The sequence below is a fragment of the Vibrio crassostreae 9ZC13 genome, from assembly GCF_000272045.2.
In the GTDB taxonomy this organism is placed as follows: domain Bacteria; phylum Pseudomonadota; class Gammaproteobacteria; order Enterobacterales; family Vibrionaceae; genus Vibrio; species Vibrio crassostreae_C.
In genome coordinates, this window is record NZ_AJYZ02000041.1 from 856,903 (window position 1) to 914,573 (window position 57,671).

Annotated in this window: 46 protein-coding genes (1 of these 46 running past the window's edge); 21 read left to right on the forward strand and 25 right to left on the reverse strand. The window is 44.8% G+C overall.

Annotated elements, in window-relative coordinates:
* On the forward strand, positions 1 to 667 hold a 667-nt coding region (locus tag A136_RS18275), incomplete at its 5' end, for a methyl-accepting chemotaxis protein (protein ID WP_017063576.1).
* Positions 668 to 738: 71 nt separating this feature from the next.
* Here the strand turns inward: A136_RS18275 and azu are convergent.
* The 4 genes from azu to trxB all read right to left on the reverse strand — a co-directional run bounded on the left by azu (position 739) and on the right by trxB (position 6,085).
* On the reverse strand, positions 739 to 1,191 hold the full coding sequence (azu, locus tag A136_RS18280; protein WP_017063577.1) for an azurin: 453 nt from the start codon (positions 1,189 to 1,191) through the stop codon (positions 739 to 741).
* A 274-nt stretch (positions 1,192 to 1,465) separates the two neighbouring features.
* Positions 1,466 to 3,187, reverse strand: a complete 1,722-nt coding sequence (cydC, locus tag A136_RS18285) for a heme ABC transporter ATP-binding protein/permease CydC (RefSeq protein WP_017063578.1) — start codon at positions 3,185 to 3,187, stop codon at positions 1,466 to 1,468.
* Positions 3,180 to 4,964, reverse strand: coding sequence for a heme ABC transporter permease/ATP-binding protein CydD (gene cydD, locus A136_RS18290; protein WP_017063579.1), 1,785 nt, complete (start codon positions 4,962 to 4,964; stop codon positions 3,180 to 3,182). Before cydD ends, cydC begins: the two co-directional genes overlap by 8 nt.
* A gap of 161 nt (positions 4,965 to 5,125) precedes the next feature.
* The gene (gene trxB, locus A136_RS18295) at positions 5,126 to 6,085 is read right to left on the reverse strand and encodes a thioredoxin-disulfide reductase (RefSeq protein WP_017063580.1); all 960 of its coding nucleotides are present in this window, start codon (positions 6,083 to 6,085) and stop codon (positions 5,126 to 5,128) included.
* Positions 6,086 to 6,614: 529 nt separating this feature from the next.
* Here trxB and A136_RS18300 point away from each other — a divergent pair.
* The 3 genes from A136_RS18300 to A136_RS18310 all read left to right on the forward strand — a co-directional run bounded on the left by A136_RS18300 (position 6,615) and on the right by A136_RS18310 (position 10,942).
* Positions 6,615 to 8,282, forward strand: coding sequence for a GGDEF domain-containing protein (locus A136_RS18300; RefSeq protein WP_017059753.1), 1,668 nt, complete (start codon positions 6,615 to 6,617; stop codon positions 8,280 to 8,282).
* Between the two features lie 784 nt (positions 8,283 to 9,066).
* On the forward strand, positions 9,067 to 9,723 hold the full coding sequence (locus A136_RS18305; protein ID WP_017063581.1) for a 2OG-Fe dioxygenase family protein: 657 nt from the start codon (positions 9,067 to 9,069) through the stop codon (positions 9,721 to 9,723).
* A complete protein-coding gene (locus A136_RS18310; RefSeq protein ID WP_017063582.1) occupies positions 9,707 to 10,942 on the forward strand; it encodes a cysteine desulfurase-like protein in 1,236 nt (411 codons plus the stop codon). The genes A136_RS18305 and A136_RS18310 overlap by 17 nt, the downstream gene beginning before the upstream one ends.
* Positions 10,943 to 11,117: 175 nt before the next feature.
* On the opposite strand, the gene A136_RS18315 is transcribed toward A136_RS18310, so the two are convergent.
* Positions 11,118 to 11,789, reverse strand: a complete 672-nt coding sequence (locus A136_RS18315; protein WP_017063583.1) for a type 1 glutamine amidotransferase domain-containing protein — start codon at positions 11,787 to 11,789, stop codon at positions 11,118 to 11,120.
* A 233-nt stretch (positions 11,790 to 12,022) separates the two neighbouring features.
* On the opposite strand from A136_RS18315, the gene A136_RS18320 reads away from it, so the two are divergent.
* Together A136_RS18320 and A136_RS18325 are read left to right on the forward strand one after the other, a co-directional pair.
* Positions 12,023 to 12,907, forward strand: a complete 885-nt coding sequence (locus A136_RS18320; protein WP_017063584.1) for a LysR family transcriptional regulator — start codon at positions 12,023 to 12,025, stop codon at positions 12,905 to 12,907.
* Between the two features lie 353 nt (positions 12,908 to 13,260).
* A complete protein-coding gene (locus A136_RS18325) occupies positions 13,261 to 14,511 on the forward strand; it encodes a sensor domain-containing diguanylate cyclase (RefSeq protein ID WP_032546790.1) in 1,251 nt (416 codons plus the stop codon).
* Between the two features lie 151 nt (positions 14,512 to 14,662).
* Here the strand turns inward: A136_RS18325 and A136_RS18330 are convergent, their stop codons facing one another.
* On the reverse strand, positions 14,663 to 15,487 hold the full coding sequence (locus A136_RS18330; protein WP_017063586.1) for a DUF2797 domain-containing protein: 825 nt from the start codon (positions 15,485 to 15,487) through the stop codon (positions 14,663 to 14,665).
* A gap of 303 nt (positions 15,488 to 15,790) precedes the next feature.
* Between A136_RS18330 and A136_RS18335 the strand changes: the two genes are divergently transcribed.
* On the forward strand, positions 15,791 to 17,086 hold the full coding sequence (locus tag A136_RS18335; protein ID WP_017063587.1) for a GGDEF domain-containing protein: 1,296 nt from the start codon (positions 15,791 to 15,793) through the stop codon (positions 17,084 to 17,086).
* A 254-nt stretch (positions 17,087 to 17,340) separates the two neighbouring features.
* On the opposite strand, the gene A136_RS18340 is transcribed toward A136_RS18335, so the two are convergent.
* The 3 genes from A136_RS18340 to A136_RS18350 form a co-directional block, all read right to left on the reverse strand.
* Entirely contained in the window at positions 17,341 to 18,711 is a 1,371-nt protein-coding gene (locus A136_RS18340) for an SLC13 family permease (protein WP_017063588.1), read from the reverse strand.
* A 196-nt stretch (positions 18,712 to 18,907) separates the two neighbouring features.
* The gene (locus A136_RS18345) at positions 18,908 to 19,708 is read right to left on the reverse strand and encodes a SanA/YdcF family protein (RefSeq protein ID WP_017063589.1); all 801 of its coding nucleotides are present in this window, start codon (positions 19,706 to 19,708) and stop codon (positions 18,908 to 18,910) included.
* Between the two features lie 172 nt (positions 19,709 to 19,880).
* Positions 19,881 to 21,569: an NAD-dependent malic enzyme gene (locus tag A136_RS18350; protein WP_017059764.1), complete on the reverse strand. Its 1,689-nt coding sequence runs from the start codon at positions 21,567 to 21,569 to the stop codon at positions 19,881 to 19,883.
* Between the two features lie 183 nt (positions 21,570 to 21,752).
* On the opposite strand from A136_RS18350, the gene A136_RS18355 reads away from it, so the two are divergent.
* Positions 21,753 to 24,131: a helicase-related protein gene (locus tag A136_RS18355; RefSeq protein ID WP_029235147.1), complete on the forward strand. Its 2,379-nt coding sequence runs from the start codon at positions 21,753 to 21,755 to the stop codon at positions 24,129 to 24,131.
* A 203-nt stretch (positions 24,132 to 24,334) separates the two neighbouring features.
* Positions 24,335 to 24,712, forward strand: a complete 378-nt coding sequence (locus tag A136_RS18360; RefSeq protein WP_017059766.1) for a hypothetical protein — start codon at positions 24,335 to 24,337, stop codon at positions 24,710 to 24,712.
* Between the two features lie 166 nt (positions 24,713 to 24,878).
* Here the strand turns inward: A136_RS18360 and A136_RS18365 are convergent, their stop codons facing one another.
* The 6 genes from A136_RS18365 to A136_RS18390 form a co-directional block, all read right to left on the reverse strand.
* A complete protein-coding gene (locus A136_RS18365; RefSeq protein ID WP_017055177.1) occupies positions 24,879 to 25,982 on the reverse strand; it encodes a phosphoribosylaminoimidazolesuccinocarboxamide synthase in 1,104 nt (367 codons plus the stop codon).
* A gap of 311 nt (positions 25,983 to 26,293) precedes the next feature.
* Positions 26,294 to 26,701, reverse strand: coding sequence for a SulA-like leucine-rich domain-containing protein (locus tag A136_RS18370; protein WP_017055178.1), 408 nt, complete (start codon positions 26,699 to 26,701; stop codon positions 26,294 to 26,296).
* 350 nt (positions 26,702 to 27,051) lie between these two features.
* Positions 27,052 to 27,240 carry a hypothetical protein gene (locus tag A136_RS18375; protein ID WP_017059767.1) on the reverse strand — a complete coding sequence of 63 codons (189 nt, stop codon included), beginning with the start codon at positions 27,238 to 27,240 and terminating at the stop codon, positions 27,052 to 27,054.
* Between the two features lie 165 nt (positions 27,241 to 27,405).
* Entirely contained in the window at positions 27,406 to 28,491 is a 1,086-nt protein-coding gene (locus A136_RS18380) for a tetratricopeptide repeat protein (protein WP_029235148.1), read from the reverse strand.
* A 118-nt stretch (positions 28,492 to 28,609) separates the two neighbouring features.
* The gene (locus tag A136_RS18385; RefSeq protein ID WP_017059769.1) at positions 28,610 to 29,299 is read right to left on the reverse strand and encodes a DUF2786 domain-containing protein; all 690 of its coding nucleotides are present in this window, start codon (positions 29,297 to 29,299) and stop codon (positions 28,610 to 28,612) included.
* Between the two features lie 209 nt (positions 29,300 to 29,508).
* Positions 29,509 to 30,192: a DUF3334 family protein gene (locus A136_RS18390; RefSeq protein ID WP_017063592.1), complete on the reverse strand. Its 684-nt coding sequence runs from the start codon at positions 30,190 to 30,192 to the stop codon at positions 29,509 to 29,511.
* A gap of 222 nt (positions 30,193 to 30,414) precedes the next feature.
* Between A136_RS18390 and ydiJ the strand changes: the two genes are divergently transcribed.
* Complete coding sequence (gene ydiJ / locus A136_RS18395) at positions 30,415 to 33,450, forward strand: D-2-hydroxyglutarate dehydrogenase YdiJ (protein WP_017063593.1); 3,036 nt, start codon at positions 30,415 to 30,417, stop codon at positions 33,448 to 33,450.
* A 66-nt stretch (positions 33,451 to 33,516) separates the two neighbouring features.
* Positions 33,517 to 33,978: a methyltransferase family protein gene (locus A136_RS18400; protein ID WP_017063594.1), complete on the forward strand. Its 462-nt coding sequence runs from the start codon at positions 33,517 to 33,519 to the stop codon at positions 33,976 to 33,978.
* A gap of 141 nt (positions 33,979 to 34,119) precedes the next feature.
* On the opposite strand, the gene A136_RS18405 is transcribed toward A136_RS18400, so the two are convergent.
* From A136_RS18405 to hutC, 6 genes are all read right to left on the reverse strand, one after another.
* On the reverse strand, positions 34,120 to 34,845 hold the full coding sequence (locus A136_RS18405; protein ID WP_017063595.1) for a DUF3581 domain-containing protein: 726 nt from the start codon (positions 34,843 to 34,845) through the stop codon (positions 34,120 to 34,122).
* 226 nt (positions 34,846 to 35,071) lie between these two features.
* On the reverse strand, positions 35,072 to 36,604 hold the full coding sequence (gene hutH, locus A136_RS18410) for a histidine ammonia-lyase (RefSeq protein WP_017063596.1): 1,533 nt from the start codon (positions 36,602 to 36,604) through the stop codon (positions 35,072 to 35,074).
* A 14-nt stretch (positions 36,605 to 36,618) separates the two neighbouring features.
* Positions 36,619 to 38,313: a urocanate hydratase gene (gene hutU / locus A136_RS18415; protein ID WP_017063597.1), complete on the reverse strand. Its 1,695-nt coding sequence runs from the start codon at positions 38,311 to 38,313 to the stop codon at positions 36,619 to 36,621.
* A 90-nt stretch (positions 38,314 to 38,403) separates the two neighbouring features.
* Positions 38,404 to 39,432, reverse strand: a complete 1,029-nt coding sequence (gene hutG, locus A136_RS18420) for a formimidoylglutamase (RefSeq protein ID WP_017063598.1) — start codon at positions 39,430 to 39,432, stop codon at positions 38,404 to 38,406.
* The gene (gene hutI / locus A136_RS18425) at positions 39,419 to 40,669 is read right to left on the reverse strand and encodes an imidazolonepropionase (RefSeq protein ID WP_029235149.1); all 1,251 of its coding nucleotides are present in this window, start codon (positions 40,667 to 40,669) and stop codon (positions 39,419 to 39,421) included. Before hutI ends, hutG begins: the two co-directional genes overlap by 14 nt.
* 113 nt (positions 40,670 to 40,782) lie before the next feature.
* Complete coding sequence (hutC, locus tag A136_RS18430) at positions 40,783 to 41,496, reverse strand: histidine utilization repressor (RefSeq protein ID WP_017063600.1); 714 nt, start codon at positions 41,494 to 41,496, stop codon at positions 40,783 to 40,785.
* A 181-nt stretch (positions 41,497 to 41,677) separates the two neighbouring features.
* Between hutC and A136_RS18435 the strand changes: the two genes are divergently transcribed.
* From A136_RS18435 to A136_RS18465, 7 genes are all read left to right on the forward strand, one after another.
* Complete coding sequence (locus tag A136_RS18435; RefSeq protein ID WP_017063601.1) at positions 41,678 to 42,421, forward strand: sporulation protein; 744 nt, start codon at positions 41,678 to 41,680, stop codon at positions 42,419 to 42,421.
* A gap of 383 nt (positions 42,422 to 42,804) precedes the next feature.
* Complete coding sequence (gene thrS / locus A136_RS18440) at positions 42,805 to 44,733, forward strand: threonine--tRNA ligase (protein WP_017059786.1); 1,929 nt, start codon at positions 42,805 to 42,807, stop codon at positions 44,731 to 44,733.
* Between the two features lie 2 nt (positions 44,734 to 44,735).
* Positions 44,736 to 45,287 (forward strand): translation initiation factor IF-3, encoded by a 552-nt coding sequence (infC, locus tag A136_RS18445; protein WP_076654893.1) that lies wholly within the window; start codon positions 44,736 to 44,738, stop codon positions 45,285 to 45,287.
* A 104-nt stretch (positions 45,288 to 45,391) separates the two neighbouring features.
* Positions 45,392 to 45,586: a 50S ribosomal protein L35 gene (rpmI, locus tag A136_RS18450; RefSeq protein ID WP_004738430.1), complete on the forward strand. Its 195-nt coding sequence runs from the start codon at positions 45,392 to 45,394 to the stop codon at positions 45,584 to 45,586.
* A gap of 42 nt (positions 45,587 to 45,628) precedes the next feature.
* The gene (gene rplT / locus A136_RS18455; RefSeq protein ID WP_004733517.1) at positions 45,629 to 45,982 is read left to right on the forward strand and encodes a 50S ribosomal protein L20; all 354 of its coding nucleotides are present in this window, start codon (positions 45,629 to 45,631) and stop codon (positions 45,980 to 45,982) included.
* A 224-nt stretch (positions 45,983 to 46,206) separates the two neighbouring features.
* On the forward strand, positions 46,207 to 46,521 hold the full coding sequence (gene yqfB / locus A136_RS18460; protein ID WP_017063603.1) for a N(4)-acetylcytidine aminohydrolase: 315 nt from the start codon (positions 46,207 to 46,209) through the stop codon (positions 46,519 to 46,521).
* A gap of 68 nt (positions 46,522 to 46,589) precedes the next feature.
* Positions 46,590 to 47,039 (forward strand): hypothetical protein, encoded by a 450-nt coding sequence (locus tag A136_RS18465; protein WP_017063604.1) that lies wholly within the window; start codon positions 46,590 to 46,592, stop codon positions 47,037 to 47,039.
* 81 nt (positions 47,040 to 47,120) lie between these two features.
* Here the strand turns inward: A136_RS18465 and A136_RS18470 are convergent, their stop codons facing one another.
* From A136_RS18470 to A136_RS18485, 4 genes are all read right to left on the reverse strand, one after another.
* On the reverse strand, positions 47,121 to 48,359 hold the full coding sequence (locus A136_RS18470) for a leucine-rich repeat-containing protein kinase family protein (protein ID WP_017063605.1): 1,239 nt from the start codon (positions 48,357 to 48,359) through the stop codon (positions 47,121 to 47,123).
* 114 nt (positions 48,360 to 48,473) lie between these two features.
* Positions 48,474 to 50,048, reverse strand: coding sequence for an ABC-F family ATP-binding cassette domain-containing protein (locus A136_RS18475; protein WP_017063606.1), 1,575 nt, complete (start codon positions 50,046 to 50,048; stop codon positions 48,474 to 48,476).
* A 511-nt stretch (positions 50,049 to 50,559) separates the two neighbouring features.
* On the reverse strand, positions 50,560 to 51,138 hold the full coding sequence (locus A136_RS18480) for a TetR/AcrR family transcriptional regulator (protein ID WP_017063607.1): 579 nt from the start codon (positions 51,136 to 51,138) through the stop codon (positions 50,560 to 50,562).
* On the reverse strand, positions 51,135 to 52,571 hold the full coding sequence (locus A136_RS18485) for a coniferyl aldehyde dehydrogenase (RefSeq protein WP_017063608.1): 1,437 nt from the start codon (positions 52,569 to 52,571) through the stop codon (positions 51,135 to 51,137). The genes A136_RS18480 and A136_RS18485 overlap by 4 nt, the downstream gene beginning before the upstream one ends.
* A 561-nt stretch (positions 52,572 to 53,132) precedes the next feature.
* Here A136_RS18485 and speA point away from each other — a divergent pair.
* The 3 genes from speA to A136_RS18500 all read left to right on the forward strand — a co-directional run.
* Positions 53,133 to 55,040, forward strand: coding sequence for an arginine decarboxylase (gene speA, locus A136_RS18490; protein ID WP_032546791.1), 1,908 nt, complete (start codon positions 53,133 to 53,135; stop codon positions 55,038 to 55,040).
* Positions 55,040 to 55,966 carry an agmatinase gene (gene speB / locus A136_RS18495; RefSeq protein ID WP_017063610.1) on the forward strand — a complete coding sequence of 309 codons (927 nt, stop codon included), beginning with the start codon at positions 55,040 to 55,042 and terminating at the stop codon, positions 55,964 to 55,966. Before speA ends, speB begins: the two co-directional genes overlap by 1 nt.
* Positions 55,967 to 56,625: 659 nt before the next feature.
* Positions 56,626 to 57,671 carry the start of a retention module-containing protein gene (locus tag A136_RS18500; protein WP_017063611.1) on the forward strand. Its footprint extends 16,879 nt past the window's final position, so only the first 1,046 of its 17,925 coding nucleotides appear in the window; it begins with the start codon at positions 56,626 to 56,628; its stop codon lies off the right edge, out of view.

The window sequence follows — 57,671 nt, forward strand, 5'->3', positions numbered from 1 at the left end:
CCACACTGCACAGAACTCATCTGAAGCGGTTGGCGCGTGTGAGCACGGTACTGGTCAAGTGACACAGACTCAAAGCTCTATCCAAAACCTGGCTCAAGAAGTTCAAATCGCAACCAACGTGATTCTAGAACTTGAAGAGCACGGCAACAGCATCAACGCTATCTTGTCTAACATTCAAGGTATTGCAGAACAAACAAACCTACTTGCACTTAACGCCGCTATTGAAGCAGCACGTGCCGGTGAGCAAGGTCGTGGTTTCGCAGTAGTAGCGGATGAAGTTCGAGTTCTGAGCCAACGTACACACGGTTCAACGCAAGAAATTCAACAAACGATTGAGTTGCTGCAAGGTACAACAGGCAAAGCGGTTAACATCATGAACGATAGCCGTACTCTTGCTGAAACCAGTGTTGATGACGCGAACTCAGCGGCTGCAAGCCTAACGCAAATCCATGCTGCTGTTGAACGCATCAGCGACATGGCAACACAGATTGCTTCTGCTGCAGAAGAGCAAGCGTCAGTAACGTCTGAGATTACTCGTAACACTGAAGGAATCCGTGACGTATCTAACGAGCTAGCAGACGAAGCACACCAAGCTGCAGAGCAAGCTGCGCAGCTTTCTGAACTGTCTCACGAGCTAGAAAGCGAAATCAGCCGCTTCAAGCTGTAATCGAAGCCAATATAACAAAGCCCCGACTTAGGTTGGGGCTTTGATGTATCTGTACCATCTAGACTAACGAGTTATTTAAACTCAAACTTGCCCTTCATGATTGCCCAGTGGCCCGGGAATGAACATAGGAAAGAGTAGTCGCCACCGGCTGTCATTTTCTCTGTGCTGAAAGTGATTGAGGTTGACTCGCCACCACCGATAACACGAGTGAAGGCGTAAACGCGGCTGTCGTCAGGTTTTACGTAGTTATTGTCGATACCTGCCGACATACCATCGATGCCCACTGCTTGTAGCGACGCAGTGTCTGTTATAACGACGTTGTGACCCATTGATTGGGCTGGCATAGAACCAGTATGGTTTAGCGTCAGCTTCACTTCTTTACAGCTCGCTGGAACGCTTAATGTGTCAGTTGAAAATTTCATTTGATCACTAGCATCAATCGATACTTCACATTCCGAGCTCGCTTGAGCGGTAAAGCTAGCACCTACAAGCGCTATCGTTGTTGCGATTAATCGTAAAGACATACACTGTTCTCCATTATTTTAGGGGGAGGTTATTCCATGAGGTTGATCGATACGTATTATCCTAGAAAGATGATCATAGTAATGTGCTACGACTTGAATTATGCGCAACTCGTTGCTTTATAAATGGTAAGTTTTTGTAGGAAAGGGCAAAACTAATCAGCGCATGAACAACCGTTTAAGGGGGAATGGTTGCTCGATACTAGAATTACAGACAACAAAAAGCCCGAGTATGAACTCGGGCTTTGAATGGTTTTCTTTATAACTTATGAAGGAGCTAGATTGCCTGACGAAGTTGGAAGTAACGTCCTTCTTCGTTTAATAGTGTCTCGTGAGAGCCGTGCTCAACAATCTCGCCTTGTTCAATCAGAACGATCGAATCCATCGATTCCAAACCAATCAAACGGTGTGTAATGAAGATAACCGTCTTGCCTTCGAAGTGTTTCTCGAACAGCGTCATGATGCTGTGTTCTGTTTGCTTATCTAAGCCTTCTGTCGGCTCATCTAAAAGCAGGATAGGGGCATCATGAAGAATGGCACGTGCGATGCCAATGCGGCGCTTCTCACCGCCAGACAGTTGACGACCACCATCACCTAACCAGCTATCAAGCGCGTTGTTCTCAAGCAGCTTTTCTAGACCAACGTCTTTAAGGATGTTCGCTAAGTGATCATCGGTTGCTTCTGGGCTTGCAATCAACAAGTTGTCACGCAAAGTACCATTTAGAATGTCGACACGTTGGCTTACTACACTGATTGATTCACGAAGCTGTGATTCATTCCACTGAGTCAGTTCAATGCCCGCGATTGAGATGTAACCCTTCTTAGGATCCCAGTAGCGAGTCAAAAGCTGAATCAGTGTTGATTTACCAGAACCCGTTTGACCCACAATCGCAACCTTGTTCGTTGCAGGGATCGTTAGGTCGACAGCGTTCAGAACACTGCGCTCAGAGTCAGGGTAGTTGAACGTCACGTTTGAGAACGTAATATCCAGTGGCTTGTTGATGTCGAGCTTCTCTTCAGCAAACTGAACTTCAGGCTCAGACAGAATAACTTCGTTCAAGCGACGAGCTGAAGACAAAGTTTGACCTAAATGCTGGAATGCACCTGCAATTGGCATTAATAGCTCGAAGCTTGCCATGGTTGCGAATGCCATTAGCGCGATGAACGGGTCTGGTGCATTACCACCCACGCCGTCAGCCGCAAGCCAAAGCATAAGAACCAGCGTCAAACCGTTGAACAGCATTAGCGCTGCTGAAGCCATACCGGTTAGGTTAGCGTTCACAAACTGATTCGCCATCAGCTTGCGTTGCGTTTCTAGAATCGCATTACGGTAACGCTCCTCAGCACCGAACAGAGTTAGCTCGCTGTAGCCTTCAATCCAATCTAGCGTGGTGACACGAAGATCCGCTTTGTTTTGTGTCAGCTCACCACCGTTACGTTTACCCAGCTTGTAGAACAAGATTGGCCAAACCAACAGCATGATAAGAAGGATAGAACCTAAGATTAAACCTAGTGAGCTATCGAACCACATTAAGAACAGAGTTAGGAAGAAGATCCCGAACACACCCACCGTCACAGGGCTTACTAAGCGCAAGTACACGTGGTCCATGGCGTCGACATCAGCAACCAAACGGTTGAGAAGGTCAGCGTCACGAAGGTTTGAAATACGACCTGGGATCAGCGGAGCCAGCTTCTTGAAGAAGAAGATACGTAAATCAGTTAACAGTTTGAATGTCGCATTGTGGCTCACAACACGTTCACCCCAACGACCCGCAGTACGGCTCATTGCCAAACCACGTACGCCACCACCCGGTAGCATGTAGTTGAAGGTTTCACGTGCAATCGTCAGGCCAGCAACCGCGGAAGCTGAAATAAACCAACCTGATAGCGTTAACAAGCCGATAGAAGCCGATAGAGTAGCAAAAGCCAATAGCATGCCTAGCGATAGGCCAAACCAATGCTTTTTATAGAGTTTCAGGTAAGGCAGTAAATCACGCATCTAAATTACCCTTATTATCTTGTTGAGCTAAGTTCGCGTTAAGCATCTCTTCGAATAAACCACCCGCAGTCGAAAGCTGAGAGTAATGACCTTGTTCAACCAGACCACCATCGCGCATAACCAGAATGTTATCGACCGATTGAAGTGGAGCGAGTTGGTGCGTCACAAGCAGGGCAGTGCGGCTTTCGATGTTGCTATTGATGCCTTTCATTACCAACTGTTCGCTACGAGTATCTAGGCTGGCAGTGGGTTCATCGAGCAACCAGAACTGACCGTCTTGAATCATTGCACGAGCCAAAGCCAAACGTTGAGATTGACCCACAGACAGACCGCCAGAGCGATCAGAAATCATGTAATCCAAGCCGTGCTCATTTACGAATTCGTTAGCAAAAGACTGCTCAAGTGCGTTCTCGACAACTTGGTCAGTGATATCGTGCTTACCTAGAGTGACGTTGTCACGAATTGTGCCGTGCAGTAGCAACGGGTTTTGACCAACCCAACTAATCGTTTTACGCCAAGAGGCTAAGTCTAGGTCACGCAGTTCAATGCCATTGATTTTCAAGCTTCCTTCATAAGGCATGAAACCAAGAATGGCGTTGATCAAACTTGTTTTACCCGCACCACTTGGACCAACTAACGCAGTCGATTGGCGAGTATTCAGTGCAAACGAGATAGGGCCAACCAGTTGAACACCTTCAGGGCTTAACACTTTGAGATCTTGAGCTTCAATATTGATGCCTTGAGCCGGATCAAGCTGAGTGTCGCCTGATTTAACCTTAGTGATGTCGGTTTCTAGGAACTCGACAATACTTTCAGCTGCGCCAACCGCTTGTTGCTTCGCGTGGTAGAAAGTACCTAAATCACGCAGAGGTTGGTAAAACTCTGGCGCCAAGATAAGGATAAACAAACCTGCGAATAGCGTAATGCCAACGCCGTAGTGGCCGAAGTTAAGCTCGCCGATGTAAGTGAAACCAAAGTAAACCGCCGTCATCGCAATCGAGATAGACGTGAAGAACTCAAGTACCGCAGAAGACAAGAAAGCGATTTTCAACACATCCATGGTGCGCGTTCTGAACACCTCAGATGCACCTTTCAATACTTCTGTTTCAGCGTTGGTGCGGTCAAATAGACGGATGGTTGTCATTGACTGCAAACGGTCGTAAAAGTGACCAGAAAGACGTTGCAGTGCTTTGAAGTTTTTACGGTTTGCATCGGCTGCTTTCATGCCAACCAATGCCATGAACATCGGCACCAGTGGCGCAGTCAGCAAGAAGATAAGGCCAGCTGCCCAGTTTACAGGGAATACCACGACCAAAATAATGAATGGAATCATTACCGATAAAGACATCTGAGGTAAGTAACGAGAGAAGAAGTCTTGCATGTCTTCTACTTGTTCTAGCAACAGGGTTGCCCACGTACCGGCAGGTTTGCCTTTGATATAAGCAGGGCCTAACTCACGTAACTTATCAAGGATGAGTTGCCTGATGTAAACACGGATCTGTTCACCACAGCGATAACCTGCGATCTCACGTCCCCATGTACAGCCAGCACGGCCAACGACCGATAATGCCAAGCCTGCGAAATGACCAACCAGTTCAGATTTATCGACATTTTCGATGATCAGCTGGTGAAGAATAGAGGCGAGAAGAGCTGCTTGAGCAATTAAGAACACGCTTGAAAGTACGCCAAGGCTAATCGCAATCATAAGCCAGCGTTTCGCTAACTTACTCTGTTGCTTAAGCCACTTGTTCAAGCTGCGTTGTTTTTTCTTATCCATTATGAAGGCTTAATGATAATTATTATTTGTTGAGGGCGGCTAGTATACAAAAGAAAGCCCAGTGGATATACCACTGGGCTCTAGGGATTTACAACAAAATGTGATGACGCCCTGCATCTACTGAGGCGAGAGCACCGATAATCAAATCTGCAATCTCAGATTTACTTATCGTTAAGACCATCTAGGAAGCGTTCAGCATCCAATGCAGCCATACAACCCGTGCCTGCAGAAGTAATTGCTTGACGGTAGTTGTGGTCCATTACATCACCCGCAGCGAACACGCCTGGGATGCTGGTTTGTGTCGCGTTACCTTCAAGACCAGACTGAACGATGATGTAGTCATCTTTCATATCCACTTGGCCTTTGAAGATTTCAGTGTTCGGCTGGTGACCAATAGCGATGAACGCGCCCATTACGTCGATATCCTCTGTCTTGTCAGACTGAGTATCTTTAATACGAACGCCAGTCACGCCCATGTCGTCGCCTAGAACTTCGTCTAGCGTGCGGTCAGTGTGAAGAACAATGTTGCCGTTCTCTACTTTGTCCATTAAACGCTTAACAAGAATCTTTTCAGCGCGGAACGTGTCACGACGGTGAATCAGGTGAACTTCAGACGCGATGTTAGATAGGTAAAGTGCTTCTTCAACAGCAGTGTTACCACCACCCACAACTGCAACTTTCTGGTTGCGGTAGAAGAAACCATCACACGTTGCACAAGCAGAAACGCCGCGGCCTTTGAATGCTTCTTCAGAATCTAAACCTAGGTACTTAGCTGATGCACCTGTTGAGATGATCAACGCGTCACAAGTGTACTCGCCAGAATCGCCTTTAAGACGGAAAGGGCGGTTTGAAAGGTCGACTTCGTTAATGTGGTCGAACAGGATCTCTGTTTCAAAGCGCTCTGCGTGCTCTTTCATGCGATCCATTAGAGCTGGACCCGTTAAACCTTCAGCATCACCCGGCCAGTTTTCCACTTCTGTTGTGGTTGTAAGCTGACCACCTTGCTGCATACCAGTAACCAGAACTGGGTTTAGGTTTGCACGAGCAGCGTAAACTGCAGCTGTATAGCCAGCAGGGCCAGAACCAAGAATCAATAAATTACAGTGCTTTACGTCGCTCATGAGGACTCCGAAATTGAATTTGTTTTAATTTATAATCGCTTAGGATTGTATGGAAAATATGGAGGCAATAAAAGGTTAAACAAGGGCAGAAGTGTAATTAATCGTTATACGTTAGAACATAACCGAACTAAATGATGGTCTTGTAATCCTGTGTCTTAGATCAATAGCGATAAGTCAAGGAAAGTGCTCTTGCAAACAGCTATGCATATTGCTCACTTTTAGGGCCTTCTTGATCATGGTGTTTCTATAGCAGTATTTACTTTTTTGCGTATACATTGATGAGTAGAAAAACAAGAGAACCTGAATCCTATGTTTTATTTTAAAAAGTTTGCGTTAAAAGACGCTGCAAGAATTCATCAAAATTAGCGTGCAGATAAGCGACCACAAGACGCACTTTTAGTATGAACGGCATGATTACAAACAGGTGTAATGTTGGTTAATACTTGAACTGTTGAGTGTTTCTCAGTTGTTATTTTTTTGTATGTGTTATTATTGATATTTATATATTGCGCGGAATCATTTGAACTCTATGCAGATTCTAATCCTTTTTATCAATGTGTTTATTGTGTGCCTGAATTCGGTTTTTGCTTCTCCGCTGCAGGTCAGCGGGGAACAATCTGTGTTAGCTAATGAAGCTGTAAGATGGTATGAAATGCCTTTGTTATCTGATCCAGTCGATTTTCCCATATTAAAAAAACACATTGAATCCTCTCCAAGGATTGAAACGATATTTGGTGGTGAAGGGGCGTTTGGGTTGAGAGTTGATTTGGCCAACTCCGATATCAAGTCGTCACAACAAATAGTTACACTCCGTGCAAACTATTTGGATCAAGGTTGGGGGTACTGGCAATCAACAAATGGTCAAGTAAGGCGAATACTTGATTTTGGCCAATTAAGTAACAAGAGTATCTTGCATCTGCATAGGCAAAGCTTCCCGTTAATATTGAATGCGGAGGAATCTGGAACACTTTGGCTCTACTTGGAAGCAAAGAAATTTCCAAAGGCAGTTAACTTCACTCTTCAACCTGAATATCCATTTTATATTCACGTTTTCCGCAACAATACGCTCACATTAGCTTCTATTACTGTCATGCTAACGTTGGGAGTTTTCGCTCTTTTTTGTTACTTTCAAACTAAACATCCAGTCACACTGGCTTGTGCTGGTTATGTTGGGCTACATGGCCTGGGATGGTTCGCCGCTTCAGGCGCTTGGGGGTACTTATTATCAAGCCAAAGCTGGAACCCAGTTTATTTTGGAATGGTATTGTTTCCGTTTGCGGTTGCTTTTTCTTGCTATTACACAAGATTATTGTTTGGATTTCCGCAGCATTTTATTCGTATTAATCTTACCTTTCAGGCCTTTAGTTGGCTGTGTGTCATTATCGGGTTTATTAATGTCTTTGCCCCGTTTTCGTTGACTTTTGTTATGTCCCATTTAATTGCGGCAATCTGGGTGCCGACAATGATAGTGACTGGCGTATTGATGGTTTATCAACGAAACTTTGTCGCTAAATATTATTTGATCGGTGGTCTTTGTTATGGCACGGCTTTGGTATATTACATTTTTGCGCATTTTGCACCATTGCCGACTCAGAGATCGACAGAAGTCATCGTTGTTGTTGCATTAGCAATAGATTGTACCTGCATTTTATTGTCACTGACTGAATGGTTGCGGATTCAACAACATCAACATCAGAAAACCTATATCCAGTCGAGGGTGGATAGTTTAACGGGGCTTGGAAACCGGCTGGATTTTAATGATGCGAGTAAACAATTAGTACATCATTCCTATTGTATCGTCTTCATCGATTGTGATGGCCTTAAATCGATTAATGATACTTATGGTCATGATGAAGGGGATCGCTTTTTAGAATACACCAGCCGCATGATGCGAGAAAAATTTACAGACCTTGGAATGGTTTATCGAGCTGGTGGCGACGAATTTATCTGGTTGTTGAAAGTGGATAAAGAGAAACAAGTTGAGGCTCTCTATTCTCAGATTGAGCTTAGAGTGACTCAGGTGGAAGAGCAAATTCGCAGTGCTGATTGGCCTCAGTCTGGCCTCAGTTTTGGAAGCGCATCTAGTTTTGAATGTGTCAATTTTTCTGAGTGTTTGAGCTTAGCTGACCAGCGAATGTACCAGCAGAAGCGCTCGAAGAACGGTTTTAAAAATCAGTCCAGTGAAATTGAGTGTTAGCTAAATTCCCTATTTTCTAAGTGAATCGTTTTAAGTCTAGTTAACTTATTTTCGTTTTGACTTTTGGTGTAAATGTCACCAAAGGTGGCTCTTTTAGCAACCAACCTTTCAAGCTTGCTTACCCTCTCATCTGTTTTGTGTAGAACATTCCCAATCTTTATAGTCGCCTATTTTTAACGAATTCTAAGTTAGGACATAAAGGCAGACCATCATATTCCAAATAAACGCATCATTTATAATTGTAGGTTTTATTAGAAAGCACTCTATTTGAGGGCGGCCGAGTTCCCCCCGAACTCGACCTGTTCCAGACGCGCAAGCAAAGGCGTGTGGATTCTGGCTTACTCATAAATTAACCAATTCCAGATTGTTGTGTAAATAATCAATAGCTTGAACACTGATAGGTAGGTCGTATTTCGATGTGCAAAAACATACAAATAAAGTATGTCGAAGTAGGGAGATGAGCCTTGATGCCGTGGCTGGCGTATTAGTGAGTACGTGCTGACAAAATAATAAACACAGCGTGCTAGTTAATAATATCGCTAAATTTAAATTTGTAGGGATTTATAACTAGCTAGTGGAGTGTGCTGGTTTTAAGAGTTGGTCATCTTTTATTCTGGTGTTATGCACTGCTTTTGATTTTAAACTTGGTTTTACAATCTGAATTATTAATTCTGACGGGATAAATGATTGTTTATTGTTGATTTGGCAAGATCTTCAAGTATCCTTTTATGTAAACAAAACGTTAAATGTCGAAAGTAAATTAACAATCATTAAGGAGTCGATGATGTTACACGCTCACGAAAACACCCTACATATTACCCATCTCAGTAACCATGCGGTTAAGGAGCTGTCACCTTCTTTCTCTAAGCTACCTAGCACAGAGCACGCCGATGGACAGTACCGATTGAGAAGGTACTCTGTGGTTGAATTCAGTAATGGACAAGTCGTTGAGCTAGACAAACATAACTTCGTTCAGTCTGAAGACATCAATCACTTTCAAGGTGACGTTGTTCGCCAATTCGAGCCAATTGAAGCACCAATCCTAAGCAGCGAAGGCATGCAAGAGATGTGTGAACTGTTTATTGAAACCAATGGGCTTGAAGACGGGCAAGAAATCGAAATCCATCAAATCCGCATTGCCGCTATTTTTGAAGAAACTCAAGTTGCACCAGAAGGTGTTCACCAGGACGGTTTTGACCACATCGCGATCATTGGTGTTACTCGCCACAACATTGTGGGTGGTGAAGTGATGCTTTATCAAGATAGCCACGAAGCACCGTTCTTCAGAAAAGTGTTAGGCGATGGTGAAGTGGCAATGCTTGCTGATAGTAAGCTTTGGCACAATGCACAACCGATTCGTACCATAGACCACGGCGAGATGGGCTACATGGATGTGTTTGTTCTAACGGCTAAGGATGCGCGCAATGTCCTTCACTCTTAATGATGTGCGCCAGCAGTTTAGCGCGCTAGGCCAATACCATAACGGTAAGCCGGTGACCTTTTTTGATGGGCCGGGTGGCTCTCAGGTACCTGAGAATGTTTTAGCTTCAATGACCGAATACCTAGGGCATTTTAATTCAAACCTAGGCGGCCACTATTTTTCTAGCCAAAAGACCACAAGCTTAATGCAGCAAGCGCGAGAAGCGGCGCAAGCACTGCTTAATGCGGAGTCTTCTGGCAACGTTGTGTTCGGCGCGAACATGACATCTCTGACCTTCCAACTTAGCCGAGCGATTAGCCGCGATTGGAAAGAGGGCGATGAAGTTATCGTCACGGCGTTAGACCATTACTCAAATGTATCGAGCTGGCAGCAAGCGGCAGACGACAAAGGCGCGATTGTTCGCCAAGTTCGTGTAGACGAGTCGGATTGCAGTTTGGATATGGCGCATTTTGAATCGCTGCTTAACGAGAAAACCAAGCTTGTCGCGGTGACGTTTGCTTCGAACACGACTGGCTCTATTGTCGACATGGCAAAAGTTATTGAGCTTGCACATCAGCATGGTGCGCAGGTTTATGTCGATGCCGTTCATTACGCGCCACATCACTTGATCGATGTTCAGCAGCTGAATTGTGATTTCTTAGCGTGTTCAGCGTATAAATTCTTCGGCCCACATGTGGGCATTGCTTATGTTGCACCTCAATGGCTACACACGTTAAAGCCTTACAAGGTTGAGCCTGCAACCAATATTGGCCCAGGCCGTTTTGAAACAGGTACGCAAAGCTTTGAAGGCCTTGCAGGTGTGGTTGCGGCGGTAGATTACTTGGCGCAATTCGGTGAGCCAACCGACTCATTGCGTTCTCGTTTAGAGCAAAGCTACGCGCTTTATAATAAGCATGAAAGCCAGCTCAGTGAGTACTTCCTTAAACGCTTGTCTGATCTTGAAGGGGCAAAGCTTTACGGGAAAACAGAGTTTGATTCGAACCTAAGAACGCCAACCTTTGCGGTTACCTTTGAAAACCATTCTCCAGAGTTCATCGCCAAGAAGCTGGGTGAACATAATATCTGTGTGTGGAACGGACATTTCTACGCATTAGGTTTGGTGAAACAGTTGGGTATTGAAGAGCAGGGCGTGGTGCGTATTGGTTGTATGCATTACAACTCGATTGAAGAGATCGACTTGCTGTTCAATGTGCTTGAAGGGATCTTGCGAAGTAATTAGCGAGAAGCCATTAGCAAGAAGTAATTAATAAGAAGTCACTTGCCTTTGCTGTTTGTGCCTTTAGATCGAAAAAAGAGCATGCTTCTCTCAAGAGTATTGAGTAGGAAGCATGCTCTTTTTATTTGATTGAGCTTATTTGATCAACGCCAGTTATTCGAATAAGCCCTTGATTTAACTAAGACAGGTGCTTAACCAGAGTTGCACCTACAGCGTGCGCGCTGGTTGGGTTTTGGCCAGTAATCACTCGCTCATCAACAATCACAAGCTCTTGCCAAGGTTGAACCTTGTTGAAACGCGCTGCGCTGCGAGCAAGAGACTCTTCCAGTAGGAACGGAATGTCGTTGATGGTGCCAAAGTCGATCTCTTCTTCACGTGTAAAGCCAGTCACCGATTTAGAGCTTAGTAGCTTCTCGCCGTTGCTTAAAACAATCGGAAGCAGCGCCGCAGGGCCGTGACATACTGACGCAATCACACCACCATCTTCGTAATGCTTAGCCGCAATAGCAGCGAATTGCTCGTTGGTTGCTAGGTCTGAAAGCAAACCGAAACCACCTGGGTAGAAGATAGCATCGTAGCTTTCTGCATTAATTTGGTTTACAGGAATCGTATTGTTGATTCGGTTTTGGAAGTCATCATCAGCCAAGATCTCAGCGTTTACTGAATCCCCTTCAATATCGGTTCCGTACAATGGGCCTTTGCCACCCTTGATAGACGCGATGTCGTACTCAAAACCCGCAGCAATGATCTCTTTCAGAGCATGAGTCAGTTCAGGCGCGTAAGTACCGTTCGCTTGATCTGTATCGCCTAGTGTTGCGTGGTTAGTTACAGGTATTAGTATTTTTTTCATGATTCGTCCCTTTGAGCACGTTTGTTTGGTTTCAGCGTCGTTGTTTAGACATCCGCGTTTTTAAGACAGACATCAGTCTTTTTAATAGAGATGCCGCTGTTTCGTTACCTGTAATACTAGTAGTAAACCATTTGAGTGATAATATGCCGAATAGACAAAACATTATTGCTATATAGCAACAGTTGAATGAGAATTAGTCGGATGTGAACTCGTTAGATGTAAACAGGTGAAGTATGGACAGCTTTGAAGGGATTAATGAGTTTGTTGCGGTTGCTGAGTGTCATGGCTTTTCTGCAGCAGCAAAACAACTGGGTTGCAGTACCAGCCATGTCAGCCGCCAAGTTTCAAGGTTAGAAGAGAGAGTGGGTGTGGCGTTGCTTGCGCGTTCAACACGGATGGTGAGCCTGACCGAATCGGGTCATACCTATTATCAGCAGTGCAAAGACTTGGTCATTGGGCTGCAACAAGCGAATGAACAAGTCACGTCTCAACAAACTCAGCTTAGCGGTACATTACGTGTTAGTGCTGCGGGTGCATTTGCAGAAAATCATGTTGCGACAGCGCTGATGGAGTTTGCCAAAGATCATCCTGAGCTCACCATCGAAATGAACTTCAATACTAAGATGGTTAACTTCATCGAAGATGGTATCGACTTCGCCATTCGTTACGGCCGGTTGGACGATTCAGGTTTGGTGGCAAGAAAGCTCGTCGATCGCCCAATGGCGGCCGCAGCCAGCAAAGATTATTTAGAGCAATTTGGTACGCCCACTCATCCAGAGCAGTTGAAAATGCACAGCTGTATTATCGCCAACAGTGATCAGTGGCTATTTGAGAAAGAGGGCAAACCGTTAAATGCAGTGCGAGTGCATGGGCGCTGGCGCAGTAACAATTCGAGCGCAGTACTGAAAGCATGTGAAGAGGGGCTTGGTGTTGTCTACCTTCCCAAAAGCAGTTTCAATGGCGGCCTGACTAATGGAAAGCTTGTCCCGGTGCTTGAAGATTATTGGGGAGCAGGAACCAGCAGTTGGGTCGTATATCAAAATCGTCGTTTTTTACCCCAGAGAGCACGGTTAGCGATCGACTTCTTGGTTGCTTATTTTTCGGATTGGAATGAATAACCGACGAGGTTTTAAGCGAACAGCCAACAAGATGGAAGTGAATAATTAACGGAATTGAAAAGAGTCGTAATTATCGCTAGCTACCTACTTTAAGGTCGAAAACAGAAAAGCTAATGCTTACATAGATATACGTTATCTTTTTTTGTTTTTTTTTAACGCGCGTAATAGGAATGAGAGACTTGTCTACTTTTGATAACTGGTGTTAGCGATTGAATTGTAGAGAAGCCCGCAACAGTACGATATACTAGATACCATATTAATGTCCCTAACGCGTGATAGATTGTGTGGAAGCGTTGGCAGGATGTGTTGTTATGCTCCAGTTTATGAAGTGTAGCTAGAGTGCGGAGTTGGCAATGTCTTCAATAAATTTCGAATCCACGTACGGTGTAATAACTATTCAAGATATGAATGTAGTGAGTGTTGACGCTAACTATGCTCGCATCTATGGATACCAATCGCCCGAAGAACTACTTTCTAATATCGATAGCTTTCTAGATCTAATCTCAGAAGATTATCATGTTCTCGCCTATCAAAATTACCTTGAAACGGTCAGTGGTCAACGCGACCCTCAGGTTCACACCTATACCAATGTTGATCGCAATGGCAGAGAGTTCACCGTGTTTTCTATCGACCATGTGACGGAGTGGCAGGGAAGACCTGCACTGCAAGTCACAGTGATCGATCTTTCCCCTGCGATTCAGCTGCAAAATGCGGTGCGTGAGCAAGATAAGATGTATCACGACATGATCATGCAATCTGGGCAGGGCATCTTGGTTCACCGAGATTTCAAGCCGCTGATGGTTAATCAATCTTGGGTCAACATGCAAGGCGCGGCTTCCATCGAGCAAGTATTAGAGCTGGACTCTATCCTTGAACTGGTACCAAAACAGAATGCCGATGGCATCAGCAAGCACTATCACGCGATCGTATCAGGGGAGTTGTCAGGTACTAGTACCGTGGTTGAAAACATTGGCTTTGACGGCGTTCATCGGTTCTTCAATATTTACGACAATGCGATTACTTGGAAAGGTCAGCCAGCCGTTCAGGTTGTGCTCGAAGATGTGACTCAAAAGGTGATGCTGGAAAAGCAGTTGGTACACCAAGCGAATTACGATGAAATGACGGATTTGCTTAACCGTAGGGCGATTTATGAGTGGCTGAGAGAGCACCTTGTCTCTGAGACTCACTTAGTGTGTATGCTGCTTGATATCGATGACTTCAAATCGATCAATGATACCTACGGGCACATGGTGGGTGACGAGGTCATTTGTGCTTTGGCTGATATTACTAAGCGTAATGTTGAGGCTGTGGGCGGTGTCGCAGGTCGATGGGGCGGTGAAGAGTTCATTGTATTTATCCCTAATGCGTCGCCTCAGATTTCGCGTCAAGTGTCTGATCAGATCCGAGAGCAGTTTAATCAAACCGAATTTAAGATTGATGAACAGTTACGATTTAATTCGAGTGTCAGTATCGGAATCAGTGATAGCCAAGCCTGTGAAGACGGTGTCACGATTGATGCACTCGTGAATTTAACCGATCAATCTCTCTATCGCGCGAAAGCCAACGGCAAGAATTGTGTAGACGGAGATGTGGTTACGCTTTAACGCCTAAAAGCGTCATCGAAAGCCAATAGAATCGACAACGAAAAATGCCCTCAAGTCATCACTTGAGGGCATTTTAGTTTTTGGCTATTCACTAAGCGCTTCTAACTATAAGAAACGCCTCTAACTATAAGAAACGTTTAAGTTCTACAAGTTATGCCGACACTTCCACTTCGTAAGAACCAAATTTACGGATGTTAATCACACCAGTATCTAGGATTAGGTATTGGCCTTTAATGCCTTGAAGTACGCCTGTCACTTCAGGGTTCTTATCAAAGTTATGCGACACAATCTTCACTGGGTGCTGTTCAACTGGGTAGCTCAATGAAGTGATGTTTTCGCTCAGAATCTCGATAGCATCATCACCAAACTTCGCTCTGATCTCTTGGATTTTATCCTCAACCAACGGCAACAGTTCTTTGGCTTTTTCTACCAATTCCATATCGTCGCCGTCGCCTTTAAGCAGCGTGCGCCAGTTGGTTTTGTCAGCAATGTGCTTTGCTAACTCAACTTCGATCAGGCCAGAAATCTGACGTGTTTTTACCTTCAAGATAGGCAAACCTTGAGTCGCGCCTTGGTCAATCCAACGGGTAGGGATTTGAGTGTGACGAGTGATACCTACTTTTAGGCTTGATGTGTTCGATAGGTAAACGAAGTGATCAACCATGCAGTTCTCTTCACCCCATTGAGGCTCGCGACACGTGCCTTCATCGTAGTGACAAGTCTCTGGCTTCATGATGCACATGTCGCAGCTTGCTAGCTTTTTCATGCACACAAAACAGTGGCCTTGAGAGTAGCTCTTCTTAGTTTTCTTACCACATGAGCAGCAAAAAATATTGCCGGTGTGAGTGAGGTTGATGGTTTTACCAATCAGAGGGTTTAGCTCTACAAACTCTTCGCCTACAGGCAAACGGTAGGTAACCGCGCCATCAAGGGAAGCACTCATCTTTTTGAGTGTTCCTTTTGCTAATAAAGACATGACATTACTCGTTGTATTTTGATTATTATTTCGTCGACTCGATTGCGCTGTGAGCAGGCAGTACGGTTAACGATGATTATGCGATGAGTATAACAAATAGAGCCTGTTTTTATACGCAATATTACTTGATTCTCGCCGTGAATAATCAACAGAAAATACATGCATTAAAATATAGTATGACATTTTGTTCGGGCGTGATATAACGTTTTTTAGTGATTTATTGGTATTAAGATCACTAATTTATCTAACTTGTTTTTTATCGTGAAATCCCAACTATAGGGATATTAAGCAGGAAGCTTAGACGTGAAGTGGATCCATAAGATTGTTATCTTTCTAGTTATCGCAACGCTTGCCATTGTGCAGTATTACCGTGTGAGCGGAAATCGTGTGATAACGGCAATTACCCCTGATAAATATGAATTTATCGCGACCAGTGATCAAGTTGATAGGGGAGTCAGTACGTCCCAGTTATCCTATGAAAATGGACAGTACACTCTCGATTGTGAACTTAAAGAATCTGAGTATCCGTGGCCTTACTGTGGGCTGTCGATTCGTATCAACCCTGACATCACCTCGGGCCTTGACCTTTCTCAGTACCACACCTTTAGAGTGAACATTGATTACCATGCGGAGGCTGACTCTAGTGGCCGTTTGAGAACCTATCTACGTAACTACAACCCTGCTTATTCAGTTCCTGATGACGAGTACACGCACAAGTACAATGGGATGGAGTTTTCTCCAGGAATCGATGGTGGTGTGATTGAAATCCCGATCAAAAATCTGCAAGTGATGACATGGTGGCTGGCTGACAACGACATTGCGTTAGAGCATTCGTCCCCTGAATTTTCGAATGTGAATATGGTTGAGTTTGCTACTGCGTCTGGAGCGAAACTCGGTCACCACAGAATCGTCATCCGCAGTATTGAGTTCGAAGGTTCGTATATCACCGCAGAAAGCTTGTTCATGATCCTACTGTTTGTGTGGGTGGGGACGGGCACCGTATTCTTGCTGTCAGAGTTAAACCGTTCAAGAAAACGCATGGTGATCGCAGAGAAAAGACATCACCACTTAAAGAACGTCAATCGCGCACTGAGAGAACAGAATTTTGAATTTTCAGAGATGGCCCATCGTGATGAGTTAACCGGAATACTAAACCGCCACGCGATTCGTGATTGGTTGAAAATGCAGTCACAACATGTGAAGCAAGGACATGGCAAGCTGGGTATGTTGTATCTCGATATCGACTACTTCAAGAGTGTAAATGACAAGTACGGACATCAAATGGGTGACCATATTTTACGCGAGTTCAGCATGGTGGTGGGCAGTTCGATCAGCGCTACCGACAAGTTGGTGAGATGGGGTGGTGAAGAGTTCATTGTTTTTTGCCCTGAGACCGAAGCCGGAGAGGCGCAGATAAAAGCTGAACGCATTCGATTATTGGTTAGCCAGCACCTTTGGGTTCATGGCGATCCGCTGACATGCAGTATCGGTGTTGCCGAGATGAAGCAAGAGCGAGTGACAGAGACCATTGCTCGCGCTGATGAAGCTTTATATCAAGCAAAGCATTCAGGTCGAAACCAGGTGATCTTGAGTCACTAATCTGAAAATTGTTTTGATGAGTTTATAAGCCACACGTGCATATGTGACGTGTGGCGTTTTTATGGTTCTTCTCCCAAAAGCCAAAACAAAAAAGGTGGCGCGGGGCCACCAAAAGGGAAAGCGTTTCTTGTTTTTATATGCCCGTTCAGTGCTTGCTTACGCTGAACGGGCATTTTTGTCTTGGTTGAACCGGGGGAAGTTCAACCAGTTTAGGGGAGCATTCCTGTAAGCATGCGCTTATAGAACGTTAGTGTTTACCAGAAGATCCAAGCGAACAGAGTCAGAACTAGGATACAAACTAGGTTCAACACCATACCGATTCGCATCATCTCTTTCTGCTTGATGTGACCCGAGCCAAACACGATTGCGTTTGGTGGTGTTGCAACAGGAAGCATGAAGGCACAAGACGCAGCAACAGCGATCAGTGCAGACAAAATAACTGGCGACATACCAAGTGCTTCAGCGATGGTTGCGAATACTGGCACCAGAAGTGCTGCACTCGCTGTGTTACTCGCAAATTCCGTTAGGAATACCACGAACGCTACCACGGCTAGAATCGTAAGCAGTACGCCAGCTGTTTCTAAAAATCCGCTTAGTGAGTGTGCTAAGAATACGCTGGTTCCTGTCGCTTTTAGAATGTTACTTAAGCAGATACCACCACCGAATAGGATAAGAACACCCCAGTCCGTTGTCTTCTCAACGTCTTTCCATTCCACCGCTCTAGAAGCGCCAAGCAGTACAATTGCGCCAATCGCGACTAAGCTATCAAATTTAGAGAATCCGCCAATCATTGCGTTGATTGGTTTACCGAATATCCAAAGCGTTACGGTTAGAAGGAAGATAGACAGTGTGATTTTCTTGCTGTTTGTCCACTCAACTGGGGCATGGTCTAGCTCGAATTTGTGGTCAAGCTTTGGCTTAGTCATCACGTAAAGAATAATCATCGCGATTGGCAGTAAGATCATTGAGATTGGAAGACCTAGCGCCATCCACTCAGTAAAGCTCAAGCCAACTTCTGCAGCGGCGATTGCGTTCGGTGGGCTACCCACTAAGGTTGCGATACCACCGATTGAAGCACAGTAAGCAATACCCAGTAGTACGAACACGTAGGTGTTGCGGTCTTCACTTTGGTCAACCTTGTTCATGATGCCAAGAACAAGAGGAAGCATCATTGCTGTGGTGGCTGTGTTTGAGATCCACATTGATAGACCTGCACTCACACCGAACAGCATGAACACAGCGACCGACATTCTGCCTTTTGCTATCAGCAGCACTTTGTCAGCTATCGCTTTATCTAGCTCTTGCTTGTTCAGTGCAGCTGCTAATGCGAAGCCACCTATGAATAAGAAGATGATCGGGTTTGAAAAGTTAGCCAGCGCTGCGGGCGTATTGAACACACCAAACAAGACAGCCAAGAGTGGAACGAGCAGAGCAGTGATGCTGACATGAATAGCTTCGGTTAACCATAGAACCGCAACGAACACGAGAATACTCAAACCAGTATTGACTTGTGATTCGAAAGGAAGGGTGTTGAGCAAGAGTGCGAATAGCGTGAAATTACCAATTAATATCATGCTGTTGCGGGTGAACAACCAGTGTTTCAGTGTAGTAACAAGTGCCGTCATAAGACGCTCCTTTTGTTATCCTCGTTTTATTGGTGCACGACTTCATTGAGTCGTGCTTATTATTTTCGAGGTATATAGCTTGATGTAGGGTCAGACTTTGTTGGGAGAATGTTACTTAAGTTAATAAAGGCGTGTTGGTGTGTTTTTGTGTAACAGTGGGGAAATGTGAGGCAACAAATTCAAAATGTGTAGTTTTCTACACATCTGTCTCTGCTGGGTCTGCAATAGGGTTTGTTGTAGGATCTACAACAGGGTTTACAGAGGGGTCAGTCATAGGGTTTGGAATCGGAAATGATTCCGGTTTTGGACTCGATTGAATGGGCTCTTTAGGTCCAAGGAACTTTGGCGTTGTCCCCATAATATACAAATCTAAGAAGGCTTTGGTACGCGCAAAAACTTCACGCAAACGGATAGAGGTGCCTGAATGATGAGTAGGACCTGAAACCGCTAAACATTGTGCATGAATATCGTAAGAATTAGCGATAAATAGTGCTCTTTCACAGTGGAATTTCTGAGTAATGATCAGGAAGTTGTCGGTGTCGAAGATCTTTTTAGCGCGAACAATCGAGTCTAAGGTTCTAAAGCCTGCGTAATCGAGGTTAATGCGTTCATCGGGTACACCCGCTTTCAGCAAGTCGCGTTTCATCGTCCACGGCTCATTGTAAGAGCGATGAGCGTTATCACCACTTAACAGAAACTGGTCGACTTTTTCACGGTCGAACAGCTCAATCGCGGCTTCGATTCGGTGCTTATAATAGTCGTTGAGTGTTCGACCCAAATATTTGCTCGTGCCAAGCACAACGGCGACCTCAAGCTCGGGCACTTCATCTATATCGTAGATGATGCGATCTTCCGCTTGCCATGAAACCCAATAATCGATCGCAATAACCGCAGCGCTGCCTACTAAGAACACGAGGAAAGCGCCAAACAGAAAACCTTGCAGTTTTTTGTAAGCTTTTTTTATGTAGCTACGGATAATGTGAGAATCAAATTTCACTCTCGGTATGGTCCTTTCACTGAGCATTAATTTTTGAGTGCTCGATAATACCAAATAAAAATGAGAAAAATCAGTTAAAAAGACAAGACAGTTTAAAGAAAAAAGCCCCTGCAATTGCAGAGGCTCATATAAGAGTCGTTAACGCTCTTTATTCCAAGCGCAGTACGCTTTATTAGAATGCCGTGCGCTTGTAGCGACGGTAAACTGGCTGCCAGAAGTGCTGGTCAATCGCTTGTTGCAGTGCTTCTTCAGTGATCTCTAGAGCAACGCCCTGTTCAATCGCCTTTTTACCTACCGCAAGAGCAATTTTCTTAGATACCGTGTGGATCTCTTCCAATGGTGGAAGTAGAGCACCTGTGCCATTGATTGCTAGTGGAGAACACGTAGCAAGTGCACGGCTTGATTCCATTAGCATTTCGTCAGTGATGCGTGAAGCATTCACAGCCAATACACCAAGGCCAATACCTGGGAAGATGTAGCTGTTGTTACACTGAGCGATTGGGTAAGTTGTGCCGTTGTGAACGACTGGCTCAAATGGGCTACCTGTCGCAACAAGTGCTTGGCCATCAGTCCAACGAATAATGTCGTTTGGCGTCGCTTCAACACGGCTTGTTGGGTTCGACAGTGGGAACACGATAGGGCGTTCACTGTGTAGGTTCATCTCTTTGATGACTTCTTTGCTGAATAGACCTGGAGCACCAGACACACCAACCAATACGGTTGGTTTCGCGTGGCGAACTACGTCTAGTAGAGAGAAACCAGTGCCATCGCTTTCCCAGTCTTTGGTGTTTTCGTTGGTTTGAACCAGACGCTGTTGGAAATCAAGCAGGTTTTGCATGCCTTCTTGTAGCAGACCCCAACGGTCAACCATGTAAACTTGAGAGCGAGCTTGTGCATCGCTGATACCTTCAGACACCATTTGAGCAATGATAGCTTCAGCAATACCACAACCTGCAGAACCCGCACCTAAGAAGGTGATGCGTTGATCTGAAAGTTTGCTGTTTGCTGCTTTACATGCTGCAAGTAGAGAACCAACCGTTACGGCTGCTGTGCCTTGGATATCATCGTTGAAACAACAGATGCGATCTTTGTAGCGCTCAAGCAGTGGCATTGCGTTCTTTTGTGCGAAATCTTCGAACTGAACTAATGCATCAGGCCAACGGCGTTGAACCGCTTGGATGAACTCTTCAACGAATGCATCGTAGTCAGCACCCGTAATACGAGGATGACGCCAGCCCATGTACATTGGGTCAGCAAGACGTTGAGGGTTGTTAGTACCCACATCGAGCACGATTGGTAGCATGTAAGCTGGGCTGATACCGCCACAAGCTGTATAAAGTGCTAGCTTACCAATTGGAATACCCATACCACCGATGCCTTGGTCTCCCAAACCAAGAATACGCTCACCATCCGTAACCACGATAACTTTAACGTTGTGGTTTGTCGCATTATTCAGTAGGTCATCGATACGATCGCGGTTCGGGTATGAGATAAACAGACCACGGCCACGACGGTAAATATTTGAGAAGTTCTCACATGCTGCGCCAACTGTTGGCGTATAAATGATAGGCATCATTTCAGAGATGTGGTTTTGAACTAAACGATAAAAAAGCGTTTCATTAGTGTCTTGGATGTTACGAAGGTAGATATGCTTATCCATATCACTTTCGAAGTTACAATATTGTTTGTATGCACGTCCTACTTGCTCTTGGATTGTTTCGGTTGTTTCCGGTAACAAACCTTCAAGGTTGAAAGAACTGCGCTCTTCAGCAGAGAATGCGCTGCCTTTGTTTAGAAGAGGTGTACTTAGTAGAGCAGGACCAGCATAAGGGATATATAGAGGGCGTTTATCGTTGTTCATTGGATGCCTAATATGGGAGAAAGGGTTACTAAAAAATGATAACGGTTTAGTTATTCAATTGTAAATAGTTTCTCCGCGATCTGAGCAAACAAAATGATATTCTTACCTCTGTCCCACACTTATCGAATTTCAACACGATAATTCGTTATACTTCGCTCACACTTTTTCGCTACTCGCCATTTTATGTCATTACTTCCCATCGATGCTTATCAAAACGTATTCCACGAACAAATCGCTAATTCTCACCTTGTCGTAGAGGCGGAAACCGGATCAGGTAAATCAACGCGCCTGCCACTTTGGGCCTCTCAACATGGACGAGTGTTAGTGGTGGAGCCAAGACGCATCGCGTGTACATCACTGGCTAAATATCTCGCGCAGCGATCAGGCGAGAAGTTGGGTAGCAAAGTGGGCTATGCGATTAAGCTTGAGTCGGAATACAACGAGCAAACTAACGTTGTTTTTGTGACGCCCGGTATCGCGCTGCGTTGGTTATCAGAAGATGGATTAGCTAGTTTTGATGTGATCGTGGTGGATGAGTTTCACGAGAGGCGCTGGGACATTGATCTTCTGGTGGCGATTCTGAAACAAAAAGCGAGCCATCGTTTGGTGATCACTTCAGCAACCATTGAGGGTGAGCGCCTTTCTCATTATTTGGATGCGAATCGCATAAGCTGTGAAGGGCGAACCTATCAAGTTGAGATTGAGCACAGAGCGAATGAATCCAGAACACTGCCTGATATCCGACATCTAGAGCAGCGTATCGTGGAAGAAGTTAATCATCAGTTGATCGCTTCTTCTGGCGATATGTTGGTTTTTCTACCGGGTAAAAAAGAGATCGTGCAATGCGAACAAGCCTTAGCGAAAAATCCAGATATCCAAGTTGTTAAATTGCATGCGTCGGTCAGTGATAAAGAGCGAGATTCAGCGTTATCGGGTCGGAATATCCATACTGAAGGTAATGGTTTGAGAAAGGTCATCCTTGCGACCAACGTTGCAGAAACCTCATTAACCATTCCTGACATTGGCGTGGTGATAGATTCAGGATTAGAGAGACGCACCGTTCAGCGTAATGGCAGAACCACACTGATGCTTAAATCCATATCACGAGCGAGTGCCAAACAGCGAGCTGGCCGCGCGGGTAGGGTAATGGATGGCGTTTGCGTGCGTCTATATGGTGAACATGCGGCGTTAGAGTTAGTCACACCGCCTGAATTGCAGCGTGAAGAGCTGACTGAACCTATGTTGGCCGCAGCATGTTGTGGATCTCCGCTTGAGAGCTTGTCCTTCCTTGACCCTATTCCAGAGAAATCACTCAACAGTGCAACTCAAACCTTGCTGACGATGGAAGCGATTAACGCCGACCATCAAGTTACCGAGCATGGTAAAAAGCTGTATCCGTTGCCGATTGATGCTTTGTATGCCGATATCGTTACTCGAATCAAAACCAAAGCATTAAAAGAGGCGATGGTTGATCTCACTGCGGCGCTGTCCGTTCCTGCTCGCTTGTATCAGTTACCAAACAATGCAGAACATCTTGAAGCGCTCGCGCAACAAGAGAAGGAAGGGTGTGATTTAAGCCTGTTGATTCAGATTGTGCGCGGTCGAGAATATCCGCATTTAGACATCGACCAACAGGCTCTGAATGAAGCTCAAGGATTGGCGAAGCAAATGCGGGAGGTATTTGAACTTCCTCAGCTAGAAGTCGCGTCACGTTTCCAACGCATTGAATTGCTCAAGACCATTGTGAATCTGCATCCTGAACTGGTGTTTGTGCGCCGACTGAAAAGGAAAGAAGCCTTTGCCAATGGTGTTTTAGAAGTGGTGCTCGGTCGTCAGAACCGTTTCCCTGATAATGCACAAGCGATGTTGGTGTTGGATACTCACAGCTTGCCGGGAAGAGGCGTTAAGCAAACACTGACCTTAGCGACGGTCACGACACCCATTCCTCTTGAGCTTCTCATTGATGCTGAACTAGGAGAGTGGGAGCAAGGCGAAACCGTTGTGAATGATGATGGTGTTTTTACCGAGATGGCATTGGTGTACGCAGGCCGCACGATTACAACCAAACTCGTCGCCGCTGAAGGGCAACTATCGTTAAAACCTATCGTCGACCTTGTGTTAAATGGAGAGCAGCTTCCCGGTTTTGCAAAGGCTCGCACTCAAGAAATCAAACACTGGCAGTTGTATGTGAAACTTGGTCTCGATGAACAAACTAAATACACACCAGAAATTGAGAACATTAACTTTGAGCTATGGTTTATAGAGCAGCTTGAAGTACTAGGTGTTACTGATGTCAGCGAATTGGAAATGTTCGATCATGCAGACATACCGTTCGATGGCATTCCAACTTGGCTCTACTCAGAATTTTCGGAAAAATACCCGTTTGCATTGAGCCTTGCCGACTTGCAACTCGATGTTGAATACTTGCCCGCAAGAAAGCTGATTTACGTCCATTATCAGTCGGGTAGCCGAAAGTTATCGCCAAAACGTTGGGAGCTACCGACATGGTCTGGTTGGCGTATTCAGTTCAAAAAAGCGAGTCGAATAATTGATATCAAATAGATGGATAAGTTTTATCTCTAAAATATTAATCAAATAGATGCATATATGATTTTTCAGTGCTTATTTTGTTACAAGTTTGATTTTTATATTCCTTTTTAACCAATCAAAAGGTCATAAAAGACTATTCTTCTATATCCTATTGCTATAAAGAAAGAGTTGATAGATATTGAGTATATTGTGTTGCCAAAGTGTCGGGGGACATCATGGATAAACAGGAAGAGACGCGTGTAGAGTTCGATTACACAACATTTCTTGGCGCCTCATGCAGTAAAAAATGGACTTTTCTGGAAGCACTCACCACAATTGCGCCAGTGTTCAGTACCGTCTGGCGAGATAGCATTAAAGAGTTGGGCACCCCAGAGGATCGTTTATGGCAGATGGCATTGAAATCAATGTCGACGCGTAAAAGTGATGAGTCGAACATTGTTACCTTACTCAAGCTCGCTAAGCTGGAAGGGATCAATGAGCTCAAAGTGGTGATGCCATATTCACTTGAAGAAGAGCAGATCGAGTATATTGAATCGCGCAGTCATTTAGTGATTGCGGGTAATTCTGGAGAAGAGTTCACGATTAAGCTGTAACTTCAGCTCGCCTATAATCTCTCTCGAGGAATAGTAAAAACGTACACGTAAAAAGGGCCTCAAATATTGAGGCCCTTTTAGTATCTAAAACTTGAGTCTACGAGCTTATTAGCTTTCGAGCTTTTTATTTTGAGATTAAGCGATTAAGCAATTAGCAATTAAGCGACTAGTCGATTAGACCATAGTCAGCGCGCAGTACATCGATGATCTCTTGCTTAGGATTTTCGCTCAGTACGATCTCCGCACCTGTGATTTTCGCTGCGATATCAAGGTAAGTGCGAGACAGAGACATTAGAGAATCCAGTGGAAGTTCATTGTCACGAGCCAATGCTTCACGTTCTGGCATACGCTCTTTATTCAAAAGAATGTCGGCATCAGGGAAGTAGTTAAGCAAGAACTGACGGAAGCCTTCTTTTGAATTCTCAACGATGTTGCCGTTGTTATATTCCTGAGTATCCCAAATGCGAGATGAATCTGGAGTACCGACTTCGTCCATGTAGATAAGCTTTTCTTTGCCTTGAGCATCGTTGACGTAGCCAAACTCAAATTTGGTATCAACAAAGGTTTGGTCTACTTTTGCTAGCGCTTGGCTGATTACGTTGAAGCCTTCTTTAAGAAGTTTTTCGTAATGCGCGATGTCGCTTGCTTGAGTAAAGTTGAATGCTGCGAAGTTATCTTCGATGTTGTTGCGTGTGATGTTCACATCGTCAGCTTCTGGAACGCCAGGAATACCTTTCAGAATCCCTTTTGTTGAAGGCGTGATCAGTAGCTCAGGCAACTTCTTGTCTTTCTCAAGGCCTTCAGGCATCTCGATACCACAGAATTCACGTTCGCCGTTTGCGTATGCACGCCACATTGAACCAGTGATGTATTGACGACAAATCGCTTCGATCATGACTGGGCGAGCTTTTTGTACAATCCATACGAACGGGTGAGGGATATCAAGAATATGACTGTCAGCAAGTCCGTTGTCTTTAAACAATTTGAACCAGTGGTTAGAGATAGCATTCAGAGCCGCTCCCTTACCTGGAACACCTTTAAGATTCCCTTCACCACGCCAGATACAATCAAATGCAGAGATACGGTCACTGATCACCATGATTGCTAAAGGCGCATCTGGTGCTACATCGTAGCCTTTCTCTTTAATTAGTCGTTGGCTATCTTCTTCAGTTAACCAGTAGACCGAACGAACCTTGCCACTGTGGACAGGTTTATCAGTACGGATTGGTAGGTCATCATTTACGGCAAGAACTTGGTCAGCAAGGCTCATTTAGACATTCCTATCTTTTATCAAACGTCATACAGAGAAGTGCGGTGTGCACATGATTAGACGGGCATTATACCCAATCTACTATTTGCTTCCAGATAAAAAGCAAACGATTGCTAAATCTGTTGTTTAAATAAAAACCCCCGCCTAACAATCCGCTAAAAAATGGGCGAATTGTAGGGCAGGGGAAGGCAGTATGTTTGGACTGTGTTTTGGCGAATTGTTTCTTAAGTTAAATTAAGTTTGTTAGCTAAAAGATTAAGCTATGTTTGTGGACCATGTTTTTGAGCCAAAATGTTATTAAGCAAGGTGGCTTAGTGAATACGCTCTGAATTTGCATCCATAAAGAAGACTTCACATTGAAAGCGTAACCCTAATGTTCTTAGGTACTGTTGGCTGAACTGATCAATCGATGCACTTGCAACAATCGCGCTCGCATTCTTAGAGCGGATTGCTTTCTCGACAGTCTCTACCTCAGTCATTTGATGAGAGGCTTTCATATGAATAACGCGGTCGCAGCAAACATTATGTTGCTTAAGCTGCTTAGCCGATGGTCTTGGTGTTTGAGCCGTAAACAGTAACCACTGATGTTGATTGGACAGCAACGCCATTCTTGCAAACAACGCTTCCTCGTTTGAATTTTTGCTTTTACGAGAAACTGATGTAAATGCGCAGTGAACTAGCGGGCTAGAGTGTTGTGCTTTAACGTGTGCTTGAATCATTTTGCTGTCCTTATATACATGCTGTATGTGTATACAGTAGTTTTAGTTACTTATAAGATCAAGCGTTTTTTGCGGGATTATTGGACGATTTCGTCTGAGGTTATGGATGGTAAATGATTAAATCATTGAAAGTATTCGATAAATTAAATTTGAATGAATCTGCTGTTTTGTATCATAAGTTGAATAAATGTGAGCTTTATACAGGTGTATACACTGGTTTTTGCAGAAAAGTACTGTATATACCTGTATAGAAGAGAGAACAAAGAACAAAGAAGAAAGAAGAAAGAAGATCTAAAACCACAGGCACAAAAAAAGCGCCTTAGGCGCTTTCTTATATTTCACGGTGTTGCTTATCTCAATGTCGCTTGGGAGAGTTTTGCTCTCATTTCCATTTCACCAATATTGAACTGGCGAACATCAATGGTTGCAATATCATTGCACTCGTTACATGCATGATGACACTTACCATCTAGGTAGTCGTGCTTTTTAACTAGGCTTGGCTTTTTGCACCAATCACAAACGCCTTCTATTGTGAACATATTCTCTCCTCACCTGTTTAAGTCAGGTGTATTTTCGGCGCAAATTATGACACAAGTAAGACCCATTAGTTAATAGTTTGTTACCCATTTTTGAGAGGGGGATCGATTGCAACACCAATAAAATCGATATCTTTGAGATCTAGGAAAATGAAGATGTGTGTTTGTTTACGGTTTTGTAACATTTTGTAAAATGGTTTTTAGCGCATTGTTCAAACGTTTCATTTCTTCGTCACATCCGTGACCATCTGGATGGTAGATCTTTGATAGCTGTTTGTATCGGATCTTGATGCTTTTCTGGTCGGGGATTGAGCTAGGTGTGTAGCCAAATAGCGCGCAGGCCACCTGCAAATTACTCAGACCTTTGCTGTTTTTCTGCTTCTTCAATTCGTGGAACATAGTGTTCAGCTGGCGTTTTTGCTGCTTAATCGTAAGGTCCTTCGAGCTAAGCTGCGCTTCAAGTGATTGTTGTTGCTGTCGCGAATCACCCGACTTTAGAGCTTGTCTTTTTCTTGAGATAACGAGCGTCGCAATAATGCTGATGATTGAAATCAACACGGCCAACGCAGCACCAATCATATAGTCAGAGCTAGTTAGGCTAGAACTGGAGAGGTTAGAGCGTGATGCTTGGTTAGATTGAACGTGCTTAGATACCCCCTGACTGGTGTCTATTTCAGAGTCGATGCTGTCATCGAGCTGTTCTATTGAAGAGATCTGTTTTGCACGTTGCTGGTTGAATTGTGCTTCCAAAACGCGGTTGTAGCCGTCTTCTGCTTGTGGATTATCTTTTAAGGCTGCTTCATACCATAGCTGCGCTTTATCTAATGGTTGAAGGAGGTCTTGTTCTAGCGAGGATTCGTAGAGTTTTGCTACCTCGATAGGCGCGCGCTGGTTACCTTGCAACGCTGCTTTGATAAACCATTCCAAAGCAAGTTTGTTACTTTGTTCAACACCTGTTCCTGCCAAGTACCATTCACCCAGTCTAAATTGCGCGTTTGGGTTGCCGTTTTCTGCTGACTGCGTGTACCAATACAATGCATCACTGGTGCTAACAGGAACGTCGACACCCGACTCATAAGCTTGAGCTAATTGGTATTGAGAAACTGGATCTTGAGGTTGTGATTCTAGTGAAAATTCATCACTGCTTGCTGCGTGCACGAAATGTGTGGTGGACAACGGTATCGTGGAAAAGATGAGGGCTAGAAATAGAGCTCTAAGAAATGATGAGGGGGGAAAATTGGACACGATAAACAATGGGACCTCATAGTTAAGTCTAATACGATATGTGGTTGTCAATTAAGTCGTATCTTCTTCGGCGAGTGATACGACTAAAGTAATCACTATCAATACCCTAAGCCAATGTGCATCGGCTCTATGATTTAGTTATCTTTTTAGCTGCCTGGGTACCGCCAACTGGTCGATTAACAGACAATTTACGACCTTTCTTCAAACCAACTTCATAATCGGCGGTGAGGTTTTTCATCGCTTCTCTCAGTTGCTGCTTGAACGTTTCACGGTCGATATTTTTGAATTCTTTATCAATGTAGTTATTGATCTTGTTGTTTGATTCGTCGTCGGGAGTAATGGTTGGTAGCTTTTCAAGCGCACCTTCAACCCAGCCTGAAACAAACGAGTTCACGCGGCGTGTCACTTCTAAGGACCCTGTGCCAGAGCCAGCAAAGCTATTTCTGAATTGGCCGGTGTGTTCATTCAGTTCACGATAAATGATATCGAAAGCGAACGCTGCGAAGATCGCGCGGTCGGCTTCACCAATGAACTCAACACGCTTGAGGCCTTTATGATTCAGCAATACGGCTTCTACGCCAAATTTGGTGTTGATACCGCGAATAACACGCAGCAGTGTAGAACTGATATTTGCAGGTAACAGGTGACTGGACTGAGTTTTCCCCATCTTGATAAATTCAATATCGTCTTTTTCGAGACCATATTTCAGCATCAAGTTATGCGCCATTTTTATCGCATTGGCAGCTTCATTGACGTTCGCAGAATTTCCAAGCTCAAGACACTTGGCAATTTTCTTTAGGGCTTTTTTCTTATCCATCGACAATTTAATCAGTACCGCAAATTTTTAAAAGTCCAACATTTTACATGTTTTCGCGGGTAACAGAAAGGCAAAACTGGTTTGATGAACAAGGAAGGCGGTGAACATTGAACTGCATGAGCCCAGTTGGCGGTAAAAACAAAAACGCCATCAAGCGTATTGATGGCGTTAGTGACACGTTTTTTCAATATGTCTAGAGCATTCGTAAACTAGATACCCAGTTCATCGAGTAGATCTGCCGCAGAATCATTGCCAGAGCTTTGAGCTGGCTTGTTCGCTTCTTGCATTTTTTTCTGAGTCGCCTCAATAATGCTATCTGGACATTCGTCTTCTGCGATTTCAAATTCTTCTAATTGAATGAACTCAGTCTTATCCATCGCAAGCTCAAGGTAGAAGATGTTGTTATTAGCGGTAGAGAAGGTCACACGACGAGCTTGTGGACGGTCGAGATTGGTATCAACAGAAAGGTTAACTTGCTTGTTCAGAGCCAGCATTTTCGGTTGGTTTTGTGTGATGTTGGTTTGCAGCTCTTTGCGGATTTTATTGGTGAAATCGCCAACTAATTGGTTCATCAACTCACCCAATACATCACCCACTTCGTCTGAAGTATGAAGCACAGCAAGCTCGTTTTCAGGCATGCCCATATTGCGCATGTAATTGGTGTAGATCTCTAGCGCTGCTTTGGACGTAAAATTAATAACAACGAGACCAGAAAAGCCGCCGTCAAACAGAACGAAGCAACCAAAATCTGGCTTTAGGCTTGTCTTGTTGATCTTTTGAACCATGGCTGAATAGGACACCTGAGAAGCCGTCGCTGAAGTCAGTACGCTTGAGACTGATTGGCATAGTTTAAGAAGGATATCTTCAGTTGTGACTGTTTTGTTTTTTTTCATTGTGATGTGCTCGTGGAGATGTCTTAAACAAAATGTTATTCAGTATATTGTTACTGAATTAAGACGAAAGTGACTATTTCTCCATTTTTGCACTGAGATTCTGATTTGATCACCTTTTTATATGATCTTAATAGTAGTAAAGTGACGAAATTCAAAGAAAATTATTATAAATCTCAGATAACCCAATGCTGATAGGATCAGCGAAGTAGGGGCAGGAAGCAAATGTTACCAAGACTTCAACTCAATGCTGATGTCGATCCAGTTGTCGTACGCTTTTTAGATGAACTAAAAACAGCGGGCTTTACTGGCGACATTGAATCTCAATATTCTAGCCGTTTGGCTGTGGCGACTGATAATAGTGTCTATCAGCAATTGCCGCAGGCGGTCATCCTTCCTAAAACAACGCAAGACGTTGTGCTTATCGGTAAAGTGGTTTCTAAATCCGCTTACGAACGCGTGACTTTTTCCCCTCGTGGCGGCGGTACCGGAACCAACGGACAATCTTTAACAAAAGGTGTCGTGGTTGACCTGTCGCGATACATGAATAAGGTTCTTGAGATTAACGAGAAAGAGGGCTGGGTAAGAGTTCAGTCTGGTGTCGTTAAAGATCAATTGAACGACGCTGTTCGCCCTTATGGTTACTTTTTCTCTCCAGACCTTTCTACCAGTAACCGAGCAACCTTGGGTGGCATGATCAATACCGATGCTTCGGGCCAAGGGTCATTGAAGTACGGCAAAACGTCTGACCATGTATTGTCGCTGCAAGCGGTGTTCGCAGATGGTTCATGTCTAGAATCTGATTTATCACACGGCTTACCTGTAGAGGGTGAATTCGCTCACCATGCACTTGCGGTGACAGAGGCGGTTTGTCGAGACAAACGCGCTCAAATCTTAGATAAATTCCCTCCGCTGAATCGCTTCTTAACAGGCTATGACCTAAAGAATGCAATCAACGAACAAGATGACAGCTTTGACCTAACTCGCGTTCTATGTGGCGCTGAAGGTTCTTTAGCATTCATCACGGAAGCAAAGTTAAACCTAACCAAGATTCCAAAAGCGCGCACACTGGTTAACGTGAAATACAACACGTTTGATTCTGCGCTGCGTAATGCGCCGTTCATGGTGGAAGCGAAAGCACTGTCTGTTGAAACGGTAGATTCAAGAGTATTGAACCTAGCGCAGCAAGACATCGTTTGGCACACCGTGAGCGATTTGCTGACTGATGTTCCGAACAAAGAGATGCTTGGCATCAACATGGTTGAGTTTGCAGGCCAAGATGAAGCGGAAGTTGAACAGCAAGTTCAAGCGCTGACTGCACGCCTTGAAACCATGGTTGAAAGCGAAGAAGCCGGCGTGATTGGTTTTCAAGTTTGTAGCGATTTGGCGAGCATTGGCCGAATCTACAACATGCGTAAGAAAGCAGTGGGTCTGTTAGGTGCGGCGAAAGGCCGAGCTAAGCCAGTCGCTTTTGCTGAAGATACTTGTGTACCACCAGAAAACCTCGCGGATTTCATCTCTGAATTTAGAGTGTTACTCGATTCAAAAGAGTTGAATTACGGCATGTTTGGTCACGTTGACGCGGGCGTATTACACGTTCGTCCAGCATTGGATCTGTGTGACCCGATGCAAGAAGCATTGATGCATGAAGTCTCTGATGAAGTGGTTAAGCTGGTGGCGAAATACGGCGGTTTAATGTGGGGCGAGCACGGTAAAGGTTTCCGTTCTGAGTATGGCCCAGACTTCTTTGGTGAAGAGCTGTTTACCGAATTAAGACGTATTAAAGCAGCATTCGACCCGCACAACAAGATGAACCCAGGCAAGATCTGTACGCCTTTAGAAAGTGACGCTGAATTGGTGAAAGTCACCGATACCAAGCGTGGTTTCTACGACCGTCAGATCGACGTACAAGTTCGTGACAGCTTCAAGCAAGCAATGGAATGTAACGGTAACGGCTTGTGTTTCAACTACGATACTAGCTCGCCAATGTGTCCTTCAATGAAAGTTACGGCTGACCGACGTCACTCACCCAAAGGCCGCGCAGGCTTGGTAAGAGAGTGGTTGCGTCAACTGACTGAACAAGGCGTTGATATTCTCGACCTTGAGCAAGAAGCGTTGAAAGACAACACACCCGTTAAGACTATGATTGAGCGTGTTCGCAATACGATGAACAAACGCCATGAGTACGATTTCTCGCATGAAGTTCATGAGGCGATGAACGGTTGTTTGGCGTGTAAAGCGTGTGCGAGTCAATGTCCGATCAAAGTCGATGTACCAAGTTTCCGTTCTCGATTCTTGAACATCTACTACTCGCGTTACCAGCGCCCTGCAAAAGATTATCTAGTTGCCAACATTGAAACCATGCTGCCGCTGATGGCGAAAGCGCCAAAAGTAGTCAACGCTGCATTGGGTCAACAGTGGATACAAACCGCAACGGCTAAAACGGTCGGTTATGTTGATGCACCATTGATGTCGGTGCCTACGCTAAAAAATCGTTTGGCGAGTAAAGAACTGCAACTCTTCGACTTACAGTACTTAGAAGGCTTGTCTCCTGAGCAGAAGAAACAGCATGTACTTATCGTTCAAGACCCGTTTACTAGCTTTTATGATGCAGAAGTAGTTGAAGACTTCGTTACTCTGGCTCAGAAGCTTGGTAAAACACCGGTACTACTGCCGTTCAAACCCAATGGAAAAGCGCTGCACATTAAGGGCTTCTTAAATCGTTTTGCTCGTGAGGCGAAATCTACATCGGATTTCTTGTCGATGGTGGCGGATATCGGTATTCCTTTGGTGGGTGTTGATCCTGCTCTGGTGCTTTGTTATCGCGATGAATACGTCGAGATCTTAGGTGACAAGCGTGGCGACTTTGATGTGCTCACCGTGCATGAATGGTTAATGCCATCGTTAGGTGAGTTCGAAGCGCGCTCAGCAAGTGAAGAGATGTGGTACTTGTTCGCTCACTGTACTGAGAAGACCAAAATGCCGAACGCTGAAAAAGAGTGGGGCGCTATCTTCAAACACTTTGGTGCTGCGTTAACCAGCGTTCCTGTCGGCTGTTGTGGTATGGCGGGTACTTTCGGCCATGAAGTGGATAAGCTTCAAATGTCGAAAGACATATATGGTTTAAGCTGGAAGCCTCAAATGCAGGACTTACCAAAAGATCGTTGTTTGGTGACGGGTTATTCTTGCCGTAGCCAAGTGAAGCGTTTTGAAGGTGAGAAGCTTGCTCATCCATTACAGGCGCTAGCAAAAATTCTTTAATACATTTAGCCCAGCAATTGCTGGGCTTTTTTCTAAACTAACAAAGGAATGTTAATAAGGAAAAGTATGAAATATCTAGAATTAAAAGTACCACCCGTTGCACTGTTCATTATTGTATTCGTAGCATCATACTTCTGCGCTCAGCAGTCGAGCCAAGGGACACTGGCATTACCTTATGGAATGGTTGTGCTAGGCGTCGGGATCATATTGAGTGGTGTGATTGGAATATCAGGCATATGGGAATTCCGAAAACAGAAAACCACCGTTAACCCGATTAAAGTCGAAACCGCGTCTGCAGTGGTGGACAGTGGAATCTTTGGCTACACACGAAATCCAATGTATCTAGGGCTATTCATCCTACTGTTTTGCTTTGGCTACTTCTTCCAAAACCTGTTCAGTGTCTTACTCAGTTTTGTATTCGTAATCTACATGAATCAGTTCCAAATTAAGCCAGAAGAACGCGCTCTAGAGCAATTGTTCGGTGCGGAATATGTTGATTACAAACAAAAGGTTAGACGCTGGATTTAGTTTTGACTTGAGTGCCGGCTTGAGTGTCTTCGTGTAGTTAGGGATCGTACTAAAAAAGCCCAGCTTGAGGATATCAAGCTGGGCTTTATTGATCTTATTCTAGAGCTTATTTACATCGAGATGTGTAAATAAGGATGCTGATTAAGCGGCAGCTGCGAACTGAGCTAGAAACATCTCTTTACGCTCATTGAAGCGGTTTACTAGGTCGTCGACAGAAGCTTGGTCGTATGGCTTAAGGCCACTTGCTACCATGCGCTTCACACCTTTACCGACAACTTCGCCGTCTTCTTTGAAATCGAAGTTCAGTGTCACGATGCCACGCTTGCCTTCAACATCAAAAGTCGCGCCAGAGAATTCAACTTCTGGGTGAGATAGGTCTAGGCGAGTAAATTCAACTTCCATGCTCTCGTAAATCACAAGAGGACGTTGGCAGTTGATCATCATCTGTTGCTCTTCCATAAGAGGAACCATGATGTGTGGGAAGTTCATGCCAGAGAACTTAACGTAGTTTGTTACTACGTGTTCGATGAATGCTTGATCGTGGCTCTTTTCACCTTCACAAGACATGTGTAGGTACTCTTTGCCTTTCTCGTCAATCAGTGAGCTTTCTTTCTCACATTTGTTGTCAACGCTTAGTGCAATACCGTTACCCACCATACCTGAAAAATCAAAACGCATTTTTTGGCTGATGCCTTCTTTTTGCAGAAGTACTGCAAACAAAAGATCGCCAGGCACGCAGAAGCGCTTGTTGTCTTCATCGTGAATTGGGTTGAAGTCAGCGGCTACTTTTTTAGCAAAGTGGCTAGCCTGTTCACGAGTGAATTGAAATTGATTGTCTTCAGTTGAAAAGTAAGGTGTCAGAAACATAGTATCGCTATTAGTCATCAAATCTGGGGTGGATTATAGCTAACTAACTTCGTTCTAATGGTCTATCCAGTTAACTTTGCTTATATATCAGTTAATTAGATAAATACGTTGGATGGTATGTGACGATTTGAAGGGAAATATGGCCTTTGGCTCAATGCAACAAGGGCTAATCGATAGCCCTTGTTTATATGACACTCTAATGGGTGTTGTTTAGAATGTTTTTGCTTTAAAAGCTACACAAAGTGCTTTCTGGCATTAGGTGATTATGAACGGATAATTTGAGCAATAAGTTCGCTTGTTCAATATCCGGAGCAAAATATCTGTCTTTGTCGTAGAAGCTGACTTTTTCACGCAAAATCTGTTTTGCTTCTTCCACACGAGGAGAAGATAGATTCGGAGCGCGGAAGTCTAGCCCTTGTGCTGCTGCTAAATATTCTACTGCCAATATCCCACGGGTGTTTTCAGCCATGTATCTAAGCCTACGAGCGGCAAAGGTAGCCATAGATACATGATCTTCTTGGTTTGCTGATGTAGGCAGGCTGTCTATTGACGCAGGATGAGCCAATGTTTTGTTCTCACTAGCGAGTGCTGCAGACGTTACTTGAGCAATCATAAAGCCCGAGTTCACGCCGCCGTTATCGACCAAGAAAGGTGGAAGTTTGCTTAGCGCACTATCAATCAATAACGCCATTCTTCGCTCTGACAAGCTACCGATTTCTGCAATCGCAAGTGCAAGGTTATCTGCTGCCATTGCGACAGGTTCTGCGTGGAAGTTACCACCTGAAATGATGTCGCCATCGTCAGCGAAAACTAACGGGTTGTCGGATACGGCATTTGCTTCAATATTTAAGGTTTCTGCTGAATTACGAATCTGCTGTAAGCAGGCGCCCATCACTTGAGGCTGACAACGCAGTGAGTAAGGGTCTTGAACCTTTTCACAACAAGTGTGTGATTCACCAATCTCACTTTTTTGATCAAGCATATGACGGTAAGCAAGTGCTGCATCCATCTGGCCACGATGACCACGAACGCGGTGTATACGAGGGTCAAATGGACGACGGCTACCCAGCGCGGCTTCAACAGACATCGCGCCACACACGGTTGCAGACGCAAACAAGTCTTCAGCTGCGAACAGACCTTCTAATGCAAAGGCAGTCGATGCTTGTGTGCCGTTTAACAGCGCTAAGCCTTCTTTCGGCGCAAGTGTGATTGGTTCAAGACCTGCGATCTGCATTGCTTCTAAGCCAGTGATGATCTTGCCGTTGTGGCGTGCTTGGCCTTCACCTAGCAGAACGGTACTCATGTGGGCGAGGGGAGCAAGATCTCCAGATGCGCCTACTGATCCTTTTTGTGGAACACACGGGTAAACCTGCGCGTTCACAAGATCGATAAGAGCGTTAATCACTTTGAGGCGGATACCAGAGTAACCGCGAGACAAGCTGTTAATCTTCAATACCATCATCAAGCGTACGGTTTCATCAGACATGAACTTGCCAATGCCCGCAGCGTGAGAAAGTACGATACTTTTCTGTAGAACTTCGAGATCTTCAGGCGCAATCTTGGTGTTTGCTAATAAGCCAAAACCCGTGTTGATGCCATACACAGTGCGGTCTTCAGCAATCACTTGTTCGACAACTTGCATGCTCGCTTCGATATCCGGGATTGCTGCAGGATCGAGTGATAAGTTCACAGGGCTACGGCTGATTTTTCGAAGTTCAGATAGGCCAAGAAGTCCTGGCTTAAGTAATAAGTTCAACATGTTCTCTCCAGACATTAAAGGCGACGAAGTTCTTCGTTTAGCATAGGTAAATCAAGCTTCTGCTCTTTGGCACATTGCTTGGCAATATCGTAACCTGCATCAGCATGACGCATAACGCCGGTTGCTGGGTCATTGTGAAGTACGCGAGCAATACGCTGTGATGCATCTTCACTGCCGTCACAACAAATCACCATGCCTGAGTGTTGCGAGAAGCCCATACCAACGCCACCACCGTGGTGCAAAGAAACCCAAGTTGCGCCGCCCGCTGTGTTCAGAAGGGCATTCAATAGAGGCCAATCTGATACGGCATCTGATCCATCCATCATGCCTTCTGTTTCGCGGTTCGGGCTTGCTACTGAACCTGAATCTAGGTGGTCACGACCGATAACAACTGGTGCTTTCAGTTCGCCATTTTTCACCATTTCATTGAATGCTTGGCCTAAGCGTTCACGATCTTTCAAGCCAACCCAACAAATACGCGCTGGCAGGCCTTGGAACTGAATGCGTTCACGCGCCATATCTAGCCAGTTATGTAGATGTGGGTTGTCTGGAATCAGTTCTTTTACTTTTTGGTCTGTTTTGTAGATGTCTTCTGGGTCACCAGATAGTGCCGCCCAACGGAAAGGACCAATACCTTCGCAGAATAAAGGTCGAATATAAGCCGGAACGAAACCTGGGAAATCAAACGCGTTTTCTACGCCTTCTTCCAGTGCCATTTGGCGAATGTTATTACCGTAATCCACGGTCGCTGCGCCGCGGTATTGCAGGTCTAACATCGCTTGTACTTGAATCGCCATAGATTGCTTAGCGGCTTTCACCACTTTTGCTTCATCAATGGAGCGCTCTTGTGCGGCTTTCTCCATCGTCCAACCTTGCGGCAAGTAGCCGTTAAGAGGATCGTGGGCAGAGGTTTGGTCAGTCACCACATCAGGTGTGATATTGCGTTCAACTAACTCTGGGAAGACGTCTGCGGCGTTACCTAATAAGCCAACAGAGATTGGCGTGTCTGACTCTTTAATCATTGCCATCGCTTCATCTAAGCTGGTGGCTTTTTTGTCTACATAGCCAGTACGCAAGCGGTAGTCGATTCGTGATTCATCACACTCCACTGCGATCATTGAGAAGCCAGCCATCGTTGCAGCAAGAGGTTGAGCGCCGCCCATTCCACCAAGACCGCCCGTTAGAACCCACTTGCCGTTTGCTTCACCTTGGAAGTGCTTCTTCGCGATAGCGACAAAGGTTTCGTAAGTACCTTGAACGATGCCTTGTGAACCAATGTAGATCCAGCTGCCCGCGGTCATTTGGCCGTACATCATCAAGCCTTCTTTATCGAGCTCGTTGAAGTGTTCCCAGTTCGCCCAGTGTGGAACAAGGTTCGAGTTAGCGATCAGTACGCGAGGTGCGTTTTTATGAGTCGGGAACACGCCCACAGGTTTACCGGATTGAACAAGTAACGTTTGGTCGTCCTCTAAACGCTCTAATACTTCAACAATTTTGTCATAACATTTCCAATCACGTGCCGCGCGACCAATACCGCCATACACAACCAGTGCATGTGGGTGTTCTGCCACATCAGGGTCTAGGTTGTTCATCAGCATACGCAGTGGTGCTTCTGTTAACCAAGATTTAGCGCGCAAAGTGGTGCCGTGAGGTGCGCGAATTTCGCGAGTCGTGTCGAGACGAGGGTCACTGTTGTGGTGTTCCGTCATTTTGGAATTCCTTCTGTTTCACGTTATATCGTTGTAGTTGTAGTTGTAGTTGTAGTTGTAGTTGTAGTTATCGGTATCGGTATAGCTGGATTAGTCGCTGGCCATTGCACTGGCAATATCCCAACATAAACGAGCCGCTAATCGAGCCGTTTGGCCATCGACGTCGTAGTCTGGGTTGTATTCCGCTATGTCCGCGATAATGAGTTTTTCACTGTGTTGGAAAATCTGTTCTAGAAAAGGAGCAAGCGCTTCATAGCTCACGCCTCTTGCCGCTGGTGCACTTACGCCCGGCGCAGTAGCTGCGGGGAAAACATCGAGATCAATGGTGAGATAGAGATAATCACACTCAGCGATGAATTTTTGTAACTTGATCAGTTGAGCGACTTGATTCACTTGGGTCATGTTGCGGTCGTGTTCATACCACACGCCCAGTTGGTCAGCTTTGTTAAACAGCGCTTTGGTATTGCTGGCGGCACTCACACCAAGACAAGCGTAATGAAACGGCCACTGATGTGTGTGGCAGTAATCACTTATCTGGTTAAATGGTGTGCCTGAGCTCGGTTTAACATCGGTGATGTCGCTTTCAAATTCACGAAGATCAAAGTGAGCATCAAAATTAACGATGCCGATCTTAGGATTGTGTTCTGATTGAATTTTATTTAGGTGCTCAGCGAGACCTTGGAACGTTGCCCAAGCCACCTCGTGACCACCGCCAAGGGTAATCACTTTGTTGGTTGCTAAGGCATTGGCAATCACAGAAGCACACTGTTTTTGGCTGACTTCTAATTGACCATCATTGCACTCGATATCACCAAGATCGGCGATGTGTGCGTCACTGTGCCAAGCCATATTCGCCAACGCTTGGCGTATCAAGTTAGGTGCTTGTTTCGCGCCCACGCGTCCTTTATTTCTTGCAACACCGGCATCGCTGGCAAAGCCTACCAAGGCGATATCACCGTCAGTCAGCTTGTCACTTAACTCACTACTTTGCACTTGCTTGGTAATGTGATGAACGCGAGTACCGAGTGCGCCATCTTCAAGATCATTACGTCCGGTCCACACAAAGTTATGCACGGTTGTTGCGTTCTCTTGGATACCGTTGGATTTAGATTGAGTCATGACACACCTCGCCATTAACAATGCGTTTATGCAGGTGAGGAACACCGACTTGATAGCTTAGATCTGCAGGGTGGTCGATGTTCCAGATAGCCAAATCTGCGGCATAACCGATTTCGACTTTGCCTTTGGTTTGTGACTTACCAATGGCAGCCGCCGCGTTACAAGTTACACCGCGTAGCGCTTCTTCAGGCGTCGTACCAAACAGGGTGCAGCTCATGTTCATCATCAGCGTTAAGTCTGCAAAGGGAGATGTGCCGGGGTTTAGGTCGGTCGCGATCGCCATTGGAATGTTGTGTTCACGAAGTAGGGCAACGGGCGGTTGTTGAGTCTCTTTAAGGAAATAGAATGCACCGGGTAGCAAGGTGGCAACTGTGCCTGATTCAGCCAGCGCTTTGACTCCGGTTTCATCAAGGTATTCAACATGGTCGACAGAGAGTGCGCCGTATTTAGCTGCGAGCGCGCTGCCACCCATATTAGAAAGCTGTTCTGTGTGGCCTTTAATCGCGAGCCCGTGTTCTTTGGCTGCGGCAAATACACGTTCGGTTTGTTCTAGGTTGAAGCCGATAGATTCGCAGAACACGTCAACTGCATCGGCAAGCCCTTGCTCTGCAGCTTTAGGAATGATCTCTTGGCAAACCAGATCGATATAGCTGTCCGGTTGCTCTTTGTATTCGGGTGGCACAGCATGCGCTGCAAGGAGAGTGGTAGTGATCTTAATTCGGCGATGATTTTCTAACGCTTTAGCTGCACGTAACATCTTGAGTTCGTCTTCAAGTGTTAAACCATAGCCCGATTTTACTTCGATGCTGGTTACGCCACTTCTTAGCAGGCCATCGAGTCTAGGTAGTGCCATTTCAACCAGTTCAGACTCTTGCGCTGCGCGTGTTGCAGTGACTGTCGCAAGAATCCCGCCGCCTTGTTTGGCGATGTCGGTGTAAGAGATACCATTCAAACGCTGTTCAAATTCGTTGGCACGATTACCCGCAAATACGAGGTGAGTGTGGCAATCAATCAGACCTGGGGTGACGAGCTTGTTCTTGCAATCATAGGTGATGTAATCCTCAGAGTTATTAGTGCTCGGTTGTTCTACCTCATAAGCATGAGCCTCATGGTTTGAACAAGAGATAGACACGATCTTACCGTCTTCGATAACGATATCTTGAGGGGAAGAGGGCTGATAACCGTCGGCTCCCGAACTCATGGAGACCACTCGTGCGTTTCTGAGGATCAAATTCATAATCACCTAGATCTTTGCTAAATATTAAATGTATATACAAATAAATAGGCTAAACGCTGACCTGAATCAAGTTGATGTTGCAAAAATGTGATCGGCGATCAGGATGATGTTCTTTAATCTAGAAGTATCTTGGAGCTTAATTTGTACTTAGAGCCAGGATGGTAGAGCAATGCAAAGCTGATGAGGCGTTCTTTGCTCCATGTTCTTCTATTCAAAAGTAGGCAAGGTTCTGATTCAGATAGCTTTAGTGACGTTCTGATTTGAGAGTCAGGAATAATGGCTTCAACCGTGTGCTCGATTGCACTCAACGGGCAGCTTTTTGAAAGGTATTCATTGGGTGTAGAGGTTGAAAAGTCTTGCTCTAGGTATTTTGGTGCGGCTTGCGAGTTCACCCAGCGCGCTTCCAATTGAATCGGTGTGTTGTCAGCAAAGTGGATGATTTCACTATAGAATACTTCGGCATTGATCATCACACCTAACCGTGTCGCGGTGCTTTCATCTGCCTTGATGCTCTTGTGCTTGATAACCTGGCTAGCATACGTTTGACCTCGGTCTTTGATCTCTTGTGCGATGTTGTTGATATCAAGCAGCGGAGATTGCGCTTTTTCGTCTGGTTCACAAACAAAAGTACCTAGCCTTGGCTTCCTGATGAGTTTGCCTTCAGACACAAGATCTCGAATGGCTTTATTGACCGTCATTCGACTCACATTGAACTGCTCTGTGAGTTCGAGTTCTGTGGTGATTTGGTAACCCACTGGCCAGTGACCACTGTTGATATTATCGTCTATGAACTGTTTTATCTGAAGGTAGAGCGGCGCTTTCGACATAATGAAACCTTATTTGACTATACAAATAGAGTAACGGAATTTTTCACGATTTCAACATTTCCTCGGGCAATGTGACCTTATTCAACATAGATGGGGCAAATTGCTTGATTCTGTGAGGCAAGTGTCGCAAATTGTCACGTAATAACTATTCGTAAATCAGATGATTAGAAAGGGAAATAATATGTTTAAGAAATTAAAGGCCTCGTTGGGCATCGGTGCAGCAAAGGTTGATACTGTCTTAGATAATATTGAAGTTTTCCAAGGTGGAGAGTTGTCTGGCAATGTTCACATTGTTGGTGGCGACGTTGAGCAACAAATCGACTTGATTAACTTGGTTCTCAACACAGAAGTAAAAGTAGAAACGGAAGACAGTACCAGCTACGAAACCTTTTCACTGGGTCGTATTCAAGCGGTAGAGCCTTTCGTTATCCAACCGGGCGAAACCAAACTGGTTCCATTCCGACTTAAGTTAAATGATGAAACGCCAGTCACCGCGTTGAACGCACAAATGAACCAATGCCATGTGTGGGTTGAAACCAACCTAGATATCGGCTTTGCGATTGATCCTAAAGACCGTGACTTTATCTCCGTTCATCCACTGCCAACAGTCGCTAAAATTATCCAAGGTGTGGAAGCATCGGGCATGGCAATGGTGAAAGCAGACGTAGAGAAGGGCTTCTTAAAAGGCAACAGCTTTGCTTCTCGCTCTGGCTGTTACCAAGAGATTGAATTTCGCAGCGGCGGCTTTATGAATAACAAAGAGATCGAGCTGTCATTCATCGTAGATGGCTCTATGGTTCACTGCCTAGCAGAAATCGACCGCTCAATGAGCTTCCGCGGCGACCAATACATCTCATTCAGCTTACCTGCTAATGCGGCCGACTCAGACATTCGCAACGCTGTATCAAGAATCATGAGTGCGTAGTTCCCTTTCTGTTAGTAGTCGCTTTTTCTATTAATAGAGACAAGACAGTACGATTTCTATAGCCGAACTTATCCGTTCGGCTTTTTTGTATTGTAGATAAAGCCAACGAATTACTGATTGAACTATGGGTTAGGCGTTAGAAGGATCTATATAGAAGAGACATTTCAGTCATATAGTTTTGTGGTGCTGCGGGACTAACATTGTCATTTCATATTATTTCGTTACAATGTTCGGCTACTCACAGATGTGGCATCTGTATTTGCTTCTATGTGGGTATATTTATTATGCATATATCCCCAATCAGCGTACTCGTTGATTGAAAGACATATATTAAACATTTTCATGTGTTGCTTGGTGTGCAACACCACTGTAAAGGACAAATAATGCCAATTATTACTCTTCCTGACGGTAGTCAGCGTCAATTTGACAACCCTGTATCAACTCTAGATGTTGCCCTATCAATCGGTCCTGGTCTTGCGAAAGCTACCATTGCTGGTCGTGTAGACGGCGAGCGTGTTGATGCTTGTGATCTTATCGAAAACGATGCAAGCCTAGAAATCATCACAGCTAAAGATGAAGTTGATGGCCTTGAAATCGTTCGTCACTCTTGTGCTCACCTTTTAGGCCACGCGGTTAAGCAGCTTTTTCCAGAAGCGAAAATGGCGATCGGTCCTACTATCGATAACGGTTTCTACTACGATATCGATCTTGAGCACTCTCTAACGCAAGACGATCTAGAAAAGATCGAAAAGCGCATGAAAGAGCTAGCGAAGACCAAATACCAGGTTGTTAAGAAGAAAGTTAGCTGGCAGGAAGCGCGCGACGCATTCGAAGCTCGCGGCGAGACTTACAAGATTGAAATCTTGGACGAGAACGTTTCTAAAGATGATCGTCCAGGCCTGTACCATCACGAAGAATACATCGATATGTGTCGTGGTCCACACGTGCCTAACATGAGCTTCTGCCAGCACTTCACTCTACTTAACGTAGCGGGTGCATACTGGCGTGGTAACAGTGACAACAAGATGCTTCAACGTATCTACGGCACTGCATTCCACGACAAGAAGGCACTTAAAGCTCACCTTGTGCGCCTAGAAGAAGCGGCTAAACGTGACCACCGTAAAATCGGTAAAGCGCTTGACCTATTCCACATGCAGCAAGAAGCACCAGGCATGGTGTTCTGGCACCACAACGGTTGGACTATCTTCCGTGAGCTAGAAGTATTTATTCGTCAAAAACTGACTGAGTACGATTACCAAGAAGTTAAAGGCCCATTAATGATGGACCGTGTTCTTTGGGAACGCTCTGGTCACTGGGATAAGTACGCTGAAGCGATGTTCACTACTTCTTCAGAGAACCGTGAATACGCTATCAAGCCAATGAACTGTCCTGGTCACGTTCAAATCTTCAACCAAGGTTTGAAATCTTACCGTGATCTACCGCTACGTATGGCTGAGTTCGGCTCATGTCACCGTAACGAGCCGTCTGGCGCACTTCACGGCATTATGCGTGTTCGTGGCTTCACTCAAGATGATGCTCACGTATTCTGTACTGAAGACCAAGTTCAACAAGAAGTTAAAGCTTGTATTGAAATGGTTTACGATACTTACACAACTTTCGGCTTCGAAAGCATCGTTGTTAAGCTATCTACTCGTCCAGAACAGCGTGTAGGTTCAGACGAAATGTGGGACCGTGCAGAGGCTGACCTTAAGCAAGCGCTAGAGGCAATGGACATTGCATACGAGATTCAAGAAGGCGAGGGTGCGTTCTACGGACCTAAGATTGAATTTACTTTGCATGATTGTTTGGACCGCGCTTGGCAATGTGGTACAGTGCAGCTCGATTTTGCATTACCAGAACGTTTAGGTGCTACTTACGTAGGTGAAGATAACGAGCGTCACACGCCAGTTATGATCCACCGCGCGATTTTAGGTTCACTAGAACGCTTCATTGGTATTCTTATTGAAGAATACGCTGGCTTCTTCCCAACGTGGTTGGCGCCAGAACAAGCAGTTGTAATGGGCATTACAGACAAACAGTCTGAATATGTACAAGAAATTACGAAAAAACTGCAAAAAAGTGGATTTAGAGTCAAAGCAGACTTGAGAAATGAGAAGATTGGCTTTAAAATCCGCGAACATACTTTGAAACGTGTACCGTTCATGCTTGTGTGTGGTGACCAAGAAATGGAAGCCGGCGAAATTGCAGTACGTACACGTAAAGGTAAGGACCTTGGCAAATTTAAAGTGGATGACTTTATTTCATACATCCAAGCCGAGGTTTCAAGCCGTAAGCTCAATCTGGAGGAATAGCTATTAAAGGCGGAAGACGTGGCCAACAACCGGCCAAACAAAACCAGCACCGTTTAAACGGTGACATTCGTGGCGTTCGTGAAGTGCGTCTAACTGGCGCAGACGGCGAAGCTGTTGGTGTAGTATCAATCGCTGAAGCGATGGAAGCTGCAAATGAAGCTGGTATGGATCTTGTAGAGATCAGCCCTAACGCCGAGCCGCCAGTTTGTCGTGTGATGGACTACGGTAAGTTCCTCTTCGAGAAGAGCAAAGCTGCGAAAGAGCAGAAGAAGAAGCAAAAGCAGGTTCAGATCAAGGAAATTAAATTCCGACCTGGAACTGATATTGGAGACTATCAGGTAAAACTACGCAACCTGACTGGTTTCCTAGAAGACGGCAACAAAGTGAAGGTAACAATTCGCTTCCGTGGCCGCGAAATGGCTCACCAAGAAATCGGTGTTGACGTTCTTAATCGTTTGAAAGCGGATACTGAAGAATTTGCAGTAGTCGAATCTTTCCCAACGAGAATTGAAGGTCGCCAGATGATCATGGTGTTGGCCCCTAAAAAGAAGTAATTAACGGCTTTGCAAGTAATTAAACCCTGCAGCCTCAGGTTGCGGGGTTTTATTCGCCCTAATTACTATGTTATTAACAACTCAACAATGCGGAGTTATTCATCATGCCTAAGATGAAAACCAACAAAGGTGCTGCTAAGCGTTTCCAGAAAACTGCTGGTGGTATTAAGTTTAAGCACGCTGGTAAACGTCACATCCTGACTAAGCGTACTACTAAGAACAAGCGTCAGCTACGTCCGAACTCGATCCTTCCTAAATGTGAAGTTGCTCAAGTTCTACGTATGATGCCATACGCTTAATTCTTTTTAGTTTATAAATTCGTTTAGTTTAGGAGAAGCATAATGCCTCGCGTAAAACGTGGTGTACAAGCTCGTGCACGTCATAAGAAAGTTCTAAAACAAGCTAAAGGTTACTACGGAGCACGTTCACGTGTTTACCGCGTAGCTTTCCAAGCAGTTACCAAAGCTGGTCAATACGCTTACCGTGACCGTCGCAACAAGAAACGTCAATTCCGTCAACTTTGGATTGCACGTATCAACGCGGCATCTCGTCAAAATGGTCTATCTTACAGCCGTTTCATCAATGGCCTAAAGAAAGCATCTATCGAGATCGACCGTAAGATTCTTGCTGACATCGCAGTATTCGACAAAGCAGCATTTGCTGTTCTAGTTGAAAAAGCGAAAGCATCTCTATAATTTAGAGTTAGCTTAAAGGTTTAAGAAAAGGAGAACTTCGGTTCTCCTTTTTTATTGCCTGTAATTTGGCTTTGCCATACTCTCTCGCATCTCGCATCTCGCATCTCGCATCTCGCATCTCGCATCTCGCATCTCGCATCCCGCACCTAATTTTTATTCGCTTGAACACGCATTCTGGTATATAAACATTTACCTAACCTTTAAATGTAAAGCGACCGAAATAAATGACCGCACCGACCACTATGACGTTCTTCGAACGTTTTGAAACTGACATCCTATCTGGCAAGAAGACGATTACTATTCGTGATGAATCTGAGCGAGACTACCAGCCAGGCAGTGTTGTGGAAGTATCGACGCTAGAGCAAGACCGTGTGTTCTGTAATCTTAAGATCATCAGCGTTGAGCCAATTTTGTTTGATGACTTAGGTGAGTTCCATGCTCAGCAAGAGAACATGACGCTGCAAGTACTGAAAGACGTGATTCAAGATATCTACCCGGGTATCTCTCAACTGTATGTGGTTTCTTACGAGCTTGTGTAGCCCGCTTTAAATAGAATTTGTTGATCAATACTGCGTCTAACGCAGAGCAATGATAAAGGGAAGCCACAATGAGTGAATTACAGAGCGAAACAGTTCAGCAAATTTTGCTTCAACTTTATTGTCGTGAGCAAAATGAGCAGCCGTTAATCTCTAGAACTGATCTCGACATTGCTCTTTATGATAGCGAAGGCTTTCTAGCGTGGCGTGACACAAGGCGTAACTTTACGGTCAGTGATATCGAGAATCGAGTTTGGGTGAAGAGCTGCCCCGGCGGTTACATCACTGAAGTGCACTTCAATGCTGACGGTTCTTTGATTGAATATCGTTTGTTCGACCGATTTGAAACAACAGGGCAGTGGCAACTAAAAGACGGTTTGTTACACGTCGAGATTCTGAAGGGTGAGAACTGCTACCAGTTTGCTGTTGTGGCTCGTGCTGACCTTAATATTCACTCTGCGGTTGAGTATAAGAGCGGAGAGCTGCATTCGTACTTGAAGCTTGTTCAAGTTGAAAGCTAAACGCTGGTTCGTTTAATTAGCATATAAAAAAGCCAACAGTGATGTTGGCTTTGTTGTCTTCAATCTGACTGAATACTTCTATTAAGCTTCGAAGTTCGCCAATCGAGTATAAAGCTCGCTGTCTTGATCTTGCTTTGCACAAATCGTCAGTAGGTCTTCAATAAAGTACTTCAATGCACGTGCTTCAATTCGGCGAATACCTTGTTGATGTTCTTCAGTTAGGTAGCCGTAGATAGTCGCAGCGCCAAAGTCACCAAAGATCATCTGACCTTGTTCGTTCACTAAAGTGTTGTGAGCGTATAGATCACCATGAGAGACTTTATTGGCATGAAGGTGTTCAAACACATCAATCATCTGCTCTGTAATGCTATTGATTTGAGCAATTGAAAGTTCGAAACCTTCTGGGAAAGTATCACGCGTGCAAGTCTCGAGTGTTGGTGGTAGCCCTAGGTTGTAGTAGCTGTTTGGAATGAGTTCCATCACCAAAGCTAGGTAATCTTGTTCCTCTACTTGGGCGATAGATTTTACCAAGTTGTTATGGTGTCCAGCCTGCAAGCACGCTTCCAGTTCATCATGTGGGTAGCCGTCACTGGTGACTTCGCCTTTAAACACTTTAACCGCCACTTCCTGTGGAAAATCGAAGTCGCTGTTTAGCCAGCTTGCATGCGAGATCACGCCAGATGCGCCTTGGCCAAGTACTTGATTCAGTGAATAGCTTTGAGAGCTAACCGCAGGTACACTATCTAAGCTGCTAGGGTGTTTGCAAAACGGGTTACCCGCAAACGCTAACCAAGCCAGTTTTGGTAGCTTGATAAGGAACTCTGGGAATTCAGTCAACTGGTTTGCAGACAGGCGAACTAGCTCAAGGTTGGATAGGTTTTCCATGCTTTCTGGTAACACGCGAATCTTGTTACCCGCCAATGCCAGTTTCTGTAGTCGCGGTCTTTCACCTAGTGAGCTAGGCAGGGCCTCAATCTCATTGTCGGTCAGGATCAACCAGCGTAATTGAGGTGGTAGAGATACTTCACTTACGGTTTTGATTTGGTTGGTCTTGAAACCGATCATTTCAAGCTTAGGAAGTGACCCAAGAACATCAGGCAGGTGCGTAAACAGGTTATTCGACGCGAAGATAATACGCAGGTTAGTTAGCTTTGATAACTCGGCTGGTAGGTCTGACAGCTGATTACCTGAAAGGTCTAGGATCTCAAGAGAATCTGCAAGCTCTATGATTTCTAGAGGAAACTCGGTGAGACTTTCCGACAGTTTTAAGCGCTTAATACCTTTAAGTTGCCCTGATTTTAATTGTTCTAGAGTATGCAAACCTTAGCCTTATGAATAGATGTTCGAGGCGTGTAGTTTACTTGTCTCAATCGAGAAAGGCGAGCACCGGAGCGATGCTCGCGTAACTACACTAAGTGAACGAATTTACGAAGGTTAAAGTCGTATATGGTTTTGGCTGACGCCGACCTCCTTAACAAAATCAGCATCATGACTCACCAAGATAAATGCGCCTTGGTATTCACGTAAAGCGGACGCCAATACTTGCTTTGAGTCGATGTCTAGATGGTTGTCCGGTTCATCGAGCAATAGAAGCGGGGTGTCTTGTTTGTGGCTAACGATCAACATCGCCAGTTTCATTTTTTCACCACCACTTAAATGAGACACTTTTCGGTATACGGAGTCTCGCCTGAACCCTATTCCAGCGAGCAAGGTTCGTGCGTCACTTTCTGTTAACCCAAAGCTGTGTGTCATCAAACTATCGAATATGGTGTCGTTGGTGTCTAACAGGCCAAAATGTTGATCCAAGTATACGGTCGCCCCTAAGCGCTTAATGGATCCGATATAGTTCGAGTGCTGGCCATGAATGGCTTTTAACAGAGTCGATTTTCCGCACCCGTTAGCCCCGGTTAGATAGCATCGTTCGCCTTGTGATAGAGATAAGCTAATAGGAACACCAGAACCAAAATTTAGGCGACACTCTTCAACGGTTAATAGTGAGTGTTTTTTAGTAGCATTCGCTTGTTGTAGGTACAACGCTTGCGGCTTCAGTTGCTCTTGCTGTTCTTTAAGAGATTGAAGCTTATGTTGGTTTTGATCCTTTAAGTTCTTGTGGCTTGTTGCCGATGCGCCTTGGGTTCGCCCTGCTTTATCTTTCATGGCATCCAATAATATCTTGGGTTGGCTACCTGATTTTCGGAGTCGGTTACCTTGAGCCTCACGTTGTTGAGCTTTTTCCTTGTTAATCTGAGCTTGGCGCTCGAGTCGTTTCTTTTCCGATTGATGATGCGTTATCTGCTTGTCCAGTGCTTCACTTTGACTCGACATTTGCGTGAAGTAATCATCGTAGTTTCCTTTGTAGAAACGTAATCCCAAACTGTTGAGATGATAGATCCCTTCCATGTGTCTCAATAAGCTTCGATCGTGACTGACGACAAGCACTTTTCCTTCAAATAACTGGCACTGTTCTAGTAACCAATTACGCCCGTCGCTATCCAAATGGTTTGTCGGTTCGTCGAGAATCAGTACGTCGTAGTTTGATACGAATAAGCGATGAAGCTGCAATAGGGATAGCTGCCCGCCGCTCAATGTATGGCACGGTGTGGTTAACCCACTGGTTATTTTCAATGTGGCTAAAAGTTGCTTTGTGTTCGCTTGTAAATCCCAATCCTCGCCAACGATATTGAAGTGCTGAAGTTCGCAGCTGCCTTGTTCTATGGCATGTAATGCGTCTAACTTTTCGGTGATCCCCAAGAAGTCAGCAATGCTGGTTGTGCTATCCAATAGCTTTGAAGGCAACTGGGAGTAAAAGCCGATCGAGCCTTGTTTGGAAATGCTGCCTGATGTGGGTTGTGTTTGCCCGACCAGTAACGAAAGCAGTAGTGACTTCCCAGCCCCATTTCTTCCGACCAAGCCTGTCAGGCGACAGCTCAAAATAAAGGTGATGTCTTTGAATAACCACTCACCAGTATCGAGCTGGAATGAGAGATTGTTGGCTAATATAGTAGGCATAAAAATACCTCCCTTTACGTGTAAACGAGTAAAAGGGGTGAGGCGCTTTTCTACATAGGCTCCAACATAGGAGTTTAAGAATAGATCGCCAAGACGTTACTTAGGTAGATGACCAATCAAAGATAGAAAAGTTGCGTTGAGATAATTTCTGCCTTTGAGGTACAGTTCTGCAAGATGCATGTTGTCAAAATACGGATCTTTAAGAACTTGATTTGTCGCGAAAATAGATGACGAAGTAACGCCCACTAACCCCGAGTGTCCAAATGATTTTTATAAAAATAAATCGGATGTCAGGATGTTAGTACTTCATTATGGCGTTATTCTCTTTTGAAATGATGGTGGGATGGTACTGAAAGAACGTACTCTGAGTCAATATGCTGAGGTGGTTAAATTGTGTTCAAATAATTAAAGCGCCTGTGTGGCGCTTTAGTGATCATTATTGGAAATAAGTTGAGTCTAGAATTTATATCTTTGGGTTTAGAGCTTAGAGCTTAGAGCCTTGGGCTTAAAGCTACTTGGTTTGCCCGCCGACAGCTCGCCAGCACATGTCAAAGCTATCGCTGATGTACTTGGCTGACTGCTCTGGTGGCAACTCATTCTGTTCAATTAACCAGTTTGCACAAATCAAAAAGTGGCTGTGGATGAAGTGCCTAACAAGATTGATGTCTAATACCATCAGTTCACCAGTTTCTTGTCCTTTCAAAATGATCTCGTCTAACGATGCGAACATCTTTGAGACGATGACTTCTCGAGTTTGAGTCGTTGGGTCGAAATGAACATTGGTGAAAAACTTCATCGCAACTGGATTTTCTAGCGCCCATTCAAGCCCTGTGATCCACATGAACTTAAAGGCTTGGTAGCGATCTTGTTCAGCGATTTCGGTGTGCTGGTCAAGGGTAGAAAATAGCTCTATTTTCAGTTCACGAAACAGTTCATCAATCAGTAGAGATTTGTTCTCGAAGTGGTGAAACAGTGTCGCCTTTGCTACGCCTGCTGTTTTCGCTATTTGTCCTGTAGATGTGCCCTCGAGCCCTTGCTGAGAAAAGAGCAGGAGCGCAGCATCTAGGATTTTTTGCCTTTTCGTAATCATCTATTTAGTACTTTGAACAGAATCTTTTTAATTGGGTTGTTGTAAGGAGGGTGCATTAACTTAGTGAAGTTAATTTTTCCTCTACTTAGAACGGTTTTGGCATGGCTAAAGGTCTTGAAGCCTTCAATACCGTGATAGTGTCCCATGCCTGAAGGGCCAATGCCACCGAACGGCGCATCTTCTGCTGCCACATGCACTAGCGAGTCGTTGATACAAACACCGCCAGAATGCGTATTCGATAAGAACTGGTCTTGGGTCTGTTTATCATGACTCATCAGATACAGAGCAAGTGGACGTTCTCTTGCTGTGATGTAGCTGATCGCTTCTTCAATAGAGTCATAAGGCACGATAGGCAGAATAGGGCCAAACAACTCTTCTTGCATCGCAACCATATCGTCGTTCACTTCGGTTAGAAGGTGTGGCGTCATTCTGTGGTTTACATCATCTTGTGCTTGTTCGGTGACAGTGTGAATAACCGCGCCTTTGGCTTGTGCGTCTTCGATAACACCTTTCAAGCGATTGTATTGGCGCATGTTGATCACTGAGGTTAAGTCTTTGCTCTCAATACCGGCTTTATAAAGCTTCTTGAAATAACGCTTATAGGCTGTGATGAACTCGTCCGATTTTTCTCGCGGCAATAAGATGTAATCAGGCGCTACACATATCTGGCCAGCGTTTAAGCTTTTTGCAAACAGGATACGTTCAACAGCGTCAGCTACATCAAAATCAGGGGCAATGATGGTTGGAGATTTGCCGCCTAACTCCAGGGTAACTGGTGTTAAGTTGTTAGCCGCTGCTCTCATAACGTGTTTACCCACAGCGGTTGAGCCTGTGAAAAGGATATGGTCAAACGGCAGTTGGCTAAATTTAGCGGAAACGTCAGCTTCGCCTTCGATAACAGCGATCTGATCTTCACTAAAGCCTTCGGCCAACATCGCTTTTAAAACTCGGTTGGTCGCTGGAGTAAACTCCGACATCTTGAGCATCGCCGTGTTGCCCGCTGCTAACGCTGTGATCAGAGGGCCTAAAGAGAGCATGACTGGGAAGTTCCAAGGCACGATGATACCAACCACACCTACTGGCTGATAATGCACAGTAATCTTGGCTGGTGTTAGCATCAAGCCGGCTTTTCGACGTGAAGGCTTCAACCACTTCTTCAGGTTTTTATCACTGTAATTGATCTGGTGTAGGGAAGGGGTGATGTCAGCAATTAAGCTGTCGTGCTCTGCTCGATGGCCATAATCTTCTGATACCGCTTCAATTAACTGCTCTTGGTAGCGCATTAATAGTTTTTTCAAGACTGAGAGATCATTTCGTCTCTGATCAAGTGTTGGATTAACGTTGTTACGGTAGTGATCTTGTTGTCGGTTGAATATTTGATCCATGTCGTTGGTGCTCGACGTGTTTGGTTCAAGGTCTAGATTATGGCTCATAGTATCCCCTAAATTCTAAGGCTGACCGATTGGTTGGTCAGTTAAAATTACAAGAAGATTGAACCGAATACAAGATATGCGCGAGAAAAGTTCAAAAATTGAGCGGTTACAACATTGAAGTGAGCGAGTTCTAGTAGGAAGAATGAAGTGTTTATCGGCATCGAATCGCGGGACACAAGCTGTGTTGGTGATAGCGAGAGTTCAGATTGTGAAGTGCTTATATTTGTCACAACTCTGACTTAACCTCACTCAATTTACTAAAAATCTTTTGGTTTCTGCACATTTTTTCTCCCTAATTTAATGTGAGAAATTGCTTTATATTTAATGCGCTTCAGCCTGTTTTTTACCCTAAAACCTTGTAATTCCTTACCTGTCATTTTAAGTCGATCTGTCGATAAAAAAACGTAATCGTCACCACAAATATCAATGGTTGGACTCGCTCTTAATAATATCGGTTAATGCAGCCAACAAATCGTTTTTGAACGCTTTTTGTTGGGTTATACCTCGCTATTCCAAAGAGGTATCTTCTGTCGATGGCCCTATAGTGTGAGGTCTCTAGAATTGGAAAATTCGGTTAATTTGGAACGCATCCGTGCTGAGTATAATGTAAAGCACTGGAGCCAAGGTTTTTATGGAATTGATGATAACGGTGAGGTGTATGTTTCACCGAGCGAGACGGATCATCAAGTCCCACTAAGTAAGATCGTAAAACAGTTAGAGCAAAGAAATATTGGTTTACCTGCTCTTGTGCGTTTTCCTCAAATAGTGCATCAACGTGTGCACAATATCTGTAACGCATTTAACCAAGCGATCGACGAATATCAGTACGACAATCGTTACCTACTTGTTTATCCGATTAAAGTTAACCAACAAAAAGAAGTGGTTGATGAGATCTTAGCGAGCCAAGCTCAATTAGAGCAAAAGCAGCTAGGACTAGAGGCGGGCAGCAAACCTGAACTATTAGCGGTATTGGCGCTGGCTCAAAAAGCGAGCTCTGTGATCGTGTGTAACGGTTACAAAGACAGAGAATACATCCGTCTTGCGCTGATTGGCGAAAAGCTAGGCCACAAAGTCTTTATCGTTCTAGAGAAGTTGTCTGAGCTTGATCTTGTTCTTTCTGAAGCGAAAGCACTTGGCGTAAAACCTCGTTTGGGTTTACGTATCCGTCTTGCTTCTCAAGGCGCAGGTAAATGGCAAGCAAGTGGTGGTGAGAAGTCGAAATTCGGTTTGTCTGCATCACAAGTGCTTACTGTTATCGAACGCTTGAAAGCCGAAGACCAGCTGGATGTACTTGAACTTGTGCACTTCCACCTAGGTTCACAAATGGCAAACATTCGTGACGTGCGAAATGGCGTGAGTGAAGCAGCTCGTTTCTACTGTGAACTGCGTGATATTGGCGTTCAACTGAAGTTCTTAGATGTTGGTGGTGGCTTGGCAGTCGATTACGACGGCACGCGTAGCCAATCTTCAAACTCAATGAATTACGGCTTGCTTGAGTACGCTCGTAACATCGTGATGACAGTAGGGGATATTTGTAAACTCTACAATCAGCCACAACCTGTGATTATTTCGGAGTCTGGTCGCTCACTGACTGCGCACCATGCTGTGTTGATCACCAACGTGATTGGTACTGAAAGCTACTCACCGGAAGATATGGCTGCGCCAGAAGCAGACGCACCACTGTTGCTAAACAACATGTGGAAGAACTTCTTGGAGTTAGATGCAGGTAATGATGACCGCGCGCTGATTGAGATCTACAACGACACGCAAAGTGATATCGCAGAAGCACACAACCAATTTGCGACAGGCATGCTGAACCTTCAGCACCGTGCTTGGGCAGAACAGATGTCTTTGCGTATTAACTATGAACTTAGCTCTCGTATGAGTACTAAGAACCGCTACCACCGTCCAATCTTGGATGAGTTGAGTGAGCGTTTGGCTGATAAGTTTTTCGTGAACTTCTCTTTGTTCCAATCGTTGCCAGATGCTTGGGGTATCGATCAGGTGTTCCCTGTATTGCCTCTAAGTGGTTTGGACAATGCGGACGAGCGACGCGCGGTAGTACTGGATATCACATGTGATTCTGACGGTACGATCGATCAGTATGTTGACGGCCAGGGCATTGAAACAACGTTGCCAGTTCCAGCATGGAATCCAGACGAACCTTACCTGATGGGCTTCTTCTTAGTAGGCGCATACCAAGAGATCTTGGGTGATATGCATAACCTATTTGGTGATACGCACAGTGTGGTGGTGAACGTTGATGAGAGCGGAGAAGCGAACATTGACTACATCAACGAAGGCGACACGGTTGAAGACATGATGCGTTATGTTCATATCGATATGGACCTAATTCGTCAGAACTACAAAGAATTGGTAACGGCGAAAGTACCAGCGCAAGAGCAGCAAAGCGTACTTGAAGAGTTAGAGCAAGGCTTGATGGGTTACACCTATCTTGAGGATTTTTAATGAACGATCTATTTACGAAACCAGATTACTCGTTGTACTCCAATGCGATGACGTTTATGCGTCGTCCATTGGTGCAAAACCCAATCGACAACGATGCTGATGTGGTTGTGTTGGGCGCGCCGTTAGATATGGCGACGTCTGGTCGTCCGGGTGCTCGTATGGGACCTGATGCGATTCGTCGTGCGTCAGTAAACTTGGCGTGGGAAGGTAAAAAATTCCCTTGGGACTTCAATGTATTTGAACACACCTCGGTCATTGATGCTGGCGACCTTGTGTTTGATTGCGGTGATGCAGAAGACCTAACTCAACGTTTAGAAGCGGCGGCTGATGCGATTTTAAATAGCGGTAAAACATTGCTTGGATTAGGTGGCGATCACTTCATTACACTGCCTTTGTTAAGAGCATATGGCAAGAAGTACGGTGAGATGGCTCTGATTCACTTCGACGCGCACACTGACACTTACAGTCAGGGTAGTCGTTACGATCACGGTACTATGTTCTACCATGCGCCAAATGAAGGTTTAATTTCGCCTGAACATTCAGTGCAAATTGGTATTCGTACAGAGTACAAGCAGGAAGGGCACGGCTTTAACGTTATTAACGCGATGCAAGCGAACGACATGAGCGTGGACGAGATCATTGCTCAAGTGAAAGGTATTGTTGGTAATAAGCCAGTGTACTTAACGTTTGATATCGATTGTCTGGATCCTGCTTTTGCTCCGGGTACCGGCACACCAGTATGTGGTGGTTTGAACTCAGATAAAGTGCTCAAAATCATCCGTGGCTTACAGGGTATCAACATGGTTGGTATGGACGTTGTAGAAGTGTCTCCTGCCTATGACCAAAGCGAAATTACGGCATTGGCTGGTGCGACGATTGCTCTCGAGCTGCTTTACGTCTGGACTGCAAATCGCCTTGCTAAATAGTTGTGTGTCATTGCTAACAGCATAACGCTATATACTGATTTTAAAGCCCACTAAGGTTCAACTTAGTGGGCTTTTTTGGATACCTCGAAATATCCATTTGCAACTTCTACTCATTGTCCCTGTATACCCATTCAATACTCTAACTGTTGTATATGTAATTGACGCCATATACGGTGTTTGAACAGTTTCTCATCAGCTTTATGCTGCACCTTGTCTCAAATATGGGATTTAGTTCTTCTTTGGGGTTTAGGTATATATCGACCCTATCAATCGCCCATAAATCCTAATGATTTATCAACTTTATTACTGTATATATTTATAAAAATTTGAGGTGTAATTAAGGTATGCGTTTTATTGCATATTAATCAACACCCTATAAACTTTTGCTTAGTCCATGAACAAACTAAAGTGAATGCCTAGATTTGTGAAAAGAAGTCACTTCGCACAGACATGACATTTCGGATAAGGAAGACTAGGCTTAAAGTTCAGTAAACTATAAAAAAACAGGCGAAACGGAACTGACTCATCACATACATCAGTCTACGTAATTGATTGTTAATGCAGAGAATAAGTTCTGAATATAATTTAAGCCTGAAACCGTTATTACTATCATTTTCACGATGTTGGGCAATACAGCATTTTGTGACCTCGGGGGATATATGGGTATTGAAGTTTCGCGCCAAGCTGCAGTTGTAGAGGCAGTGAGTGGAGAAGTCATTGCGGTTAAGTCTGATGGAAGCGCACGAAAAATTTCAGTTGGCGATATTATTCGTGAAAACGAGATTGTTATCACTGCAAACCAAGCAGAGCTGTTATTAGGTAACCCAAACGGTGTCACTGAGGTGGCAAGTAATTGTGTTGGCTGTGTTGATCAAGACTTAGTGTGGGCTGATGCTCCTATCGCTGGAGAAGTTAATTTTGACTTACAGCAAGCCGATGCAGGAGATTTTGATGATGATGAATTTGCTGCTATCCAAGAAGCCATTTTAGGTGGTGCCGATCCGACCCAAATCTTAGAAGCAACGGCTGCGGGGGGCGGATTAGGTTCTGCAAACGCTGGCTTTGTGACGATTGACTACAACTACACCGAAACTCATCCGTCGACATTTTTTGAGACCGCAGGTCTAGCAGAACAAACGGTTGATGAAGACCGAGAAGAGTTCAGAACAATAACCCGTTCATCGGGAGGTCAATCAATCAGTGAAGTGCTCACCGAAGGCTCCATTTCTGGCAATACCTACCCCCAATCTATTACAACTACCGAAACGATTATTGCTGGTAGTTTAGCGCTCTCCCCTGATTCTTTTGTTCCAGAAGCACTGTCTCTCGCTTCGCTACTCACAGAGCTAAACAGTGATATTACTTCAAGTGGTCAACCCGTTACGTTTACTTATGATGCGGCGACGAACTCTATCATTGGTGTTCAAGGCACCGATGAAGTATTACGCATCGACATCGATGTTGTTAGTGTTGGAAACAACGCTGAGCTTTCATTGACCACAACGATTTCTCAACCAATTGATCACGTAACGTCTGTTGGTGGCGGTCAGGTTTCCTATACAGGCGATCAAATTAACATCACTTTTGATATTCAAGGTGAAGACACCGCCGGAAACCCATTAGCAACACCAATTAATGCGCAAGTTGCCGTGGTTGATGGGGGCGATCCGTCTGCTGAAAGTGTGAATATCAGTAACGTAGAAAC

Coding starts and splice junctions, on each gene's coding strand:
- azu (WP_017063577.1), bottom strand. CDS start 1,191: ATGTCTTTACGATTAATCGCAACAACGATAGCGCTTGTAGGTGCTAGC.
- cydC (WP_017063578.1), bottom strand. CDS start 3,187: ATGCGTGATTTACTGCCTTACCTGAAACTCTATAAAAAGCATTGGTTT.
- cydD (WP_017063579.1), bottom strand. CDS start 4,964: ATGGATAAGAAAAAACAACGCAGCTTGAACAAGTGGCTTAAGCAACAG.
- trxB (WP_017063580.1), bottom strand. CDS start 6,085: ATGAGCGACGTAAAGCACTGTAATTTATTGATTCTTGGTTCTGGCCCT.
- A136_RS18300 (WP_017059753.1), top strand. CDS start 6,615: ATGCAGATTCTAATCCTTTTTATCAATGTGTTTATTGTGTGCCTGAAT.
- A136_RS18305 (WP_017063581.1), top strand. CDS start 9,067: ATGTTACACGCTCACGAAAACACCCTACATATTACCCATCTCAGTAAC.
- A136_RS18310 (WP_017063582.1), top strand. CDS start 9,707: ATGTCCTTCACTCTTAATGATGTGCGCCAGCAGTTTAGCGCGCTAGGC.
- A136_RS18315 (WP_017063583.1), bottom strand. CDS start 11,789: ATGAAAAAAATACTAATACCTGTAACTAACCACGCAACACTAGGCGAT.
- A136_RS18320 (WP_017063584.1), top strand. CDS start 12,023: ATGGACAGCTTTGAAGGGATTAATGAGTTTGTTGCGGTTGCTGAGTGT.
- A136_RS18325 (WP_032546790.1), top strand. CDS start 13,261: ATGTCTTCAATAAATTTCGAATCCACGTACGGTGTAATAACTATTCAA.
- A136_RS18330 (WP_017063586.1), bottom strand. CDS start 15,487: ATGTCTTTATTAGCAAAAGGAACACTCAAAAAGATGAGTGCTTCCCTT.
- A136_RS18340 (WP_017063588.1), bottom strand. CDS start 18,711: ATGACGGCACTTGTTACTACACTGAAACACTGGTTGTTCACCCGCAAC.
- A136_RS18350 (WP_017059764.1), bottom strand. CDS start 21,569: ATGAACAACGATAAACGCCCTCTATATATCCCTTATGCTGGTCCTGCT.
- A136_RS18355 (WP_029235147.1), top strand. CDS start 21,753: ATGTCATTACTTCCCATCGATGCTTATCAAAACGTATTCCACGAACAA.
- A136_RS18360 (WP_017059766.1), top strand. CDS start 24,335: ATGGATAAACAGGAAGAGACGCGTGTAGAGTTCGATTACACAACATTT.
- A136_RS18365 (WP_017055177.1), bottom strand. CDS start 25,982: ATGAGCCTTGCTGACCAAGTTCTTGCCGTAAATGATGACCTACCAATC.
- A136_RS18370 (WP_017055178.1), bottom strand. CDS start 26,701: ATGATTCAAGCACACGTTAAAGCACAACACTCTAGCCCGCTAGTTCAC.
- A136_RS18375 (WP_017059767.1), bottom strand. CDS start 27,240: ATGTTCACAATAGAAGGCGTTTGTGATTGGTGCAAAAAGCCAAGCCTA.
- A136_RS18385 (WP_017059769.1), bottom strand. CDS start 29,299: ATGGATAAGAAAAAAGCCCTAAAGAAAATTGCCAAGTGTCTTGAGCTT.
- A136_RS18390 (WP_017063592.1), bottom strand. CDS start 30,192: ATGAAAAAAAACAAAACAGTCACAACTGAAGATATCCTTCTTAAACTA.
- ydiJ (WP_017063593.1), top strand. CDS start 30,415: ATGTTACCAAGACTTCAACTCAATGCTGATGTCGATCCAGTTGTCGTA.
- A136_RS18400 (WP_017063594.1), top strand. CDS start 33,517: ATGAAATATCTAGAATTAAAAGTACCACCCGTTGCACTGTTCATTATT.
- A136_RS18405 (WP_017063595.1), bottom strand. CDS start 34,845: ATGTTTCTGACACCTTACTTTTCAACTGAAGACAATCAATTTCAATTC.
- hutH (WP_017063596.1), bottom strand. CDS start 36,604: ATGTTGAACTTATTACTTAAGCCAGGACTTCTTGGCCTATCTGAACTT.
- hutU (WP_017063597.1), bottom strand. CDS start 38,313: ATGACGGAACACCACAACAGTGACCCTCGTCTCGACACGACTCGCGAA.
- hutG (WP_017063598.1), bottom strand. CDS start 39,432: ATGACTCAATCTAAATCCAACGGTATCCAAGAGAACGCAACAACCGTG.
- hutI (WP_029235149.1), bottom strand. CDS start 40,669: ATGAATTTGATCCTCAGAAACGCACGAGTGGTCTCCATGAGTTCGGGA.
- hutC (WP_017063600.1), bottom strand. CDS start 41,496: ATGTCGAAAGCGCCGCTCTACCTTCAGATAAAACAGTTCATAGACGAT.
- A136_RS18435 (WP_017063601.1), top strand. CDS start 41,678: ATGTTTAAGAAATTAAAGGCCTCGTTGGGCATCGGTGCAGCAAAGGTT.
- thrS (WP_017059786.1), top strand. CDS start 42,805: ATGCCAATTATTACTCTTCCTGACGGTAGTCAGCGTCAATTTGACAAC.
- rpmI (WP_004738430.1), top strand. CDS start 45,392: ATGCCTAAGATGAAAACCAACAAAGGTGCTGCTAAGCGTTTCCAGAAA.
- rplT (WP_004733517.1), top strand. CDS start 45,629: ATGCCTCGCGTAAAACGTGGTGTACAAGCTCGTGCACGTCATAAGAAA.
- yqfB (WP_017063603.1), top strand. CDS start 46,207: ATGACCGCACCGACCACTATGACGTTCTTCGAACGTTTTGAAACTGAC.
- A136_RS18465 (WP_017063604.1), top strand. CDS start 46,590: ATGAGTGAATTACAGAGCGAAACAGTTCAGCAAATTTTGCTTCAACTT.
- A136_RS18475 (WP_017063606.1), bottom strand. CDS start 50,048: ATGCCTACTATATTAGCCAACAATCTCTCATTCCAGCTCGATACTGGT.
- A136_RS18480 (WP_017063607.1), bottom strand. CDS start 51,138: ATGATTACGAAAAGGCAAAAAATCCTAGATGCTGCGCTCCTGCTCTTT.
- A136_RS18485 (WP_017063608.1), bottom strand. CDS start 52,571: ATGAGCCATAATCTAGACCTTGAACCAAACACGTCGAGCACCAACGAC.
- speB (WP_017063610.1), top strand. CDS start 55,040: ATGAACGATCTATTTACGAAACCAGATTACTCGTTGTACTCCAATGCG.